The organism is Castellaniella sp. (genome assembly GCF_004321985.1).
GTDB lineage: Bacteria > Pseudomonadota > Gammaproteobacteria > Burkholderiales > Burkholderiaceae_B > Castellaniella.
The window spans coordinates 1-48,538 of sequence record NZ_SCQN01000034.1; the positions used below are offsets into that span (position 1 = coordinate 1).

At 62.6% G+C, this 48,538-nt stretch carries 43 protein-coding genes; 30 read left to right on the top strand and 13 right to left on the bottom strand.

Annotation, left to right across the window (positions count from 1 at the left end; genetic code table 11):
- Together EPN31_RS06925 and EPN31_RS06930 are read left to right on the top strand one after the other, a co-directional pair.
- The coding region (locus tag EPN31_RS06925) for a LysR family transcriptional regulator (protein ID WP_291771086.1) at nucleotides 1-831 on the top strand (831 nt) is incomplete at its 5' end.
- Nucleotides 832-873: 42 nt separating this feature from the next.
- Nucleotides 874-1,755, top strand: a complete 882-nt coding sequence (locus EPN31_RS06930; protein WP_291771088.1) for an MOSC N-terminal beta barrel domain-containing protein — start codon at nucleotides 874-876, stop codon at nucleotides 1,753-1,755.
- Nucleotides 1,756-1,823: 68 nt separating this feature from the next.
- Here EPN31_RS06930 and dinB read toward each other — a convergent pair whose 3' ends face one another.
- Nucleotides 1,824-2,978, bottom strand: coding sequence for a DNA polymerase IV (dinB, locus tag EPN31_RS06935; RefSeq protein ID WP_291771091.1), 1,155 nt, complete (start codon nucleotides 2,976-2,978; stop codon nucleotides 1,824-1,826).
- A gap of 96 nt (nucleotides 2,979-3,074) precedes the next feature.
- On the bottom strand, nucleotides 3,075-4,505 hold the full coding sequence (locus EPN31_RS06940) for a PLP-dependent aminotransferase family protein (RefSeq protein ID WP_291771094.1): 1,431 nt from the start codon (nucleotides 4,503-4,505) through the stop codon (nucleotides 3,075-3,077).
- A 192-nt stretch (nucleotides 4,506-4,697) separates the two neighbouring features.
- Here EPN31_RS06940 and EPN31_RS06945 point away from each other — a divergent pair, with 192 nt between their 5' ends.
- The 9 genes from EPN31_RS06945 (at nucleotide 4,698) to EPN31_RS06985 (ending at nucleotide 15,140) form a co-directional block, all read left to right on the top strand.
- Entirely contained in the window at nucleotides 4,698-5,984 is a 1,287-nt protein-coding gene (locus EPN31_RS06945) for an aspartate aminotransferase family protein (RefSeq protein ID WP_291771196.1), read from the top strand.
- A 47-nt stretch (nucleotides 5,985-6,031) separates the two neighbouring features.
- Entirely contained in the window at nucleotides 6,032-7,525 is a 1,494-nt protein-coding gene (locus tag EPN31_RS06950; protein WP_291771097.1) for a CoA-acylating methylmalonate-semialdehyde dehydrogenase, read from the top strand.
- 97 nt (nucleotides 7,526-7,622) lie between these two features.
- Nucleotides 7,623-8,825: an ABC transporter substrate-binding protein gene (locus EPN31_RS06955; protein ID WP_291771199.1), complete on the top strand. Its 1,203-nt coding sequence runs from the start codon at nucleotides 7,623-7,625 to the stop codon at nucleotides 8,823-8,825.
- 138 nt (nucleotides 8,826-8,963) lie between these two features.
- Nucleotides 8,964-9,824: a branched-chain amino acid ABC transporter permease gene (locus tag EPN31_RS06960; protein WP_291771202.1), complete on the top strand. Its 861-nt coding sequence runs from the start codon at nucleotides 8,964-8,966 to the stop codon at nucleotides 9,822-9,824.
- On the top strand, nucleotides 9,821-10,810 hold the full coding sequence (locus tag EPN31_RS06965; RefSeq protein ID WP_291771101.1) for a branched-chain amino acid ABC transporter permease: 990 nt from the start codon (nucleotides 9,821-9,823) through the stop codon (nucleotides 10,808-10,810). Before EPN31_RS06960 ends, EPN31_RS06965 begins: the two co-directional genes overlap by 4 nt.
- Nucleotides 10,807-11,571 carry an ABC transporter ATP-binding protein gene (locus EPN31_RS06970; protein ID WP_291771104.1) on the top strand — a complete coding sequence of 255 codons (765 nt, stop codon included), beginning with the start codon at nucleotides 10,807-10,809 and terminating at the stop codon, nucleotides 11,569-11,571. Before EPN31_RS06965 ends, EPN31_RS06970 begins: the two co-directional genes overlap by 4 nt.
- Before the next feature lies 1 nt (nucleotide 11,572).
- The gene (locus tag EPN31_RS06975) at nucleotides 11,573-12,271 is read left to right on the top strand and encodes an ABC transporter ATP-binding protein (protein WP_291771107.1); all 699 of its coding nucleotides are present in this window, start codon (nucleotides 11,573-11,575) and stop codon (nucleotides 12,269-12,271) included.
- 27 nt (nucleotides 12,272-12,298) lie between these two features.
- Nucleotides 12,299-13,567: a Zn-dependent hydrolase gene (locus tag EPN31_RS06980; protein WP_291771109.1), complete on the top strand. Its 1,269-nt coding sequence runs from the start codon at nucleotides 12,299-12,301 to the stop codon at nucleotides 13,565-13,567.
- Between the two features lie 61 nt (nucleotides 13,568-13,628).
- Entirely contained in the window at nucleotides 13,629-15,140 is a 1,512-nt protein-coding gene (locus EPN31_RS06985; RefSeq protein WP_291771112.1) for a M81 family metallopeptidase, read from the top strand.
- Nucleotides 15,141-15,234: 94 nt separating this feature from the next.
- Here the strand turns inward: EPN31_RS06985 and EPN31_RS06990 are convergent, their stop codons facing one another.
- Complete coding sequence (locus tag EPN31_RS06990; protein ID WP_291771115.1) at nucleotides 15,235-15,660, bottom strand: organic hydroperoxide resistance protein; 426 nt, start codon at nucleotides 15,658-15,660, stop codon at nucleotides 15,235-15,237.
- A gap of 73 nt (nucleotides 15,661-15,733) precedes the next feature.
- Nucleotides 15,734-16,231: a MarR family winged helix-turn-helix transcriptional regulator gene (locus EPN31_RS06995; RefSeq protein WP_291771117.1), complete on the bottom strand. Its 498-nt coding sequence runs from the start codon at nucleotides 16,229-16,231 to the stop codon at nucleotides 15,734-15,736.
- A 198-nt stretch (nucleotides 16,232-16,429) separates the two neighbouring features.
- Here EPN31_RS06995 and EPN31_RS07000 point away from each other — a divergent pair, with 198 nt between their 5' ends.
- The gene (locus EPN31_RS07000; RefSeq protein WP_291771120.1) at nucleotides 16,430-18,094 is read left to right on the top strand and encodes an FAD-binding protein; all 1,665 of its coding nucleotides are present in this window, start codon (nucleotides 16,430-16,432) and stop codon (nucleotides 18,092-18,094) included.
- A gap of 10 nt (nucleotides 18,095-18,104) precedes the next feature.
- Here EPN31_RS07000 and EPN31_RS07005 read toward each other — a convergent pair whose 3' ends face one another.
- The 3 genes from EPN31_RS07005 to EPN31_RS07015 form a co-directional block, all read right to left on the bottom strand.
- Nucleotides 18,105-19,025, bottom strand: a complete 921-nt coding sequence (locus EPN31_RS07005) for a dihydrodipicolinate synthase family protein (protein WP_291771123.1) — start codon at nucleotides 19,023-19,025, stop codon at nucleotides 18,105-18,107.
- Nucleotides 19,026-19,313: 288 nt separating this feature from the next.
- Entirely contained in the window at nucleotides 19,314-20,063 is a 750-nt protein-coding gene (locus tag EPN31_RS07010; protein WP_291771126.1) for a FadR/GntR family transcriptional regulator, read from the bottom strand.
- Nucleotides 20,064-20,068: 5 nt separating this feature from the next.
- Nucleotides 20,069-20,194: a hypothetical protein gene (locus EPN31_RS07015; protein WP_291771129.1), complete on the bottom strand. Its 126-nt coding sequence runs from the start codon at nucleotides 20,192-20,194 to the stop codon at nucleotides 20,069-20,071.
- Between the two features lie 90 nt (nucleotides 20,195-20,284).
- Between EPN31_RS07015 and EPN31_RS07020 the strand changes: the two genes are divergently transcribed.
- From EPN31_RS07020 to EPN31_RS07055, 8 genes are all read left to right on the top strand, one after another.
- Nucleotides 20,285-21,061 (top strand): enoyl-CoA hydratase-related protein, encoded by a 777-nt coding sequence (locus tag EPN31_RS07020; protein ID WP_291771132.1) that lies wholly within the window; start codon nucleotides 20,285-20,287, stop codon nucleotides 21,059-21,061.
- A 10-nt stretch (nucleotides 21,062-21,071) separates the two neighbouring features.
- Complete coding sequence (locus EPN31_RS07025; protein WP_291771135.1) at nucleotides 21,072-22,271, top strand: CaiB/BaiF CoA-transferase family protein; 1,200 nt, start codon at nucleotides 21,072-21,074, stop codon at nucleotides 22,269-22,271.
- 88 nt (nucleotides 22,272-22,359) lie between these two features.
- Nucleotides 22,360-23,475: an extracellular solute-binding protein gene (locus EPN31_RS07030; RefSeq protein ID WP_291771137.1), complete on the top strand. Its 1,116-nt coding sequence runs from the start codon at nucleotides 22,360-22,362 to the stop codon at nucleotides 23,473-23,475.
- A 7-nt stretch (nucleotides 23,476-23,482) separates the two neighbouring features.
- Nucleotides 23,483-25,204, top strand: coding sequence for an iron ABC transporter permease (locus tag EPN31_RS07035; RefSeq protein WP_291771140.1), 1,722 nt, complete (start codon nucleotides 23,483-23,485; stop codon nucleotides 25,202-25,204).
- An 8-nt stretch (nucleotides 25,205-25,212) separates the two neighbouring features.
- Nucleotides 25,213-26,349: an ABC transporter ATP-binding protein gene (locus EPN31_RS07040; protein ID WP_291771143.1), complete on the top strand. Its 1,137-nt coding sequence runs from the start codon at nucleotides 25,213-25,215 to the stop codon at nucleotides 26,347-26,349.
- Between the two features lie 84 nt (nucleotides 26,350-26,433).
- Complete coding sequence (locus EPN31_RS07045) at nucleotides 26,434-26,724, top strand: antibiotic biosynthesis monooxygenase (protein WP_291771145.1); 291 nt, start codon at nucleotides 26,434-26,436, stop codon at nucleotides 26,722-26,724.
- Nucleotides 26,725-26,808: 84 nt separating this feature from the next.
- Nucleotides 26,809-27,702 (top strand): EamA family transporter, encoded by an 894-nt coding sequence (locus tag EPN31_RS07050; RefSeq protein WP_291771148.1) that lies wholly within the window; start codon nucleotides 26,809-26,811, stop codon nucleotides 27,700-27,702.
- A 55-nt stretch (nucleotides 27,703-27,757) separates the two neighbouring features.
- The gene (locus EPN31_RS07055; RefSeq protein WP_291771150.1) at nucleotides 27,758-28,948 is read left to right on the top strand and encodes an acetylornithine transaminase; all 1,191 of its coding nucleotides are present in this window, start codon (nucleotides 27,758-27,760) and stop codon (nucleotides 28,946-28,948) included.
- A gap of 56 nt (nucleotides 28,949-29,004) precedes the next feature.
- Here the strand turns inward: EPN31_RS07055 and EPN31_RS07060 are convergent, their stop codons facing one another.
- Together EPN31_RS07060 and EPN31_RS07065 are read right to left on the bottom strand one after the other, a co-directional pair.
- Nucleotides 29,005-31,179 (bottom strand): malate synthase G, encoded by a 2,175-nt coding sequence (locus EPN31_RS07060; RefSeq protein WP_291771153.1) that lies wholly within the window; start codon nucleotides 31,177-31,179, stop codon nucleotides 29,005-29,007.
- Between the two features lie 167 nt (nucleotides 31,180-31,346).
- Complete coding sequence (locus EPN31_RS07065; protein ID WP_291771155.1) at nucleotides 31,347-32,081, bottom strand: GntR family transcriptional regulator; 735 nt, start codon at nucleotides 32,079-32,081, stop codon at nucleotides 31,347-31,349.
- A gap of 183 nt (nucleotides 32,082-32,264) precedes the next feature.
- Between EPN31_RS07065 and EPN31_RS07070 the strand changes: the two genes are divergently transcribed.
- The 10 genes from EPN31_RS07070 (at nucleotide 32,265) to EPN31_RS07115 (ending at nucleotide 44,678) form a co-directional block, all read left to right on the top strand.
- Nucleotides 32,265-35,273 (top strand): FAD-binding and (Fe-S)-binding domain-containing protein, encoded by a 3,009-nt coding sequence (locus EPN31_RS07070; RefSeq protein WP_291771158.1) that lies wholly within the window; start codon nucleotides 32,265-32,267, stop codon nucleotides 35,271-35,273.
- 25 nt (nucleotides 35,274-35,298) lie between these two features.
- A complete protein-coding gene (locus tag EPN31_RS07075) occupies nucleotides 35,299-35,712 on the top strand; it encodes a heme-binding protein (RefSeq protein ID WP_291771161.1) in 414 nt (137 codons plus the stop codon).
- Nucleotides 35,713-35,771: 59 nt separating this feature from the next.
- Nucleotides 35,772-36,980 (top strand): aminotransferase class V-fold PLP-dependent enzyme, encoded by a 1,209-nt coding sequence (locus EPN31_RS07080; RefSeq protein WP_291771164.1) that lies wholly within the window; start codon nucleotides 35,772-35,774, stop codon nucleotides 36,978-36,980.
- Between the two features lie 104 nt (nucleotides 36,981-37,084).
- Nucleotides 37,085-38,074 (top strand): tripartite tricarboxylate transporter substrate binding protein, encoded by a 990-nt coding sequence (locus EPN31_RS07085; protein ID WP_291771205.1) that lies wholly within the window; start codon nucleotides 37,085-37,087, stop codon nucleotides 38,072-38,074.
- Between the two features lie 33 nt (nucleotides 38,075-38,107).
- Nucleotides 38,108-38,617: a tripartite tricarboxylate transporter TctB family protein gene (locus EPN31_RS07090; RefSeq protein ID WP_291771167.1), complete on the top strand. Its 510-nt coding sequence runs from the start codon at nucleotides 38,108-38,110 to the stop codon at nucleotides 38,615-38,617.
- A 21-nt stretch (nucleotides 38,618-38,638) separates the two neighbouring features.
- Entirely contained in the window at nucleotides 38,639-40,162 is a 1,524-nt protein-coding gene (locus EPN31_RS07095) for a tripartite tricarboxylate transporter permease (protein WP_291771170.1), read from the top strand.
- A gap of 39 nt (nucleotides 40,163-40,201) precedes the next feature.
- The gene (locus EPN31_RS07100; RefSeq protein WP_291771173.1) at nucleotides 40,202-40,981 is read left to right on the top strand and encodes an enoyl-CoA hydratase-related protein; all 780 of its coding nucleotides are present in this window, start codon (nucleotides 40,202-40,204) and stop codon (nucleotides 40,979-40,981) included.
- A gap of 12 nt (nucleotides 40,982-40,993) precedes the next feature.
- The gene (locus EPN31_RS07105) at nucleotides 40,994-42,217 is read left to right on the top strand and encodes a CaiB/BaiF CoA-transferase family protein (protein ID WP_291771176.1); all 1,224 of its coding nucleotides are present in this window, start codon (nucleotides 40,994-40,996) and stop codon (nucleotides 42,215-42,217) included.
- A gap of 52 nt (nucleotides 42,218-42,269) precedes the next feature.
- Nucleotides 42,270-42,971 carry a YjbE family putative metal transport protein gene (locus tag EPN31_RS07110; RefSeq protein ID WP_291771179.1) on the top strand — a complete coding sequence of 234 codons (702 nt, stop codon included), beginning with the start codon at nucleotides 42,270-42,272 and terminating at the stop codon, nucleotides 42,969-42,971.
- 147 nt (nucleotides 42,972-43,118) lie between these two features.
- Nucleotides 43,119-44,678 (top strand): amidase family protein, encoded by a 1,560-nt coding sequence (locus EPN31_RS07115; protein ID WP_291771182.1) that lies wholly within the window; start codon nucleotides 43,119-43,121, stop codon nucleotides 44,676-44,678.
- Between the two features lie 37 nt (nucleotides 44,679-44,715).
- Here the strand turns inward: EPN31_RS07115 and EPN31_RS07120 are convergent, their stop codons facing one another.
- The 4 genes from EPN31_RS07120 to EPN31_RS07135 form a co-directional block, all read right to left on the bottom strand.
- Nucleotides 44,716-45,456: a GntR family transcriptional regulator gene (locus EPN31_RS07120; RefSeq protein WP_291771185.1), complete on the bottom strand. Its 741-nt coding sequence runs from the start codon at nucleotides 45,454-45,456 to the stop codon at nucleotides 44,716-44,718.
- 62 nt (nucleotides 45,457-45,518) lie between these two features.
- A complete protein-coding gene (locus EPN31_RS07125) occupies nucleotides 45,519-46,265 on the bottom strand; it encodes an aspartate/glutamate racemase family protein (protein WP_291771188.1) in 747 nt (248 codons plus the stop codon).
- A 46-nt stretch (nucleotides 46,266-46,311) separates the two neighbouring features.
- The gene (locus tag EPN31_RS07130; RefSeq protein ID WP_291771191.1) at nucleotides 46,312-47,031 is read right to left on the bottom strand and encodes an aspartate/glutamate racemase family protein; all 720 of its coding nucleotides are present in this window, start codon (nucleotides 47,029-47,031) and stop codon (nucleotides 46,312-46,314) included.
- Between the two features lie 10 nt (nucleotides 47,032-47,041).
- Nucleotides 47,042-48,358 carry an MFS transporter gene (locus EPN31_RS07135; RefSeq protein WP_291771193.1) on the bottom strand — a complete coding sequence of 439 codons (1,317 nt, stop codon included), beginning with the start codon at nucleotides 48,356-48,358 and terminating at the stop codon, nucleotides 47,042-47,044.
- Nucleotides 48,359-48,538: the final 180 nt, after the last annotated feature.

A 48,538-nucleotide genomic window follows, 5' to 3' on the forward strand; every position in this document is an offset into this window, starting at 1 on the left:
GAAGCAGCGGATCTATTGAGCATTTCACCGCCTGCCCTGAGCCGGCGGATCGAAAAGCTAGAATCGGCGCTCAATTCGAGGCTGCTGGATCGCACGACGCGGCGGGTCAAGTTGACGAACTCCGGCCGGGCCTTTCTGGAGCGGGCACGGCGGGCACTGGACGAGATCGAAAAAGGTGTCCTGGGTGTCGAAGAACTGGCCGCGCACTATAGCGGAATCGTGACCGTTGCCTGTGTCCCGTCAGTGGCCTATTACTTCCTGCCCAGCGTCGTGGTGCGGTTCACGGCACTTTGCCCCAGCACGCGCGTCCAGATTCTGGACGAGGGTGCCAACACGGTGCTGAGTGATGTGCTGAATCTCCGGGCAGATTTCGGCGTGAATTTCATTGGTACTCAGGAAACCGATCTCCATTTCGAACCGATACTGAGTGAACCCTTCGTGCTTGCTGTTCCTGCGAACCATCGGCTGGCCGGGCGGCGTCAAGTGCGCTGGCGGGATCTGAAGTCGGAACGGTTCATTACGGTGGGCAAAAATAGCGGCAACAGGGTGCTGCTTGATTCGGCCCTGGCCAACGCTTCATCCAGGCCTTCCAGCTTCTTCGAGGTGGCGCACGTTTCGTCGCTGCTGGGCCTGGTCGAAGCGGGGCTCGGGGTGGCTGCTGTTCCCAAGCTGGCCCTGGCGGAGGAGAGCCACTCCACCCCCAAGGGGATAGGGCTCATAGAGCCCGAGATCTTTCGAACGCTTGGATTGTTGTACCGCAAAAACGCTTCGCTCTCGCCGAGCGCGCAGATCCTGTACGATCTGATCAAAAGCGAGGCACTGCGGCGCTAAAGCCCGAGGCTTGCTGACTTCAACAGAACTTCCGAGCTCGAAATGCCGTCCATTCATAGCCTGTACTCCTATCCGGTGAAGTCCTGTGCGGGGGTCGCGCATTCGAAGATCGCCCTGACAGAAGCCGGACTGGAATACGACCGGCATTGGGTCATTGTGGACGCGCAGGGCGTTTTCATGACCCAGCGCCAGTATCCGCGCATGGTCCTGATTCATCCGGAGCCAGTCGCTGGTGGCCTGTGGCTGCGGGCTTCGGGCCAACCGGACTGTTACGTTCCGCTGCCTGCCGCCGATGCGCCGGCTGTGCCGGTGGCCATCTTCAGCGCCAATACACTGGGTGCCGATCAGGGGGATGAGGCAGCGCGCTGGCTGAGCGCGTTTCTGGGGCTTTCGTGCCGGCTGTTGCACCTGCATCCGCAGGCGCATCGTCCGGCCAGCCCGAAGCATGTGACACACTGGCTGGCGCAGCATCCTGATTGGCCGCTGGCCTTCTCGCCGCCTGGCCAGCACCAGTTTGCCTTTGCCGATGGCTTTCCCTTCCTGGTCGTCAACCTGAATTCGCTGCGTGAGCTGAACGGGCAGCTGGCGGCGCGGGACTTCGCGCCTGTGGATGTGAGCCGTTTCCGTCCCAACATCGTGCTGGATGGCCTGGAGGCCTACGACGAGGACCATCTGGCCGGGTTCCGGACAGGTGGCCTGGGGTTTGCCTTCGTGAAGCCGTGCGCATGGTGCCCGATTCCGAACGTCGATCCGAAGACGGGCGGTACCGCCCAGGAGCCGGGCCGCACACTGGCGCAGCACCGGCAATTCCCGCAGGGGGTGCTGTTCGGTGTGAATGCCATCGTGTCGTTGCCGCAGGAAACGGCCTGGCTGGCGGTCGGCGACTCGATCGAGCCCGAATACGATTTTGACGAGATCTCTTGAGCCGATCAGGCCGGTGGGAACGCTGGCCGCCCCGTCGACTCGGATGCGCATTGACCCGTACGGGGTTGTCAGCAGAGCTCGAGCTGCACGGGCCGATGGGGCTCGTGCGGTGCGGCGATGGGTTCCAGTTTGCTGACCCGTACGCCCAGCAGGCGCAGGCGCCTGTTCAGCGTGACCCGCTTGAGGCACTGGCCGGCCGCCCGGTGAATGGCTTCTGCGTCCGTGACGGGCGCATCGAGCGTCAGGTCCCGTGTGACGATGCGGAAATCGTCGAACCGCAGTTTGATCCCCACTGTGGCTCCGCGAACGCCCTTCCGGGCCAGGTCCTGCGACAGGTGCTCGCACAGCTCCAGAAAGATCTGCGACAGCAGTGCGCGGTCGTGGCGGGCGTGCAGGTCTCGTTCGAATGTGGTCTCGCGGCTGATGGTCTTGGGTTCGGACTCGGTGACGACGGGACGGTCGTCGCGGCCGTGCGCGACGTCCAGCAGCCATTGTGCCGTGCCCAATCCGAAGTGCTGCTGCAGCAGATCCGGCGCGGCAGCGGCCAGGTCCGCGATGGTGACGATGCCCAGTGTCTGCAGCTTGCGGGTTGCCTTGGGTCCGATGCCATTGACCTTGGAGGCAGGCAGCGGCCAGATCCGGCGTTCCAGGTCGCCCGGCCCGATGATGGTCAGGCCGTCGGGTTTGTCCAGATCCGACGCGATCTTGGACAGCAGCTTGTTGGGTGAGATGCCCACGGAGCAGACCAGCCCGGTGGCGTCCCGCACGGCCCGCTTGAGCGCGCGTCCCAGCGCCATTGAGTCGTCGTTCAGGTCCGTGAGATCCAGGTAGATTTCGTCGATGCCGCGGTCTTCGATGCAGGGTGTGATGACCGCCACGGCGGCCTTGAAAAGGCGCGAGTAGTGGCGATACGCTTGAAAGTCCACCGGCAGGACGATGGCGTCGGGCGCCAGGCGTGCGGCCTTCATCATGCCCATGGCCGAGTGCACGCCCAGCGCGCGTGCTTCGTAGGTGGCCGTGGTGATGACGCCGCGGCCCACGTAGTCGCGCAGCCGCGCGTACTGCCCGTTTTCGGGCGGCGACGCCCACCCGCCGATCACCACTGGCTGTCCGCGCAGGTCCGGATAGCGCAGCAATCCCACGGATGCGAAGAATGCATCCATGTCGAGGTGAGCGATGCGGCGCTCGCGGGGTGGAGCGGATGCGACCCGCGTGGGTGTCATAGGTGGCGTATCAGGCCGCTGTTGACCCGGAGGTTCTGGCCGGTGATCCAGGCGGCTTCGTCGGAAGTCTGCCATGCTGTGCTCCCGGGGTATGGGTCATGCCGTCTGCTGGATTGCGGCGTCGCGAAAAAATTTCCACAGGCGTGGATGTCCCGAATAGGCGACATTGAACCGGAACCAGCCTTCGTCGCGCCCGTCGGGATAGAAGTATGCGCCTGGCGCCAGCCAGATGCCCGACTGCAGGGCCTCGGCGGCGAGACCGATCGTACCGTTTTCGTGTGCGATCGGCACGCGCGGCCGAGCCCACAGGAACAGGCCGGCGTCGGGTTGGTGCGCGATCTCGAAGTCGGCAGCCTCCATGGCCTGGCAGACCTGGTCGTGCGCGACGCGCAGGCGTTCGCGCACGCCGCGCAAGTAGGCGCTGTGCCGGCCGTCGCACAGGACCTGGTACACGGCGCGCTCCATGATCTCGGCCGAGGTGAGTCCCAGGGACATCTTGGTGCGCGCGAATTGCCGGAGCTGGTCGGGTGTCGACACCAGGTAGCCCACCCGAAGGGACGGCATCACGCTTTTGGAAAACCCCGAGACGTACACGACTCGCCCCGGGTTCGCCAGCGCCGCCAGCGACGGTCTCGGCTCGAGCAGCAGCTCGCGCGAGACGTCGTCCTCGACCACGACGAAGTTGTGCTGCTCGGCCAGCTGCAGCAGCCGGAAGGCACCCGTCATGGTGAAGCTCGCGCCAGTGGGATTCTGCAGCACCGTGGTGACGAACAGGGTACGTAGCGGGTATTGGGCCGCGAGACTCCGCAAGGTCTTTTCGCAAAGGCCATCCGGGGTGCGGGGCACCCCGTGCACGACGACGCCGTTGATGGCCAGGATCTGCAGCAGGTTGGCGTAGCAGGGCATTTCCACGGCTGCGTGGTCCCCCGGGCGCAACAGCGTTCGGGCGGCGATGTCCAGCGCCTGCGTGGCGCCGTGCGTGAGCAGAATCTGGTCCGGGACGGCTTCCAGCCCGTCGCCTTGGAGCCGTTGGGCAACGTGCTCGCGCAGCGGCTGGTAGCCCAGGGGGTGTCCGTAGGCGGCGATCTGGCTGACCGGTACCCGGGCCAGTTGCCGCAGGGCACGCTGGAGCCCTGATTCGTTGTGCCAGTCCGGTGGCAGCCAGCCGCATCCTGCCTTGATGGAAATCGAATGGTCCGCGAAGATGTCCGACAGCAACCATGATGGACCCACTGGCGGAGGCTCCCAGTTTGGCAGCGTCCGGGCGCGGGCCGGCGGCCGCTGGCGCGCGACACGGAAGTCGCTCCCTGGGCGCGACTGCAGCAGCCCCCGCGCCACCAGCCGGTTGTAGGCCGCGACCACCGTAAAGGTGCTGAGCCCATGGTCGCGCGCGAATTGACGCACGGAGGGCAGCGTCATCCCGGAGCGCAGGGTGCGTTCATGGATGGCCCGCTCGATGGCCAGCGTCGTCTGGTCGACCAGGGTGGGATGACGCCCGGGGTGGCGTTCGGGGATAAAGAGTTGCATGGTGACGTTCCTGCTCGCCAGTACAGTATTCGCTGCTCGGCCAGTACAGTAATCCCGTGATCCTAACACTGTATATGGTTCGGGGCGTTCGTCTGAACCAGAATGGGGATTCCGATTTTCCACTCCGTTTCCGTTTGCGAGGTCACTGCGATGAGTTCCGACACCGCCACACTGGATCTTTCCCATCTGTGGATGCCCTTTACGGCCAATCGAACGTTCAAGGCCCATCCGCGCCTGCTGTCGGCGGCAAAGGGCATGTACTACACGGATACCGACGGCCACCAGATCCTGGACGGAACGGCGGGCCTGTGGTGCGTGAACGCCGGCCACGGCCGCCAGCCCATCGTCGACGCGCTGCACGCCCAGGCGCAGAAGCTGGACTACGCCTCCAGCTTCAACATCGGGCACGTCGATTCCTTCCGGGCCGCCAGCGAAGTCGCCGCCCTGATGCCCCAGAGCATGGACCGCGTCTTTTTCACCAATTCCGGCTCGGAGTCGGTGGACACCGCACTCAAGATTGCAGTGGCCTACCACCGGGCCAAGGGCGAGGGTCAGCGCACCCGCCTGATCGGCCGCGAGCGCGGCTATCACGGAGTGGGGTTCGGCGGCATTTCGGTGGGCGGCATTTCCCCCAACCGGAAGGCGTTTTCGGGTGTGCTCTTGCCCGGCGTCGATCATCTTCCGCACACCCACGACCTGGCGCACAATGCGTTCTCGCGCGGCCAGCCGGCCTGGGGCGGAGAGCACTTTGCCGATGCCCTGGAAGACATCATTGCACTGCATGATGCCTCGACGATTGCCGCCGTGATCGTCGAGCCGCTGGCGGGTTCCACGGGCGTGCTGCTGCCCCCGAAGGGCTATCTGGAGCGCCTGCGTGCCATCACCGAAAAGTACGGCATCCTGCTGATTTTCGACGAGATCATCACGGGCTTCGGGCGCCTGGGCGCCGCGACGGCCAGCGACTTCTTCGGCGTGAAACCGGACATCATCACTTTTGCCAAGGGCGTCTGCAACGCAGCCGTCCCGGCGGGCGGCGTGTCGGTGCGCCGCGGAATCTACGACACCATCGTGGATGCCACCGAAGGGGGTATCGAATTCTTCCACGGCTATACGTTCTCGGCGCACCCGATGGCCACGGCGGCCATCCTGGCGACCCTGGGCATCTACCGCGCCGAAAAGCTGTTCGAGCGCGCCCACGGCCTGGCCGGGAAGTTCGAAGATGCGGCCCATGCGCTCAAGGGCACGGCGCACGTGATCGACATCCGCAACCTGGGACTGGTCGCGGGCATCGAGCTTGAATCGCGCCCGGGTGCAAAAGGCGCGCGCGCCGCCGAGGTCTTCGCCAAGTGCTTCGACAGGGGCTTGCTCGTGCGCTACACCGGTGACATCATCGCGATTTCGCCACCGCTCATCATCGAAGAAAAGCAGATCGACCAGATCTTCTCCACGCTGAAGGACGTCATTTCCGTGGTGAAATGACGATTGACAAACATTGGGTGTGCCCTGTCAGACCCGAGGACGACAATATGAGTGACATTCCGCGCATCCCGCTGTTGATCGGCGGGAAACTGGTCCAGTCCAAAACCAAGGAATGGCGCGACATCATCAATCCGGCGACCCAAGAGGTCATCGCAAAGGTGCCATTCGCGACGCCGGAGGAATTGAACCACGCCGTGGCCGACGCGGCCCGGGCGTTCGAGACCTGGCGCAACGTCAGCCAGGCCAAGCGCCAGCAGGTCATGATCAATCTGGCGCGACTGCTGCGCGAGAATACGACCCGCATCGCCGAAGTGCTGTCGCATGAGCACGGCAAGACGCTGCCGGACGCCGAAGGCGAGGTCGGCCGAGGCATCGAGGCCGTGGAGCACGCGATCTCCGTGAACACGCTGCAGCTCGGGGAATACGCCGAGAATGCCGCGACGGGCATCGACGTGTATTCCATCGTCCAGCCGCTGGGTGTTTGCGCCGGGATCACGGCGTTCAATTTCCCGGTGATGCTCCCGTGCTGGATGTTCCCGGTGGCCATCACGGTGGGCAATACCTTTGTGCTCAAGCCCTCCGAACAGGATCCCAGCGCCTCGCTGATGGTGGCGCAGCTCGCGCTGGAGGCGGGCCTGCCCCCTGGGGTGCTCAACGTCGTGCATGGCGGGCCGGAGACCGCCAACGCGCTGTGCGACCATGCGGACATCAAGGCCATTTCCTTCATTGGGTCGACCCGGGTGGGCACGCACATCTACGAGCGGGCCTCGGCGGCGGGCAAGCGCTGCCAGGCGATGATGGGCGCCAAGAACCACAGCGTCATCATGCCGGATGCTGACCGCGAGGCGGCACTGAATTCCATGCTGGGCGCGGCCTTTGGTGCGGCCGGTGAGCGCTGCATGGCGATCTCGGTGCTGGTGCTGGTGGGTTCGGCCCAAAAGTGGCTGCCGGATTTCGTCGAGCGTGCACGCAAGCTGAAGGTCAACGTGGGCATGGATCGCAAGGCAGATCTGGGGCCGCTGGTTTCGCCACGGGCGAAGGAGCGGGTCCTGGGCCTGATCCAGAAAGGCGTGGACGAGGGCGCGGAGCTCGTGCTCGATGGCCGTGGCATCGAGGTCTCCGGCTACGAGAAGGGCAACTTCGTCGGCCCCACGATCTTCAGCAAGGTCAAGGGCGACATGACCATCTACAACGAAGAAATCTTCGGGCCGGTGCTGTCGGTGGTGCTGGTCGATACGCTGGAAGAGGCCGTGGACTTCATCAACGGCAACCCCAATGGCAACGGTACCTCGATCTTCACGCAGGATGGCGGTACGGCGCGCTATTTCCAGAACAACGTCGGCGTGGGTCAGGTCGGGATCAACATCCCCATCCCGGTCCCCGTTGCGTGGTTCAGCTTCACCGGTTCGCGCGCGTCCAAACTCGGCGACCTGGGACCCAATGGCAAACAGGCCGTGTATTTCTGGACCCAGACCAAGACCGTGACAGCCCGCTGGACCGCGCATCACACCGAAGTCAACACCACGATCGCCATGAAGTGACGTGCACACGGGTCGCTTGCCGGATGGGGCGGCCCGGTTTTGCAGGTGTTTTGCCACATCCTGATTCCATAACAACGAGTTGGAGACAAGCATCATGATGGACAGACGCAAATTCTTGGGGACGGTCGGCTCGGCTGCCCTGACGGCTCCGCTTTTCGGGCGCACGGCCTTTGCGGCCACCGACAAGGTCACCTTCGGCATCCCGCTGCCCATGTCCGGCCCGTTCGCGGCCAATGGCAAATTCGGCGCCATGGGTGCACAGCTCTACGTGGAAGACCTGAAGACGCTGCTGGGGCACCCGCTGGCCTACACGGTGCTGGATGCCCAGGGGCAGCCGGCGGCGGGGGTGCGCAAGGTGCAGGATCTCTTCCAGCAGCAGGGCGCGCATTACTTTGCCGGCGCTTCGCTGTCGTCCGTGGCGCTTGCCCTGGGCGGTGCGCTCGACAAGCTCGGAGGGGTGTTCGTGACGGCCGCCGGCGCGGACGAGATCACGGGCACCCACTGCAACAAGGCCATGTTCCGCTGGTCGGTGCCCACGTACGGTGCCGTGCAGGAGACCATAGGCCCTCTCCTGAAACGCTACCCCGACGCCAAGCGCTGGTACACCATCACGCCGCAGTATGTGTTTGGCGAATCGCTGCTCAAGGCCACCAAGGATCTGCTCAAGGCCAATGGCCGCGAGCTCGTCGGCAACAGCTATCACTCGCTGGACGAGCGTGAATTCAGCGGCTATGTGATCAACGCAATGTCCACCAAGCCCGATGTGCTGGTGCTGCTCAATTTCAGCTCGCAGAGCTCTGAAACCTTGCGACAGGCCGTGTCCTTCGGAGTCAAGAAGAAGGCCGTGATCGTCATGGTCTGGGCCTCCGGGCTGGAGCAATTCCAGAGCCTGGGCGCCGACCTCTGCGAAGGCGTGTATTTTGGCGCGCAGTACTGGCACCAGATAGATTCCCCGGGCAACAAGCGGCTGGTCGAGATCACCAAAAAGAAATTCACCATGAACCCGAACTACAGCCTGGCGCAGATCTACGTGGCCTGCCAGATGATGGGCGAGGGCATCAAGAAAGCCGGTTCCATCGACCCCAAGAAGGCGATTGCCGCCATGGAAGGCCTCACCTATGAAGGCCTCACTGGCACCGAGACCATCCGCGCGGGCGACCATCAGGTGCTCAAGAACTACTACCTGCTGAGGGGCAAGGCGAAGTCCGCCATGAAGGATCCCGACGACTATTGCGATATCCTGAGTTCGGGGCAGTCTTATCTGTCCCCGGAACAGGAAGGCTGCAAGATGCCGGCCTGATCGCAGGCGCTCACAGCTCGGTTCAGCCCCGCGCGACGCGTGCCTAGCGGCAGCGGCGCGCGGGGCTGAACCGCCGCATCGCCCGCGCACGGCGGTTGATGCGGCAGATGGTTATCGATGATCGAGGGCCTTTTCATCGTGAATGTCTACTTGTCACAGGTCATCAATGGCATCGGGATAGGAATGCTGTACTTCCTGCTTGCCGTCGGGCTTTCCATAGTCTTCGGGCTGTTGCGGTTCGTGAACTTCGCACATGGAGCCTTCTACTCGCTGGGCGCCTATGCCGCCTATCAACTGGTGGCTCACGGGGTGAGCTTCTGGGGCGCGCTGGTCGTGGCGCCCATCCTGGTCGGACTGTTTTCCTGGCTGATCGAGCGTGGGCTGCTGCGCAAGATGTATAAGCTGCCACATGGTTTCCACATCCTGTTCACGCTGGGCCTCGCCTGGGTCATCCAGGAGGCGGTCATCCTCTACTGGGGGCCGGTGGGATTCAACGTGGCGCCGCCTGATGCGCTCTCGGGCGTCGTCATGTGGGGTCCGTTCATTTACCCGGTCTATCGCCTCTTCCTGATCGGCTTCACCGCGGTTCTCGCGCTGGCACTGTGGCTGCTGCTCGAACGCACCCGCCTGGGCAGCGCCATCCGCGCGGGCAGCGAAAACTCTGAGATGGTGTCGCTGCTGCGCATCGATGTCTACAAGGTGTTTGGCTGGGCCTTCGCCCTCGGTGCCACGACGGCGGGGCTTGCGGGCGTGCTGGCGGCGCCGCTGCGCGGCGTGGAGCCGTTCATGGGCTGGGAGGCCCTCATCATCGCCTTTGTCGTGGTGGTGATCGGCGGTCTGGGCAGCTTCAGCGGCGCTCTGCTGGGTGGCCTGATTGTGGGCGTGCTGCAAAGCGTGATGAGCACCTTATGGCCGGAAGGCGCCGGCATGATGATCTACGTGGCGATGGTGCTGGTATTGCTTGCGCGGCCCGATGGCCTCATGGGGAGAGCGCAATGAATGCTTTCGTCGCCCGTACGCGCTATTTCCTGGTGCCGCTCGTTACCGTGCTGGTGTTGCCGCTGGTACTGAGTTCCGGTTCACTCGCCACCGAGGTGCTCGTCTTCGCGATGGCTGCGCTGGCCTGCAATCTGCTGTTGGGATATGCGGGCCTCATGTCCTTCGGCCAGGGGATCTTCTTCGGCTGCGGCAGCTATGCCCTGGGTCTGCTGCTCACCAAAACGGGCGTACCGCTGTTCGCCGTGCTGGTGCTGGTGCTGGCCGCCGGCGCCCTCATCGCAGCTGTCGTGGGCTGGATCGCGATCCGCCAGAAGGGCATCTACTTCGTGATGCTGACCCTCGCCCTTGCGCAGGCCTTCTACTTCCTGGCCTTTTCGGTGCCCAGCGTCACCGGCGGCGACAATGGGCTGCTGGGGGTGCCGATGCCGCCGCTCACACTCTTTGGCGCGACGCTGCTGCCCAACGCAAGCCTCTGGCAGTATTACACCTTCGTGGCCATCCTGTTCGTGCTGGTCTTCGCGGGCCTGCAGCGGGTGGTGGATTCCATCTTCGGCAGAACCCTGCTGGCGATGCGCGACAACCCGGATCGCACGACCGCGCTGGGCTACAACATCAATCACCTCAAGCTCGTGGCCTTCATGATCTCCGGTGCCATCACGGCGCTTGCGGGGGCGTTGTACGCGATGATGACGGGCGTTGCGCCACTCGAGAACATCGACCTCAACATGAGCGAAATCATCCTGGTCATCGCCATCATCGGCGGCACGGGCAGTCTGCCGGCGTCGGTACTGGGTGCGATCTTCTACGTCATCGTCTCGAACTGGCTCTCGCACATCTGGCCGCGCTGGCTGATGATATTCGGTTTCCTGCTCATGGCGATCAGTCTCTATCTGCAGGGCGGACTCTGGAGTGCCTGCCAGATGATCTTCGGGCGCCTGGTGCCGCAACGGCGCACGGGCGCCAAGGGCCGCGGGGTGGCGCCATGATGGCCCCCATCCTCGAAGCTCGCAACGTAGTCAAGCGCTACGGCCGCTTCACCGCAGTCGCTGGCGTCAGCCTGCAGGTGCAGCCACATACGGTGCACGCGATCATTGGTCCCAACGGTGCGGGCAAGACGACGCTCTTCCATACGCTGACCGGGGTCGTGCCGCTTACCTCCGGAGCCATCCTCCTCAACGGACGGGACATTGGAGCCCTGGCTGGCGATGCCCGTGTGCGGCTGGGCATGTCGCGCTCGTTTCAGGTGACCTCGCTGTTCCCGACGCTCACGGTACAAGAGAACCTGCGCGTTGCGGCCCAGGGTGTGCGCTCGCGCGAAGCCCTGCATTTCTGGTCGACGCGATTGTTGTTCGGGGCGCATCGCGACCTCATCGACGGCGTGCTCGAGCGCATCAGCCTGACCGCTTGCCGCGATCGGCTGAGCAGCGAGCTCTCGCACGGTCAGCAGCGCCGCCTTGAAGTGGGCATGGCGCTGGCGTCGCGGCCGCAGATCATCCTGCTGGATGAGCCCACTTCCGGCATGGGGGTGGATGACATTGGCGCCATGCAGGAGATCATCGGCAGCCTGCGCAAGGATCTGACGGTGCTCCTCATCGAGCACAACATGAGCATCGTGATGAGCATCTCCGACACGATCACCGTGATGCAGCTGGGTGCGGTTCTGGTCGAAGGCAAGCCCGACCAGATCAAGCACGATGAGCGGGTGCGCGAGGCCTATCTGGGCAAGGCTGGACTGAAGGGGATATGACATGCTCCTGAGTGTGGATCGTATCAATGCCTACTACGGGCTGAGCCATGTCCTGCAGGACGTGTCGTTCGAAGTCGACCAGGGCGAGGTCGTCTGCCTGTTGGGGCGCAATGGCGCGGGCAAGACGACGACGCTCAAGAGCATCGTGGGTGTGGTGCGGGTGTGCGGCGGGCGGGTGCGCTTCAAGGATGAAGACATTACGGCGCTGCCCACGCACCAGATCGCCGGCCGCAACGTGTGTCTGGTACCCGAGGATCGTGGCGTCTTCCGCGTGCTGACCGTCGAAGAGAACCTCAAGCTCGCGGCGCAGAAGGGTTCACGCTGGTCGCTGGACGACATCTACGCGATGTTTCCGCGCCTGAAAGAGCGGCGTCACAACGGGGGCGGTCACTTGTCGGGCGGTGAACAGCAGATGCTTTCCATCGGGCGGGCGCTCATGAATTCGCCTGAGCTCCTGATCCTGGACGAACCGACCGAGGGCCTCGCTCCCGTCATCGTCGACGAGATCGTGGCGCAGCTGCACACCATTCGCCAGAGTGGCATTGCCATTCTGCTCGTGGAGCAGAACCTGGAAGTCTGCATGGAGCTCGCGAGCCGCCACTACATCCTGGAGAGCGGCCAGATCGTCTACCACGCGGACAACGAGGCCTTCAAGGCGGACGAGACCGTCCGTGACAGGTATCTGAGCGTGGGTGTCTGAATTCTTTTGATTGACGTGAGGTGAGTGATGATGGGTGCGGTGACCGAAACGAAGGATATTTCTTTGCTGCGCATCAATGGGCAGCGTCTGTGGGACTCGCTCATGTCGCTGGCCGAAATCGGTGCGACCATCAAGGGTGGCGTCTCGCGGCTGGCCCTGACGGATCTGGACCGGCAGGCGCGAGACCGTTTCGTACAGTGGGCCAAAGACGCGGGCTGCACGGTGCGGATCGACGAGATCGGCAACATCTTCGCCCATCGCGCGGGCGCCGACGACGATCTGCCGCCGGTACTCGCCGGCAGCCACATCGATACCCAGCCCACTGGCGGCAAGTTCGATGGCAACTACGGGGTGCTCTCGGGGCTGGAAGTCATGCGCACTCTCAATGATCAGAACATCCGCACCCGGGCACCCATTGAGGTCGTCGTCTGGACCAACGAAGAGGGATCGCGTTTCGTGCCGGTCATGATGGGCTCGGGCGTCTTCGTCGGTGCCTTCCCTCTGGCAGATACCCTGCGTCAGAAGGACACCACGGGCTGCTCGGTGGGCGAGGCGCTCGAGGCCATCGGCTATGCCGGCCCCACGCCCGCGCGCCATTTCCCGGCGCAGGGCTATTTCGAGGCGCATATCGAACAGGGCCCTATCCTGGAGGCCACCGACACCACGATAGGCGTAGTCACCGGGGCGCTGGGCCAGCGCTGGTACGACATGGTGGTGACGGGCATGGAGGCACACGCCGGCCCCACTCCCATGGACATGCGCCACGATGCGCTGCTCGCGGCGGCGCGCCTGATCCAGGAGATCAACCAGGTGGCGCTCGACCACGCGCCGGACGCACGCTCCACGGTCGGCTGGATGGATGTCTACCCCAACTCGCGCAATGTCATTCCCGGCACGGTCAGGTTCAGCGTGGACTTGCGCGCTGCGACCGACGAAAAGCTCGACGCCATGGATGCGCAGCTCAAGACCGTGTGCGACGCGATGAACAAAGGTGGCCGCGTGCAGGTGCAGCTGACGCAGGTCGTGTATTTCGCGCCGCAGCCTTTCGACGCCGAGCGCATTGGCAGCGTGCGGGCGGCGGCGCGGATGCTGCAGCTCTCGCATCGCGACATCGTGAGCGGTGCGGGGCACGACGCCATCTATCTCGCGCAGGTGACTCCCTCCGCCATGATCTTCATCCCCTGCAAGGACGGCATCAGCCATAATGAAATCGAGTCGGCCCGACCCGAGCACGTGGAGGCCGGCTGCAATGTGCTGCTGCACGCCATGCTGCAACAGGCGGGGGTGCTGGCGTAGGAAGCTGGATGACGGGTCTCCGGATCCGACGGCCGGAGTCCTGCAATGGGGAGCTTGAGTGATGAAAGTATTGATTGCCCGGATGAATCACGAGACGAACACGTTTTCTCCGGTACCGACTCCTTTGTCGTCCTTCGGCAATCACGGACCCGATTTCGGTGCGGATGCCTATCGGGCAAACAAGGGTGCGCCGACGGCCATGGGGGCCTTCATCGATCTGGCCGAGGGTTGGGGGGCGGAACTGGTGACGCCGGTCTCCGCCATGGCGAACCCCAGCGGACGCGTGGATGCCGGGGCCTATGACGCGATTTGCCAGTCCATTCTGGAGGCGGCGTCAGGGTGCGATGCGTTGTTGCTGGACTTGCATGGAGCCATGGTCGTCACGGATATCGATGATGGCGAGGGCGAATTGCTCGAGCAGCTGCGCCAGCGGTGCCTGGGTGTCCCGATCGTAGTGTCGCTGGATCTGCATGGCAATGTGACGGAGAAAATGATCGTCAACGCCGACATCGTCACTGGATTCAAGACTTACCCCCACCTCGACATGTATGAATCAGGCCGTCTGGCAGGCAGCATCTTCCAGGCCCGACGTGAGGGGCGCGCCACACCTGTCACAGCCTGGCGACGGGTACCGCTCATGAGCCATACGCTCAAGAGCGCCACAGCGTCGCCGGCCATGAAGGGAGCAGTGGATCGGGCCAAAGCCCTCGAGCGGCGCGACGATATTTATGCGGTGACCGTCATGGCGGGCTTCGCCCTGTCGGACATCCCGGCCCCCTGTGTGAGCGTCATCGTGGTGGGGAAGGACCATGCGACGGCGCAGGAGGCGGCCGATGGCCTTGCGCGCAGCATCTGGCAGCAACGTGAGGGATTCATTTACCAGAGCGCACCGCTGCGCGACTCCATCGCACGTGCAAAGGCCATCTCGAACGGCGCCGACCCCGGACCGACATCTGGCGGGACACCTTCAGGCCCCGTCCTGTTGCTGGATCACGGTGACAACTGCATGTCGGGCGGTACTTGTGACACCATGGATGTGCTGCAGGAAGCATTCGCCCAGGGTTTGCGGGGGATCGCGGTCGGCCCCATCTGCGACCCCGAGGCCGTCGAAACCCTGTATGCGGCGGGCCGTGGCGCTACCGTGACGCTTTCGCTTGGCAACAAGCGCGCAATTCCTGGGCGTACGGCGACACCTATGTCGCTGACCGGCCGGGTTGCCGCCCTGAGCAATGGCGAATACACGATGTCCGGTCCCATCTATCACGGCATGACGTTCTGCATGGGCCGGACGGCACGATTGAGCGTGGACGGCGCGGAGATCGTGGTCACCGAGCAGACGCAGGAAGGCTGGGATCTGGGGATCTTCACTTGCGTGGGACTGGACGCCAGGCGCAGCGACTTCATTCTGTTGAAGTCACGCATGTATTACCAGCCGGTGTTCTTGCCGCTCGCGCGCGGCTATGTGGAATGCGACAGTGGTGGCGTGACGAGCTCCGACTATGGCCTGTTCACTTACACCAAGATAAAGCGCCCGGTCTATCCGTTTGACAGGGACGCAGAACTGGGCTTCTGATGGTGTCTCGTGTGCGGGATGAGGCCGGCGCGTGGTCGCCCCATCCCGCACCACCTGGCGCCGCCGTACGCAGCATGGCGGCGGGGCTCCGGACCTACAGTACCGTCAGCTTGACGTCCACGTTGTTGCGCGTGGCGTTGGAGTATGGGCAGACGATGTGCGCCTTATTCACCAGGTCCTGCAGTTTGGCGTGGTCCACGCCGGGGGCGGAGATTTTCAGTTCCACAGCGATGCAGAAGCCCGTCGGGATGGGACCGAAGCCAACCGATCCGTCGATCTTGGTGCTGTCAGGCAGCTTCACGTTTTCCTTGCTGGCGACCAACTTCAGGGCGCCCAGAAAGCATGCGGAGTAGCCGCAGGCGAACAGTTGCTCGGGGTTGGTGCCCGGGCCGCCGTCGCCGCCCATTTCCTTGGGGACCGACAGATTGACCGACACGCGGCCGTCGGACGATTTGGCGCTGCCATCACGGCCGCCTGTGGCGGTGGCGTGGGCGGTATAGAGAACTTTTTCCAAAGTCATTGCGGACTCCTCGTGGTGCGAATAGGGGGATGTTGCCGGCACCACAGACGGCAGCGATCCGTTGACGGTGCGATCAGTCCCGCGCCGCCGTCGTTTCCGGTCGGGTTTGTGCGCCTCGCAGGTGCGCGCGCAGTGCTTCGAGCTCGGTCTTCAGTGTCTGTGCTTGTGTCGGGGCACAGCCCGTCGCGCACATGACGCCTCCTGGAATGTGCCGGGCCCGCGATTTCAGGGCATGGCCGGCCGGCGTCAGGGTGACCAGGACCTGGCGCTGGTCCTGCGCCGTGCGGTCGCGATGCAAGAGCCCCAGTGCCTGGAGGCGCTTCAGCAGGGGGGTCAGCGTGGCCGAATCCAGGTACAGGCGGTCGCCCAGCGCGGTGACGGTCAAGCCGTCACGTTCCCACAGCACCAGCATGACCAGGTACTGCGGGTAGGTCAGCCCCAGATCGTCGAGATAGCGCCGGTAGACCTTCCCCATGGCCAGATGCGCGGAATACAGCGCAAAGCAGAGCTGCGCGTCCAGCGTGAGGCTGGTGTCGCGAGGGGTCGAAGGTTCAGTGCTCGTCGTCGGCATAGATTTATTTTATATAGCATGCGATTTAATAGCAAGCTATATAAGTAGCTTGATGGTCCTGGAATAGGTGCACTGTCTTGCCTGGGCAGTCGGTGACACATTGGCCGGTTCCTTTTTCCCTCGTTGACATTAGGTGGCGGGTATGACAAAGTCGTAAAAAAGTTGTATTTTCCTGAATCACCCCATAAAGGTTACCCGATGGATGGAGTCAATGCCGCAGCGTTGCGGAGCGATGAGGCTTTTGATGTCGTGACGAGCGACGTGCTGGTTTTGGGCGGCGGCGTGGCCGGTTATCAGGCTGCCACTGTGGCCGCGCGCGCAGGTGCCTCGGTCCATCTCGTCGCGCGGGCGCGGGGGGCTTCACCCTTCATCCTCGGATTCAACGCAAGCCTTGCACAAGGCGCGCCGGGTGATTCCGCCGAGCAGTTCTACCAGGACACATTCGAAGGCGGCTACCGGCTGGGCGATCCCAGCCTGATACGGACGCTTGCCGAACAGGCATCCATCGCCTTCGACGAACTGCAGCACCTGGGTGTGTCGTTCGAGAGCCGGGATGGGCGGCCGGCGCTCCGCCATCTGTCCGGGTCACGTTTTCCGCGTTCCGTTTACGTGGCGAAGGGAACGGGAAACGCGATCTTGCGCGTTCTGGTTGGCGAAGCTAAGAAATCAGCCGTCACCGAGCACTCGGGGCTCAGGGTGCTGGCATTGTTGAAGCTGGATGGACGAGTCTGGGGTGCCCTGGCCGCGGATCCGCGCACCGGCAGGTCAACTGTGTTCCTGGCGGCGAACACGGTGCTGGCCATGGGTGGTATCGGTGGCATTTACGGGGATTCGACCTATCCGGTGGACGTGGAAGGCGGTTCTTACACGCTGGCGCTGGACGCCGGCGCGGTGCTGCGCGACATGGAGTTCGTGCAGTTCGAACCCACAGTGGTGGCGACTCCGCCAGGGGTGCGCGGTATGGAAATGCCCACGGCCATGCTGGGGGATGGCGCTGTGCTCAAGAACACGCTGGGTGAGCGCTTCATGTGCCGCTACCACCCGGACGGCTGCGAAAAGCAGATCGAGAAGGCGCGCATGGCGCTCTTCATCCAGAAAGAAATTGACGAAGGCCGGGGTACCCCGGAAGGTGCCGTCTACTTCGATGCAACGGTGCTCAGCCCCGATGTCTTGAATGGCTACGTGACGCATCGGCAACGTCTGCTCAAGGCCGGCGTCGATCCCCAGACCCAGCCCGTGCAGGTCCACCCAGCCGCTCACAGTCTGATGGGCGGGGTCCGCATCGATGCCCGGTGCCAGAGTGATGTCGCTGGCCTGCTGGTATGCGGGGAAGCCGCTGGCGGTTTGCACGGTGCCAGCCGTATCGCGGGCAATGGCGCAGCCGATGCCATCACTTTCGGCCGACTGGCTGGGCTATCAGCCTGCGCGGATGGGATGCATCCTGATGATGCCCGGCGAAATCAGGTGATGGATCTCGTGCGCCGCCTGCTGGACGGATCGGGCAACGCTGGCGAAGACGAAGGCATGGTGCAGGGGTATATCGACAGAGTCTCTACCGTCATGTCGACGGCCTTCGGGATCCGGCGCACAAGGAAGGCAATGGAGGAGGGTGTGCGCGTGCTGGAAGCGGTCTACGAGGAAGTACTCGTGCAATGGACAGGCTCGCCGTTTCATCCGCTGGCGCGCGCCCGCGGCGTCACGTTGGTGGCACTGGCAGTGGCGCGTTCCGCGCTGGCAAGGAACGAAAGCCGCGGAGCCCATTTCCGGACCGATTATCCCGAACGTGATGATGCGCACTACGGGCGGTCAAGTTTCGTACGCCTGGGCGAAAATGGACGAATTGTGCTGGATGCTGCCGGGTGACGCCCCCGCGTCACAGGGCGTTGTCGTGCTTGAGCAGGTCAATGGCGGCGGCTTGTACCCGGGCGCGATACGGTTTCGCCAGTCGTGACATCATCGGCAGCATTGGCCCCATGTCGGCGATGCCGGAGGCGGTCACCGCCTCATGCAGCACCGGGATGGGTCCCATCGCATCGCGGCAGTCTTCAAGGGGCAAATAAGCAGCACGTAGCTTTTCCGCGTCCTGGTAGCGGCCTTCTTGCAGCGCTTTCAGCAGAGCCATCGAGCCTCGAGGACCCACGCAGACGGAACCCGACGTGAAGCCTGGAAGCCCGAATTTGCGCATGTGCACGATGGCCGGCCGTTCGCCGATGCCGCTGATCACCAGTTGTCTGTCAATCGTGCTCAGCAGTCGTGTCAGGAACTCGTCCTGCTCGGGATTGTCGAGAACCACTGCGTACTTCACCGCCGCGATCCGCCCCTCGGCGACCAATGCCGCAATGTCGTCCGGCTGCAGCGTGTGCGTGTCCTTCACATAAGCAATCACGCGAAGGCCCGTTTCATCAGTGAAGCGCCGTATGCCCGTGGCGGTGCCTTCGCCAGTGGACGGAAACTTCAACGGCATCACCATGACGGTCGGGAATTTGCGGGACTTCAGAATGCGCGCCTCGGCCATGAGCTTGCCATAGTCAGGACCGACCGACGGGATCACCCAGGTGTCGGTACCCGCCAGCTCCTCGATCATGTCCAGGAGTTCGCCGTATTCCGCCACGTCGATGTTGTAAAGGTTGGCGTTGCCGCCGTAGAGCAAGGTGCGTACGCCGCCCGCTTCCATATGGTGTATCAACCGCTTGTTCGCTTCTCGGTTCAGCGAAAGGTCTTCATGCCGCGCGAGTGGCGGTACGGCAAGAACGGAGCGGGTGATGTCTGAGAGCGTGACGGGAGTGGTTTTCATGGCGTGGCCGATGACGCTCTGTTGGGCGTCGGTGAACGATTAAGGAATCTGAGCCCCGTTGCAAGAAGCGAAGCACCCTTTAAGAAGCGAAGCACCCTTTGCAAACGACGGTAGCGTGCTGTGAAGCGGTGGGGTGATTGTACTCCGAGCGGCCTAAGTTGTAAATTTGTCGTTCGAACGGCGCGATAAAGTTGTTATTTTCGCGTCTTTCTCGTCCGTTTCTGCCTCTGTGTCTGCTGGTGGCCGTCGGCTCTTCCATCAACCGGCCTGCGTCGTGTGGTGTCTGCCTCAGGCACCTGGGTCGGGTTCCACGCTGTCGGTCAGGAGCCGGGTGCGCGCGTTGTCGATGTGTTTGCGCATTTGCTCGCGCGCGGCGGATGGATCCTGTGCCTCGATGGCCTTATAAATAGCCAGGTGTTCCTTTTGAACCAGTTCGAGCCGCGCCAGATCCATCTGCAGTGAGAGGTTGCGCGCAACCGTCATGCCTGCGAAGATCAATGCGGATAGTGACTCCATGGTGGAGACGAACAGCTCGTTTTTGGTGGCGGCTGCGATGGCGGCGTGAAATTCGGCGTCCGAGCCGGTGGCCACCGTGCGCGAGGCCACGGCGTCGTCCATATCGCGCAGCGCGTCGCCCATCCGCTTCAGGTCCGCGCTCGTGCGGCGCCTTGCGGCAAGCCATGCCGCCTCGCCTTCAAGCGCGATCCGGTATTCGAAGCAGCGCACCAGGTCGGCCACGCCGCCAATGGGTGCGAAATCGAAGAATTCCTTTTTGGGCCGACGCTGGATGTAAGAGCCCGAGCCGTGGCGCGAGATGATGATTTCGTCGGAGCGCAGACGAAGCAGGGCCTGGCGCACGACCGGGCGTGATACGCCGAACTGTTTGGCGAGACGTTCTTCTGATGGAAGTTTGTAGCCCTCCTTCAGATCCTCGTGGGTGATCCAGGTCAGCAGGTCCTCGTAGAGCTTGTCGGCCAGCCTTCCGTGCATGACTGGAGTAGCAGAGGCGGCTGTCCCCTTTGCAGTGGGAGATTCCATGTTTTCTAGCATTCCATTTGATTGGCGTTGATATCCGCGGGCGGGCCACCCCTGTGGAACGCTGCCGTGTGGATGACATCGGTCGCATCAAGGCTGCGCTGGCGAAAATGGTTGCCTTTCTCTTCGATCACGAACTACACTCGTAAAAAAGTAGTAATAGAAAAAAGAACAGCATTTCTCGTGTTGTAACAATACATCGAAGTTTTCGCAAGGGTGTCCTGATGGCCGATCTACTGTGCGAACGTAAGGATAGTGCACTGATCCTGACGCTGAACCGCCCCGAGGTGATGAACGCACTTTCGAGCGAATTGGCGGCTGCATTGCAGGCTGCGGTCGAGAAGGTGCGCGACGACAACAGCGTTCGGACCATCATTCTTACGGGTGCCGGTGATCGCGCGTTTTGCGCCGGGATGGACCTGAAGCAGCGCAGCGCGCTCACGCCCGATCAGAAGTGGGCGCAAAGCCGCGCGGGCTGGCATCTGTACCAGAGCCTGATCAATTCGCCAAAAGCTGTCATCGCTGCCATCGGAGGCTGGTGCCTCGGGGGCGGCTTCGAGCTGGCACTGGCTTGCGATCTGCGCTATGCCGCTACTGACGCTCGCTTTGGATGGCCCGAGATGACGCTGGGTGCCTATCCGGGTGGAGGTGCGGCCATATTCCTCCCGCGCCTTATCGGCCGGGCGCGCGCCAAGGAGCTGTTTTTCACCGCGCGTCGCGTGGGTGCCGAAGAAGCGCTCGGTCTAGGAATTGTCCAGCATGTCGTCGCCCGGGATGAACTCATGAGTTACGTGCTCGGGGTCGCGCATGACATCGAAGCGACCAGCCCGCTTGGGCTGGCCGCGGTGAAGCGCTCGGTCAATGATGGGTCCGATCTGTCGATGGATGAGGCAGCCGCGCTTGACCAGCGACTGAGGCGCCCTCTGGAAAGTACCCATGATTACGAAGAAGGAATCCGGGCACACTTCGAGAAGCGAAAACCGGTGTTCAAAGGTGAGTAAGGAATACAGAGTGGACAGATTGTCTTCGAATCCCGCAGTTTCCAAGCCTCTCTCGGGTATTCGCGTCGTCGACTTTACCCGTGTCCTTGCCGGGCCGTACTGTGCGCAATTGCTCGGCGATCTGGGCGCGGATGTCGTCAAGGTGGAACTTCCGGAGGTCGGCGATCCGTTGCGTCATCAAGGACCGCCGTTCGTGCATGGCAACGGGATCAGCTTCTACGCGGCCAATCGCAACAAGCGTTCCATTGCGCTGGATCTCAAGTCCGACGAGGGCCGGCGCATCGCGAAAGACCTGTGCGGCAAGGCCGACGTCGTGCTCGAGAACTTCCGGCCGGGTGTCATGGACCATCTCGGTCTGGGGTACGAGACGCTGTCCCGCGACAACCCGCGTCTGATTTATGCCTCCATTTCGGGTTTCGGGGCAGATGGTCCTGATAGCGGCAGGCGGGCTTACGATCTGACCGTCCAGGCGATCGGCGGCTACATGAGCATCACCGGCCAGCGCGATGGCGAGCCCGTCAAGCTTGGGACTTCGGGTTTCGATGTGCTGGCCGGCACGAACTGTTATGCGGGGATTCTCGCAGCGCTTTTACAGCGCACCACGACGGGTCGGGGCCAGAGGATCGAGACCAGCCTGTTGGAGTCGCAAGTCGCCTTTCTGGTGGGTTCCGCACTCGAGTATTTGCTCACAGGGGTGGAGCCCGGCAAGTGGGGGTCGGAGCACCCACAGCAGGTCCCATACAAGGCCTTCAAGGCGGCTGATGGGTGGGTCGTCATCGCTGCTGGTTTCGAAAACCTTTACCCCGAATTTTGCAAAGTTCTGAATCGTGCGGATCTGGCCACGGATGCACGCTTCAGAACCATGGCTGATCGGGTCGAGAATCGCGAATTGTTATACGGCATTCTCGATGCGGAGGTGGCCAAGTTTCCGTCAAGCCGGATCCTCGCGGCGCTTGAGGCGGCTGGCGTGCCCTGCGCGCCCATCAACACCATGAAACAGGTGTTCTCCGATGCGCAGGTGCTGCATCGGGACATGAAGCAGGTACTGCGGCATCCGCAGTATGGCGAGGTCTCGTCGCTGGGCGCAGCCGTGAAGTTCTCCGCGTTCGACGTGACATCCGACTGGCGGGCGCCACCCATGGTGGGGGAGCACACCGCCGACGTTCTTCGCGACTGGCTAGGCGTGGAGGCGCCGCCCGTAGGGAAATAAGACATAGACGCTGGCGTCCGTCGGGACTCCCGGTGCAAAACCTTGACGCGGCAAAACCTGGCCGCGTCGACATAAGGAGGATGACAAAATGAAACGCACGAATGAAACGGGGTATCGGGCCGGTGTCGGTTTCGGCGGGTCGAGCCGACGGCAGTTCCTGACGGCGCTGGGTATGGGCGCCGCGGGGCTCGGGATTCCATTGATCATGACCCCGCGCATGGCGTTTGCACAAGCCGTTGACAATACGCCGCCCGACATGGAGGCCGCTCGCAAAGAAGGGCCCTTGCTGCTCTGGCACGGCGACCAGGAAGCCGACGTCGTCAAGTTCACCAAGCTCTTCACGGAGAAGACAGGTATCCAGGTGAACCAGCAGCGCTTGCTACCGGGAGCGGCGTGGCCCAAGCTGAACGCGGAACTGCGTGCCGGGAAGGTCGACGTCGATGTCTACGATACCTCCGACCCTGGCACCATGGACAAGATGCGTCAGCAAGGGCATCTGCTGCGCTATGAACCCCCCGGGCTGGATGCCTTCGATCAGCGCGCGCTCAGCAATCCGCGCGGCTACTGGGCGACCTATTTCATCAATGTCGGGCCGATGATGTATGACCCGCGCTATGTGAAGAAGGACGAGGCGCCCAAAACATTCGTCGACCTCTTGAATCCACGCTGGAAAAACGGGATCGGCTTTCAGAACGCGGCGGCCGGCACGTCTTATGCAACGTGGTTCGTGTTGCGCAATATCCTCGCCAAGGACTATTGGACCAAGCTCGCCGCGCAGAAACCGAGAGGATATGCGTCTTCGACACAGATCATGAGCGACATGCATCGCGGTGACATCAAGGTAGGCGGGCGCGTGAGCATCTTCCAGTACCTGAAGTCCAAGCGGAGCAATCTGCCTGTCGAGTTGGTTTTTCCGTCGGAGGGGACTCCGTCCGTGAATGAGGTGACCGCGATCTTCAAGATGACGAAGCGTCCCAATGCGGCCAAAGCCTATGTCAACTATCTGCTTTCTGCAGAAGGACAGAAGGCTTGGAACGAGATCCAGGGGTCATATTCGGCGCGCAGCGATGTCGATATCGCCGGTCTGCCGCCCATTTCGTCGATCAAGGTACTGTTTCCAACGCCGGACGAGTTCGAGGCGTTTGGTTCGCAGAAGCTCCACGCGGAGTATCTGAAGGTCTGGAACGACATGGTGGGGCTGTAGGCCGGTCATGGCTGTTGTCAACCTGCCTGCGCGAGCCGGTCCTCTCGTCCGCAGCCGGGCCCGGGGTGGTTTTTCGATCAGGGTCTGGCTGCCCCTGGCATTCATACTGGCGTGTCTGGGTTACCCGCTGTTCCTGCTGTTTACCAGCGCGTTCAATGTGGGTGACCCGCAGGCCCTTCCTGCGACGGAATACGGCCTGGCGAATTTCGCCGAGTTGGGGCGGCATCTGGACTGGATCGGCAACACCCTTCTGGTCGCATCCATTGGCACGGTCATCGCGATTGCCATTGCAGTCGTGCTGGCCTGGATACTGTACCGGACAACGGTGCCCGGGCAGCGCGTGTTCGAGGTGCTGATTTCCCTGCCGTATCCCTTGGGGCCGCTGGTCGGCGCGCTGGCGTGGAGTGCACTCGCTTCGCCGGGTGATGGAATCCTGAACCAGGTCTACCGGGGGCTCACCGGTGCCACGGACCCGTTGTTCAACATCTACACGGTGCCGGGCATCATCTTCGTCATGGCCATTTTCGAGGCGCCTGTCGCGGTCCTCATGATAGGCGCGGCCATGCAGCGAATGGATTCGTCGCTGGAGGAATCATCCGCCATTTTTGGCGCCGGCCGGTTCCATACGGCGGTGCGCATCACGCTCCCGCTGCTTCTGCCTGCGATCCTGAGTGCGGCCTTGTTCGTCTTCACCTCCATGATGGGTGCGTTCGCGATTCCCACCATGCTTGGAACCAACGCCCGGTTCTACGTGGCAACGACGGCCATCTATGTGATGTTCCAGAGCTACCCGCCAAACTATCCGCTGGCGGCGGCGATCGGTGTCGTGCTCATTGCCATTGCCGCACTGGGCGTGTGGCTCTACACGCGGGCCGTGAAGTCGCGCAGCTTTGCCGTGGTGAGCGGCAAGACCTATCGTCCGCGACGCCTGGACATGCGCGGCTGGACGCCGTTGCTGATGGGGATTGAGTGCCTCTACGTGCTGGTGGCGCTGGTGCTGCCTATTGGCGTACTGCTGATCGCGTCGCTGCAGAGCAGCGGCGACCTCTCGCTCAGCCCGTCGCACTGGACGCTCAGCAACTTCCACTACGTGCTGATCGATTTTCCCACGACGCGGGAGGCGATCGGCAACAGCTTGCTGCTGGGCCTGGGTACCGGTACGCTGGGCGTTGCGCTGGCCACTGTGATTGCCTGGACGGTGTACCGGTCGCACAGTGCGGGGCGTCAGTTGCTCGAACAGGTGACGATGCTGCCGCAGGCGTTCCCACGCCTCATTTTCGCGTTCGGGTTCCTGTGGATGGTGCTTTCGCTGCCCATCCCGTTGTATGGGACGTTGTGGGCCGTGCTGCTTGCTTATCTGATCGTGTTTCTGCCGCTGGCGTATCGGGGCATGAGCGGGGTCATCGTGCAAATTGACCGCTCGCTGGAAGAGGCGGCGCGTGTGGAAGGCGCGAGCTGGTCCAGGATGATGCGCACCATCACCATGCCGTTGCTCAAGGCCGGGATCGTCGCAAACTGGGCGCTGCTTTTCATGATTTCAGTGCGTGAGGTGAGTGCTTCCCTGTTCCTGTCGGGGCCCGGGACGCAGGTGCTTGGCCCGGCCATCTTCAGTTTCTGGGATTCGGGCGGTCTGCCGAAGGTGAGCGCGCTGGCGGTCGTCCAGGCCGGCATCATCATGATCTGTCTGATTGCTGTGCGCCGCCTCAGTGGCGGCCGGTCTCAAGCCTGAGTCGGGCCATGCGCGAATACCAAGAGAGGACATCGATGGCTGCGGTAGCACCCTATATCGAAGTGAAGAATCTGACGGCCGCATATGGCGGCAAGGTAGTGGTGCACGGGATCTCCTTTGCCGTGGCGCCGGGCGAGCACCTGTCGCTGCTCGGGCCTTCGGGTTGCGGGAAATCCACGACCTTGCGTTGCATCGCCGGCCTTGAGACACCAGCGTCCGGCGAGATCGTGATCGATTCGCGCGTGGTGTTCTCCTCCGAGAAGGGCATCAACATCCCCACCGAGAAGCGCAATCTCTCGATGGTTTTCCAGTCGTATGCCATCTGGCCGCACATGACGGTGTTCGAGAACGTGGCGTATGGTCTGCGGACGCGCCGGCCACACAACGTCGACATCCGGGCAGAGGTTGCGAGGGCGCTCGAAATGGTCGGCATGAAGGATTTCGCCGCGCGACCGGCCACTGATCTGAGTGGCGGACAGCAGCAGCGCGTGGCGCTTGCGCGCAGCTACGCGTGCCGTCCGAAGGTCATCCTGCTCGACGAGCCGCTCTCGAATCTGGATGCTCGCCTGCGCACTCGCATGCGCGAGGAAATGAAGGAGCTGCAGCAGCAATTCGAGGCGAGCACGTTGTACGTCACGCATGATCAGGAAGAAGCGATGGCGATGTCGAATCGGGTGATCGTGATGCGCGAAGGTCGCATCGAACAAGAGGGGCCGCCACTGGAGATTTACGATCGCCCACGCAGCCGTTTCGTGGCCGATTTCATAGGGGCGGCCAACATCATCACGGGCCATTTGACGGGAGCTGCCGATGCCGACCCTGTGTTCGACGCGGGCAATGGTGTTGCGCTTCGCTGTGCGCCACGGGACAAGGCGCCCGAACCCGGCCCGGATGGCAGGCAGGCGGTCGCCGTGCGCTCGGTCTATGCCGAGTTGCAGACACAGCCTTCGGCGTCGTCCGAGAATCAGTGGCCGGCAACGGTCGAGCGGCGCATCCTTCTTGGCGACATCGTGACGTACTTCGTGCGTTGGCCGGGTGGTCTCATTCGGGTCCATGGGTTCCCGGGAGCCTTGCTGGATGAAGGTGCGGCCGTGTATCTGTCCATTCCGGCAAAGCGGGCCATCCTGGTGGACGCCGACGCGTGACGGGTAGGCCCTTCGCCGGGGCACATCTGGCTTCATAAGCGGCATAATGCCACTTTGCCACTTTTTCCCAGCACAGGAGCCCCCATGATCCGCGAACTCTGCCACATCGTCGTGAAGCCCGGCACGCAGGCCGGCTTTGAAGCCGCCGTCCACCAGGCGCTGGCGATCTTCAAGCGGTCCAAGGGCTGCCACCAGGTCGAACTGCATCACGTCATCGAGAAGCCCGAAGAATACATGCTCATCATTCATTGGGAGAAGCTCGAAGATCACCTCGAGGGCTTTCGCAAGTCGCCGGACTATCAGGAATGGCGCGGGCTGGTGGGGGGGTTCTTTGCCCAGGCGCCCGACGTCGTGCACGCCAGCGCTGTCATCTGATTCCCCGGCTTCTGCCGATCCTGCCCATCTGGGGCGTCATGAGGCGGTCTGCGCTGCGTGGTGCGGGCGTTGCCCGGAGTCTTCATGCCCTTCAAGGACATCGTCGCCGCCCTGATCGTGATTGTGGTCTGGGGCGCCAATTTCGTCGTCATCAAGGTGGGCGTGGATACGGTCCCGCCGATGCTGCTGGGCGCGTTGCGGTTCTTCTTCGTCGCCTTTCCCGCCGTGTTTTTCGTCCCGCACCCGCGAGTGCACTGGAAGTACGTGGTGGGCTATGGTGCGACCATCTGCCTCGGTCAGTTCGTCTTCCTGTTCCTTGCGATTTATCTGGGCATGCCCGCCGGCCTGGCGTCGCTGGTGTTGCAGGCGCAGGCCTTCTTCACGGTCATGATCGCCGCAGTGGTCCTGCACGAACGCGTCCGGCCGCATCATGTGTTGGGAATGGGGCTGGCAGTCGCGGGACTGGTGTTGCTGGACACGGGGGGTGGCCAGACGGCAGTCCCGCTCCTCGGTTTCGTCTTGACGCTTGTGGCAGCCCTGAGCTGGGCTACAGGAAACGTGACGCTGAAGTGCGCCGGCCCCGTCAGCATGCTGTCGCTGGTGGTGTGGGGCGCGCTCCTGCCGCCCGTCCCGTTCCTGCTGCTGTCGTTGGGGTTCGAGGGTACCGGACGGGTCGCCGATAGCCTGATGCATGCCGGGTGGCGGCTCGTCTGGGTGGTGGTGTATCTGTCGGGGATTGCGACACTGGTGGGTTATGTGCTGTGGGGGCGGCTGCTTGCCAGACATCCGGTGGCCAAGGTGGCACCGCTGAGCTTGCTGATTCCGGTCGTTGGCCTGCTATGCGCCGACTGGTTTCTGGGTGAACACCTGGGGTTCTGGCAGTGGGCGGGCGGCTTTGTGGTGTTGATCGGACTGGTGATCAATCTGTTTGGCGGCCGGTGGCTCGCGAGGCTGCGGGGTGTCCTGCAACCGTCCTAAAATAAGCGCTTTGGCGGCGCGCGTGCGCCGCGCTTCCTGGAGTGGAAACTGACCCATGGCTATTGATCGTGCAGGGCTCAACGCCCTGATGGAAATCACTTCGCGGCCCGAACTGATCTTCGTGCGCGGCCAGGGCTCCTGGCTGGAAGACCAGACCGGCAAGCGTTATCTGGATTTCATGCAGGGCTGGGCGGTGAACTGTCTTGGGCACAATGCCCCGGTGATGATAGAGGCGCTGATGCGCCAGGCGAATACGCTGTTCAATCCGTCGCCCGCTTTCTACAACCAGCCGTCGATCGACCTGGCCAGGCGCATCGTCGATGCGTCCTGCTTCGATCGGGTGTTTTTCGCCAATAGCGGGGCTGAAGCCAACGAAGGCGCGATCAAGCTCGCCCGCAAATGGGGGCAGCTGCACCGCAAGGGCGCCTACAAGATCATCACCTTCGATCACAGCTTCCATGGCCGCACGCTAGCCACCATGTCGGCATCTGGCAAGCCGGGTTGGGACAAGAAGTTTGCACCCCAGGTGGACGGTTTCCCGAAGGCGAACCTGAACGACCTGAATTCGGTGCGGGCGCTGATCGACGACCAGACCGTGGCTGTCATGCTCGAGCCTGTGCAAGGCGAGGGTGGCGTCATCCCGGCGACGCGCGAGTTCATGCAGGGCCTGCGCACGCTCACGCGTGAGCGTGGGCTGCTGCTCATCGTGGACGAAGTCCAGACGGGCATGGGCCGCACGGGGCGTCTCTTCGCCTATCAGCATTCAGGTATCGAGCCCGATATCATGACCCTGGGCAAGGGCATCGGTGGTGGTGTTCCGCTCTCGGCGCTATGCGCGCGCGAGGCCGTGAGCTGCTTCGAGCACGGCGACCAGGGCGGGACCTACAACGGAAACCCGCTGATGACTGCTGTCGGTGTGGCGATCTTTGATACGCTGACCGCGCCGGGGTTTTTGGATAGCGTGAATGCGCGCGCGCAGCAGCTGTCCGATGGCCTGAACCGGCTGTCCTCGAAGTGGGGCATGAAGGGAGAACGCGGCGCGGGCCTGCTGCGTGCGCTGATCATGGATAGGGACGACGGGCCGGCCCTGGTGAAGGCGGCGCGCGAGCGTACACCCGAGGGGCTGCTGCTGAACGCCCCACGCGGCAATCTGCTGCGCTTCATGCCGGCGCTGAACGTCAGCGCCGACGAAATCGACACAATGCTGCTGTGGCTGGATGAACTGGTCACCCAGGTGCGCCGCTGATCTGCCTGACGCCATGATGTCCCGGCCTGCCTTCAGGGCGGGCCGGGGCGGCGTGATCAGGCTTTCTTCGCCTGTTCGGCCTTTTTCACCTGGCGCCAGTGGTGCAGCAGCGGCTCCGTGTAGCCATTGGTCTGTTCCAGGCCCCGGAAAATCAGGTCGCTGGCCGCCTTGAACGCGCAGGACGTGTCGAAATGGCCATCCATGGGCTCGTACAGCGGATCACCGGCGTTCTGCTTGTCCACCACGGCGGCCATGCGGCGCAGGGTCTTTTCGACCTGATCGCGTTTGGTGATGCCATGCATCAGCCAGTTGGCAATGTGCTGGCTGGAAATGCGCAGCGTGGCGCGATCTTCCATCAGCCCGACGTCATGGATGTTGGGGACTTTGGAACACCCCACGCCTTGGTCGATCCAGCGCACCACATAACCCAGGATACCCTGGCAGTTGTTGTCCAGCTCCTGCTGGATCTCGTCCGGCGTCCAGTTGGTATTCGCGGCGACCGGCACGGTCAGAATGCGGTCGGTGTAGTCCTCGTGGTGGCCCTCCAGCGACTTCTGGACCTGCACCACGTCCACCATGTGGTAGTGCAGGGCATGCAGCGTCGCGGCTGTGGGCGAGGGCACCCACGCGGTGTTGCCGCCAGCCTTCACATGACCAATTTTCTGTTCCAGCATGGCGGCCATCAAGTCGGGCATGGCCCACATGCCTTTGCCGATCTGGGCATGGCCGCGTAGACCGCATCCCAGGCCGGCCTGGACGTTATTGAGTTCGTACGCCTTGATCCACGGCTCGTTCTTCATGTCGCCTTTGCGGACCAGGGCTCCAGCGCGCATGGATGTGTGGATCTCGTCGCCGGTGCGATCCAGGAAGCCGGTATTGATGAAGATCACGCGCGCGGTGGCGGCCGCGATGCAGGCCTTCAGATTCACACTGGTCCGGCGTTCCTCGTCCATGATGCCCATCTTGATCGTGTCGGGGGCAAGGCCCAGGACCTTCTCGACACGGCCAAAGAGTTCGCTGGCGAAGGCGACCTCGTCCGGCCCGTGCATCTTGGGTTTGACGATGTAGATCGAGCCTGTGCGCGAGTTCAGGCGCGCCTTCAGGTCGTGCATCGCGATGAGCGACGTGAAAGTGGCGTCCAGAATGCCTTCGGGAACCTCGTGGCCGTCGCGATCCAGGATGGCCGGATTCGTCATCAGGTGACCGACGTTGCGGATGAACAGCAGCGAGCGCCCGTGCAATGCGCCTCGGCTGCCGTCGCGGGCTGTGTATTCGCGGTCCGGGTTCAGGCGGCGGGTGATCTTCTTGCCGTTCTTGACCAGATCCTCGGTCAGGTCGCCCTTCATGAGGCCCAGCCAGTTGCGGTACGCCAGGACTTTGTCCTCGGCGTCTACGGCGGCGATCGAGTCTTCCAGGTCGATGATGGTGGTGACTGCTGATTCCAGCAGAATGTCCTTCATGTGCGCGGGGTCGGTCTTGCCGATGGCGTGCTGTGCGTCGAACTGAATTTCGAAGTGCAGGCCGTGATGGCGCAGCACGACCGCCTCGGGCGATTCAGCGTGACCCCGATGGCCCAAAAAGGCTTCCACGTTGCGCAAGCTGGTCTTGCTGCCGTTCTTCAGACCGATTTCCAGCACGCCGCCCACCACCCGGTAGCTCACCGCGTCGGCGTGCGAGCCGCTGGCCAGCGGAATGTTGTCGTCCAGGAACTGGCGACCAAAGGCGATGACCTTGGCCCCGCGCTTCGGGTTGTAGCCGGCCGTCTTCGCGGCGCCGCCCTCGTCCGAAATTGCGTCGGTCCCATAGAGCGCGTCGTACAGGCTGCCCCAGCGGGCGTTGGCGGCATTTAGCGCATAGCGCGCATTCGTGATCGGCACCACGAGCTGCGGGCCCGCCTGCTCGGTGATCTCCGTGTCCACGTTGGCCGTGGTGACCGCGACGTGTGCCGGTGCGTCCTTCAGGTAGCCGATCTTTTTCAGGTGGGCACGGTAGGCCGCCGGGTCTTTCACAGCGCCCGGATGCTGCTTGTACCACTGATCCATGTCTGCCTGGATGCGGTCGCGCTCGGCCAGCAAGGCCCGGTTTTTGGGAGCCAGATCGTGGACGATGGCTGAAAGACCTTCCCAGAAGGCAGCCGGCTTGACGCCGGTGCCGGGCAGGGCTTCGTGTTCGATGAATTGGTGCAGCGAGGCTGCCACCTGGAGTCCGTGAACGGAGATTCGGTCAGACATATGGCCTTCCTGTTGGAGCTTATGCGTTAAAGGGCATTATAGGTAGTCTTATATAAGAGTTGAAAGACTGGAGGGTATATTCAGCATGTATTTAAAGTATGTACTCAAGCCGTGATTCGACCGTTTCCGTATCACAACTTCAGTGACAGGCCACCCGTGGCGGGTCTTTAGGCGATTCCTTTTCCGCCCGTCGGATCGTTCGATCTGTCGCTGGCCAGGACGCGGAGGACGGCGTCGCGTTTTTCCAGCAGATGCTGGCGCAGGATGGCGGCCAGCCGTTGGCCGTTGCGGGCTTCCAGCGCCTCGATCATCTCGCTGTGTTCGGCCATTGCCTTGTCCCACTTCGCCGTTTCGAAGTTGGACCGAAAGCGCAGTGCTTGCAGGCGGCGGTTGGTCGTCAGATAGACCTGGCGCAACGCGGCGTTTCGGGCGGCCTGGTTGATGTGGTCGTGAATCAGGCTGTTCTGCTTGTAGTAACCCGGCAGGTCCTTCTGGGTGTGGCAGGCCTGCATGACATAATGCATGGCCTTGATCCGCGTCACTTCTTCTGCCGTGATGCGTTCGCACGCCAGCTGCCCTGAAAAGCTTTCCAGACAGCTCATGAGTTCGAACATTTCGCGGAGTTCGGCCTCGGACATGCGGTAGATCGAGGCGCCTCGGTTGGGGGTGATCTCGACCAGGCCCTCGGCGGCCAGCACCTTGATGGCTTCACGCAGCGGAGTGCGGGAAATGCCGAATGTGTCGCACAGTTCGCGCTCGTTGAGCTTGGTCCCCGGCGCGACCGAGCCCTCTACCACGAAGTTGCGCAGGCGCTCCACGATCACGTCGTGGAGCTGGAGGCGCGTCACCTTAGAGAGCGGTGTCGACTCGGACGGACTGAGTAGAGGAGACGAATTTTGCATACAAAAAATAATGTAACGAGTCGACTAAATCTTATCACATCCGTTTTTTAGGGCTCTTCTAGGGAAATTACGGATGCTGGACGTCACCGCGGTAGTTTCTTTTGATAAGTTCTTTTGATAAAGTATTTTGAATTCAAAATTAAGGCGCGGCCGACCTCTGGCTTGCTGCGGCGACACCTGATCATGGACATAGCGGTTCCAGCGAAGGTCATTCATCCGGGTGCCAAGCGCAACGAGCTTGCAGAGCGCCTGGCGCGCGACGTTCAGGGCGAGGTCCTGTTTGGTCGGGCAGATCGGGGGCGGTATTCCACCGACGCGTCCATCTACCAGGTGGATCCCATCGGGGTCCTGGTGCCCAGGACGTTCGAGGACGTTCGTGCCGCAGTCGATATCTGCAACGAACTGCAGGCGCCTTTCGTCGCGCGTGGGGCCGGGACTTCCCAATGCGGTCAGACCGTGGGCCAGGCGCTGGTGCTGGACCACAGCAAGTATCTGAATCGTGTCGTGGGTTTCGACGCTGAGGGCATGACCGTGACCGTAGAGCCGGGGATCGTCCTCGATCAGCTCAATGCCTGGCTGCGCCCGCATGGTCTCTGGTTTCCGGTGGACGTCAGCACCTCGGCCCAGTGCACCCTGGGCGGCATGGCGGGTAACAATTCCTGCGGATCCCGTTCCATCGTCTACGGGAACATGGTGCACAACGTCCTGGGGGTGGATGTCCTTCTGGCCGATGGCGCCGAGGGACATTTCGGGCCGTTGAAGCAGATGACAGCCAATGGTTCCCGCTTCGACCAGATCGTGCAGCAACTGCGCAGGATCGCGGTGCGCGAGCATGACGAAATCGCCCGCACGGTGCCTAAGGTCCTGCGCCGGGTGGGCGGCTACAACCTGGACATCTTCAACCCGCAAAGCGTACGGCCCTATACCGCCGATGGTCGCGTCAATCTGGCGCACCTGCTGGTCGGTAGCGAGGGCACGCTGGCCATTACGCGCCGGCTCACGCTCAAGCTCTCCCGCCTGCCGGAACACAAAGTTCTCGGCGTCGTGAACTTCCCCAGCCTGTATCGTGCGCTGGATGCAGCCCAGCACATCGTGAAATTGGGTCCCGAAGCGGTGGAGCTGGTGGATCGGACCATGATCGATCTGGCGCATGACAATCCAGCATTCGGTCCGGTCATCGACCGCGCCCTGACGGGCGATCCCAAGGCGCTGCTGCTGGTGGAATTCACCGGATATTCCCGGGGGGCCCCGCTAGGCAACCTGGATCGCCTGGCGGAGCTCATGGGTGATCTGGGCCTGCCCGGCAGCGTGGTGCGGATTCCTCAGATGGCGGACCAGAAGGCCCTGTGGGGGGTGCGCAAGGCGGCCCTGAATATCATGATGAGCATGCGGGGCGATGGCAAGCCCGTGTCGTTCATCGAGGATTGCGCAGTGCCGCTGGAGCACCTGGCCGAGTACGCCAGCCGGCTGACTGATGTCTTCAAGAAGTATGGAACGAGCGGTACCTGGTACGCCCATGCATCGGTGGGAACCCTGCACGTCCGGCCGATTCTGGATATGCGCACGGGGGGTGCAGCGCTCATGCGTTCGATCGCCCAAGAGGCCAGTGAGCTGGTCCGGGAGTACAAGGGGGCCTACTCCGGCGAGCATGGCGACGGCCTGTCACGCACCGAATGGATTTCCTGGCAGTTCGGGCCGTCCCTGACGAAGGCTTTTGAGGAAATCAAAGAGCTGTTCGACCCAAAGGGGCTGATGAACCCGGGCAAGATCGTGCGCGGCCCGAAGATGGACGACACCACGCTGTTCCGGTTCAAGCCTTCGTACCAGGTGTTGCCTTTCGAGCCGGCGCTGGACTGGTCGGCCTGGAATGTCACGCAGGATCCCGCGAGCCAGACGGTGGGTGCGCCTGGTTCGGGTAGTGACCCGACCAAGGGTTTCAGCAAGGCCGTCGAGATGTGCAACAACAACGGTCATTGCCGCAAGTTCGATGCCGGTACCATGTGCCCGAGCTATCGCGTCACGCGCGACGAACGCCATCTGACGCGCGGCAGGGCCAATACCCTCCGCCTGGCGCTGTCGGGGCAGTTAGGGCCGGGGGCATTCACGTCCGAGGAAGTGCGCGAGAGCCTGGATCTGTGCGTCGGGTGCAAGGGCTGCAAGCGCGAGTGCCCGACTGGCGTCGACATGGCCAAGATGAAAGTCGAGTTCCTGTACCAGTGGCACAAGGGACACCGCATGAGCCTGAAGGACAGGCTCATCGCCTCCATGCCGAGGTGGGCTCCGTGGGCGGCGCGCTTCCCCATGGTCTTCAATTTGCGTGATCAGGTTCCAGGGGCGGCTTGGCTGTCCGAAAAGCTTCTCGGTTTCTCCGCACGGCGATCGCTGCCCAGATGGCGGCGCGACACCTTTCTCTCGGGGGCGCCGCGCGACCATCTGGAAGATGCCGACGTGGTCCTGTTTGCCGACACGTTCAACAATTATCTGGATTCCGAAAACGCCCGTTCAGCCCTGAAGGTGCTGCAGGCGGCCGGCTACCGCGTGCATGTCGCCCGCGCTGCTGCCTCGGATCCGGAACAGGATCGGGCGCTCTGCTGCGGCCGCACCTACTTGTCCGTCGGTCTGGTCGACCAGGCGCGCGAGGAAGCACGCCGAGTCATCCGGGCCTTGCAGCCTTTTGTCGCCAGAGGCGTCCCCATCGTGGGCCTGGAACCGTCCTGCCTGCTCTCCTTGCGGGACGAATTCCTGGTCATGGGGCTGGGCGAAGACGCCAAGGCGCTGGCGCATCAGTCGTTCCTGTTCGAGGAATTTCTGGCGCGCGAGCATGGTGCGAGGCGGTTGAACCTGCCGCTCAAGGCGCTGTCGTCGAAGCGCGCTCTGCTGCATGGTCATTGCCACCAGAAGGCTTTCGATGCGGTGCGGCCCGTGCAGACCGTGCTGGGGCTGATCCCGGATCTGGAAGTCAGCCTCATCGAATCCAGTTGCTGCGGCATGGCCGGGAGCTTTGGCTACGATGCCGGCCACTTCGACGTGTCGATGAAGATGGCTGAGCTGTCGCTGCTTCCGGCGGTGCGGCAGGCTGGCCCGGACGATCTGATCGTGGCGGACGGCACGAGCTGCCGGCATCAGATCGCGGATGGTTCCGGCCGTCACGCGGAGCATGTGGCGAGGGTGCTGGAGCGTGCTCTGGCGTAAATGCAATTGATTGACAGGAGTGAATATGAAAACGAAGCCAGTACTGGCGATGGACGATGTGCAAACAATCATTGAGGCGGCCAGCCGATATGCGGTTGAACATGACTGGAAGGTCACGATTTCGGTGGTCGATGATGGCGGCCATCTGCTGGGCCTGAAGCGGCTGGATGGTGCAGCTCCCGCGACGGCGGTGATCTCTCCGGGCAAAGCCCGGGCGTCCGCGCTAGGCCGTCGGGAGTCGAGCGGATACGAGGAGATGATCAATGGGGGGCGGTACGCCTACCTCTCCGTTCCTGGGGGCGTGATGCTGGAAGGCGGTGTGCCCATCGTGGTGGACGGGGCGGTGGTGGGCGCGATCGGTGTCTCGGGCGTGAAATCCAGCCAGGATGTGGAGATCGGCAAGGCTGGTATCGCTGCATTCATGGCGACACAACGCTGAACGGACCTTCTTGCAAAGATCTGCCCGTTTTCAATTCAATCACTCAAGGACCCTACACGATGCTGCAACTGAGCACCCACCCGTCCGGGCGCCACTTCCTTCAGATTCCTGGCCCCACGAACGTCCCCGACCGGATTCTTCGCGCCATCGACCATCCGACCATCGATCACCGCGGGCCTGAGTTCGGCGCGCTGGGGCGGTCCGTCCTGGCAGGCATGAGAAAGATCTTCCGCACGGAAGGCCACGTCGTGATCTATCCGGCCTCCGGCACCGGGGCCTGGGAGGCCGCGCTGGTGAATACACTGTCTTCCGGTGACTTGGTGCTCATGGCCGAGACCGGCCACTTTGCCACGTTGTGGAAGAAGATGGCCGAGCGCCTGGGCATCCGGGTCGAATTCCTGCCGGGGGACTGGCGCCGCGCCGTGGACCCGAAGGACATCGAGGCACACCTGCGGAAGGATGCGCGGCATGAAATCAAGGCCGTGTGCGTCGTGCACAACGAGACGGCTACCGGGGTGACCAGCGACATCAAGGCGGTACGCGATGCCATCGACCGCGCGGGTCATCCCGCGCTGCTGATGGTAGACACGATATCGTCGCTGGGCTCGATCGACTACCGCCATGATGAATGGGGCGTGGACGTCACCGTCGCCGGCTCTCAAAAGGGGCTGATGCTGCCGCCAGGCCTGTCTTTCAACGCGGTCAGCAGCAAGGCGCTCGCCGCCAGCGAAAAGAACACACTGCCGCGCTCGTTCTGGGATTGGCAGGCCATGATCACCAGTAATGAAACGGGGTACTTTCCGTACACGCCATCCACCAACCTGCTCTATGGGCTGCATGAAGCGCTGGAAATGCTCTTCGCCGAGGGGCTGGAAACCGTCTTCGCCCGGCACAAGCGTCATGCCGAAGCCACACGGCGGGCCGTGCGCGCCTGGGGACTGGAGATTCTGTGCTCGGATCCCGAGCGTTACAGCCCTTCGCTGACCGCAGTGATGATGCCCGAAGGCCACGGAGCCGACGCCTTTCGCAAGGTGGTGCTGGAGCATTTCAACATGTCCCTGGGCCAGGGGCTGAGCAAGGTCAAGGACAAGGTTTTCCGCATCGGGCACTTGGGTGACATCAATGACCTGACGGTGTGCGGGACACTGGCAGGTGTGGAAATGGGGCTCGAACTTGCGCATGTGCCCCACCAGAAAGGGGGTGTTCAGGCGGCCATGGCATACCTGGCTGAGCAATCCGAGGTGCGATCCAGGCCACTACAGGAATGAGAAGTGGTGCCGCGTGGAGGCGCGGCGCCGACGTCCCCGCAGTTCACAGGTGGTTCAATCTACAGGAGACAACGATGAAATTCCATCAAAACGGATTCAGGAAGATGGCGCTGGCGGCGGTTCCGCTGGCCATGGCGGTTGGTTTGGCGACGCCCGCTGCGGCTGCAGGCTGGGAGCCCACGCGCAACGTCGAGGTGATCGTCCCGGCAGGAGCGGGCGGGGCTTCGGACCAGATGGCGCGCATGATTCAGCACATCGTGCTGGAGCACAAGCTGATGAAACCCTCGATGCTGGTTGTCAACGAGGGCGGCGCGAGCGGTGCGGAAGGGATCATGGATACGAAGGCATCCAAAGGCGATCCCTACAAGCTGATGGTGGCCTTCTCAGCCATTTATACCTTGCCGATAGCCGTCAAGCTTCCCTTCAACTGGCGCGATCTCAACCCGGTTGCGATGATTGCTCAGGACGAGTTCCTCCTCTGGGTCAATTCGGCCACGCCCTACAAGACGGCGAAGGAATATCTGGACGCTGTGAAGGCGGCACCTTCCGGCAAGTTCAAGATGGGCGGCACGGGCGCCAAGCGTGAAGACCAGATCGTCACCGAGGCGTTGGACAAGGCCGCTGGTGTCCGCTTCACGTATGTGCCATACAAGAGCGGCGGGGAAGCCGCGACCCAACTGGTGGGCAAGCACATCGATTCCAACGTCAACAACCCCAGCGAAAACATCGCCCAGTGGCGCGGTGGGGCGCTCAGGCCGCTTTGCGTGTTCTCGGAGCATCGCATGGTCTACAACGACGTCGTCACCAACGGCATTTCCTGGCATGACATCCCGACCTGCAAGGAAGCGGGCTACGACGTTCAGTACCAGATGCTGCGCGCATTCTTCCTGCCTCCGGACACGACCAAGGAACAGGCCGATTTCTACGCCAACATGCTGAAGAAGGTGGTCGAGACGCCCGAATGGAAGGCTTATGTGACCAAGCAGGCGCTCCACTCGGACTATCGGACCGGCAAGGCGTTCACGGACTTCCTGACCCAGGACGAGGCCTATCACAAGAAGGTCATGGAAGAAGCTGGTCTCGCGGCCAAATAGCGATCCATCACCCGGAACCTACAGGAGACACGAATGGATCCGACACCTGTTGAACGAAGCGGGAAGGGGCTGACCTACAGCGGTGTCGGAGCCATCACCGCTGTTGTGATCTTCTTCCTCGGTGTAGTCATGATGGCCGATAACTCGCGCATCGGTGCCGGCTGGGGCACCGGCGGGCCCCAGCCCGGCTATTTCCCGTTTCATATCGGCGCAATCCTTTGTATCGCGGCGGCTGTCGTCTGCTTTCAGGCGCTCTTTGGCAAAGGCCGGAATCTCAAGGTCTTCGTCACATGGGATCAGCTCAGGCGCGTGCTGATCGTGCTGATACCGACGGTGGCTTATGTCTTTCTGATTCAGTACGTCGGCATCTATGTGGCATCGGCCATCTTCATTGGTGGGTTCATGCGTGCCCTGGGCAAAACCAGTTGGCTGCAGACCATCGCGGTCAGCATTGGCGTGAACGTGGTGCTGTTCTGGATGTTCGAGATTCAATTCATGGTGCCCCTGCCAAAAGGGCCACTTGAAGCCTTCTTCGGCTACTGAGACGAGCAGGAGTCACATTTCATGGAAAACATAGAAGCCCTGTTCCACGGCTTTTCCATCCTGATGACTTGGTACAACGTCGGGATGATGATCATCGGCCTGGTGCTGGGTGTGATCATCGGTGTTCTGCCCGGGCTGGGGGGGCCAAACGGTGTGGCGATTTTGCTGCCGCTGACGTTCGGCATGTCTCCCACCTCGGCGATCATCATGCTGTCCTGCATCTACTGGGGATCACTGTTCGCGGGTGCCATTACCTCCATTCTGTTCAATATCCCGGGCGAGCCTTCGTCGGTGGCGACCACCTTCGACGGCTATCCGCTGGCGCAGCAGGGCAGGGCCGGCGAGGCTTTGACGACGTCCTTCACGGGTTCGTTCATCGGTGCGTTGGTCGGCGTGTTGCTGATTACCTTCCTGGCGCCGTTGGTGTCCAGGTTCGCCTTGAGATTCGGGCCTGCCGAGTTCTTTGCCGTCTTTTTCCTGACGTTCTGCAGCTTTGTGGGGACGGACAGGAAGGCGCCGTTCAAGACCATCATCTCCATGATGCTGGGGTTCGGCCTGTCGGAGATCGGGATGGACACGGTGAGCGGCCAGCTTCGCATGACTTTTGGCATGCCGGGCCTGCTGCGGGGCATCGATTTCCTGGTGGTGGTGATCGGCCTGTTCGGCATTGGCGAGATCCTGGTCAGCATGGAAGAGGGGCTGGCCTTCGAGGGGAAGACCGGGAAGATCAATCTCAAGGTCGTCCTGCAAACCTGGAAGAAATTGCCACGCTACTGGGCGACCATCATCCGCAGCACGCTGATCGGCTGCTGGATGGGAGTGACGCCGGGGGGTGCCACGGCGGCGTCCTTCATGGGATACGGAATTGCGCAACGCTTCTCGCCACGCCGGGACAGGTTCGGTACGGGCGAACTCGAGGGCGTCATTGCGCCTGAGACGGCGGCGCATGGCGCGGGTACGTCGGCCCTGCTGCCCATGCTGGCGCTCGGGATCCCGGGCTCGGCGACGGCAGCCGTGCTGTTGGGCGGGTTGATGATCTGGGGGCTGGATCCTGGCCCCATGCTGTTCACCGAGCACAAGGACTTCGTCTGGGGGCTGATTGCCAGCATGTATCTGGGCAATATCGTCGGATTGATCCTGGTGATGTCCACCGTGCCGTTCTTTGCCGCGGTCCTTCGGATTCGGTTCGCCATCATCGCCCCCATCATCATCGTGCTGTGCGCGATTGGCGCTTACACCGTACACAATGCGCTGCTGGATGTGTGGTACATGGCGCTCTTCGGTGTGGTCGGCTATGTCCTGAAGAAGCTGGATTACCCATTGGCGCCGCTGGTGCTGGCATTGGTGCTGGGTGACCGGATGGAAGACGCCTTCCGGCAGGCCATGCTGGGGCCCAACACCGGGTTGCACGTTTTCTGGTCCAACGGGCTGGTGGCGACCATCACCGGACTCGCCGTCCTGCTGTTGATCTGGCCGCTGGTGCTGTTCGTATGGCGCCTGCTGCGCCGGGGCGTGTCCCATCAAGCCGTAGAGAGCAGGTCGTGATCATGACCCTGGAACCCATGGACATTGGAGGCCGGTCGAATGCCTGAATTCGTGATGCTGGAACGTGACGCAGGGGTGGCCACTGTCACGCTGAACCGGCCGGAGAAGCTCAATGCGCTGACCAAGCCTCTGTGGCGCGAGCTGGGAGAGGCCATGCGCCAGCTATCGGACGATGATTCGGTCCGTTGCGTGGTGGTTCGGGGTGCCGGTGAAAAGTCCTTTTCGCCGGGCAACGACATTTCTGAGTTCCGGACGGAACGGGCCAACAAGGCCCAGGCCATTCGCTATGGGCAGGTGATGCGCGACACGCTCCAGGCGCTGGAGCAATGCCGGCATCCTGTGGTGGCTCAGATCCATGGTATCTGCGTCGGGGGCGGGCTGGAGATCGCGTCTTTGTGCGATCTTCGGATCTGCGGTGAGTCCAGCCGCTTCGGGGTGCCGATCAAGAATTTGGGGCTGGTCATGTCCTACCACGAGCTCGCGCCCCTGGTCGCTCTGGTGGGGCCCGGTATTGCGCGGGAGATCCTGCTGGAAGGCCGGGTCTTCGGTGCGCAGGAGGCCCTGGCCAAGGGCCTGGTCACGCGGGTGGTACCCGACGATCAGGTGGCCGAGGAAGTCCGTGCGACGGTGCAGCGCATCGTGGAGGGTGCTCCGCTGGCGGCACGCTGGCACAAGGCATTCATTCGGCGCATCCAGGAGCCTGAGCCGATTTCCGATGCGGAGCACGAGACCTGTTTCGATTGCTTCGATACCGAAGATTTCCGCGAGGGCTATGACGCCTTCCTGGCCAAGCGCAAGCCGGCCTTCCGTGCACTTTGAGGGAATGAGCCAATGAGCACGACTAGCAGGCATCCGGGACCGCTTGCGGGCATGCGGGTCCTGGAGCTTTCCCAGATCATGGCGGGCCCCACGTGCGGCATGATGCTGGCCGACATGGGGGCCGATGTCATCAAGATTGAGAAACTGCCGGGCGGCGACGATTCGCGCGGCTACCGCGAGCCCGCCGTCAATGGCGTCTCGGCGCCCTTCATGATCCTGAACCGGAACAAGCGCGGGATGGCCATCAACCTGAAGGATCCCGAGGGCAAGGAAATCCTGCTGCGCATGGTCCGGGATGCCGATGTGCTGACCGAAAATTACCGGCTGGGCACCATGGAAAAGCTGGGACTGGAATATGACGTGCTACACGCGATCAACCCAGGGCTCATCTATTGCGCCGTCTCGGGGTATGGCCGGACGGGCCCCTATCGCGCCAAGGCCGGTTTCGACCTGATCGCTCAGGGCTTTTCGGGGCTCATGTCCGTGACTGGTGAGCCTGGGCGCCCGCCAGTCAAGACGGGCAATTCGGTGGCCGACATCAACGCGGGCCTTTTGTCGGTCTCCGGGATCCTGGCGGCTTACGCCCACAAGCTGAAGACCGGCCAGGGACAGGTCGTGGACACCTCCCTGATGGAGGCGGCCATGCAGCAGACGTACTGGCAGGCGGCGAGCTATTTTGCGACGGGCGAGTCCCCTGGACCCACCGGGTCGGCCCATTTGCTGACGGCGCCCTATCAGGCATTTCCCACGCGTGATGGCTGGGTCAACATCGGTGGTGCCAACCAGGGGAACTGGCAGCGGATCGCCGAGGTTCTGGGACATCCAGAATGGCGCAGCGACCCCCGGTTCGAGACCAATTCCAGGCGCATGGAGAACATCCAGGACCTGTGCGCAGTCATGAGCGACGTGCTGAAGATGCAAGATACGGCCTTCTGGGTGGAAGCGTTTGACGCCGCAGGGGTGCCCGCAGGTCCGGTGAACACGATCGGCCAGGCACTGAGCCATCCGCAGGCCCTCGCGCGCGGCATGGTGATCGAGCTGGAGCACCCGCAGGCGGGGCACACGCAGGCGCTGGGGTGTCCGATCCATTTTTCCCTGACTCCCACGCGGGTCGACCGTCCGGCGCCGGTGCTGGGTCAGCACACACGTGAACTGCTCCTGGAGTATGGCTATGACGAGGGGCAGATTGCACACTTCGTTGCCGCTGGTGTGGTTGTCGATGCATCGGAGGTTTGAATGGCTCCGGTTCTGGACATGATGCGGAACGTTCCTCAGAGGCCGATCTGAAATGGCTTTGGATACACCGGCTTTCTGGCTGGGTTTGCTGGAGGTCATTTGGGTCAATATTCTGCTCTCGGGCGACAACGCCGTCGTGATCGCGCTCGCGGCCCGTTCGTTGCCGGAGTCCCGGCAGGTCCCGGCGATTGCCCTGGGGGCGGGGGCTGCTGTGGTGCTGCGTGTCGTGCTCACGCTGGTGGCGGCCGAGCTGTTGCTGTTGCCCTGGTTGAAGGTGGTGGGCGGGTTCCTGCTGCTTTATATCGGGATTTCGCTGGTGCTGCCCGACAAGAACGGTGGTGAATCGATCCGGCAGCAGAACAGCATGCTGGCCGCGATCCGGACCATCATCGTTGCCGATCTGGTGATGAGCCTCGACAACGTCGTGGCCGTTGCTGCGGCGGCCAACGGCAGTCTCGTGCTGCTGATTCTGGGGCTTGGAATCAGCATTCCCTTGGTGGTATTCGGCAGCGCGTTGCTCTTGAAGGTGACGGAGCGTTTTCCGTTCATTGTCTGGGTGGGCGGCGCTCTGATCGGCTATATCGCAGGCGAGATGCTGGTGTCCGACCCTGGCCTTCATGACTGGGTTGCGGCTGTGCTGAGGGCATTGAGCGTGTCGCAAGAGGCGTTGATCGCAGCCGCCGGCGGGCTGGGTGCCGTCATCGTCCTGGCGACGGGGAAGCTGATGGGGCGCGGCGCCGAATCAGACTGCTGATTCCCCGGCTCCTCCATGAACTCCCAGCGTGTGAAATTGCCCATCCGTTCGAACAGAAGTCGCGGGCGCATCGGGCGGACGGCTGAGTTCCATCAACCCGAGCTCCGGTGAGGATCCGGGGGTCGGAGTTTTTCCAGGGAGGAGTGTATGAGACGGAATGCAATCTTGCTCATGGCTGTCTTGACGGGAGTAGCCGCAGCTCCGGCGCAGGCGAAACCGGATGCGGCCAAGCTAATGGAAGCGACGATTCAGGGTACGCGGGCACAGTTTGCAGCAGGCGCGCTGACGTGTCATGACCTGGTCGAGTTCTATCTTGACCGGATTCATGCGTACGACCAGAAGGGCGCAGCCATCAACACGATGTTGTATGTCAATCCCGCGGTGTTGAAAGAGGCCGACCGCATGGATGCTGCGCACAAGGCGGGCAGCAGCCTGCCGCCGTTGTGGTGTGTGCCTGTCGTCCTGAAAGACAATTACGACACAAAGGATATGCCGACCACAGGTGGTTCGAAGTCATTGCAGAAGGCCCAGCCCGCCAAGGATGCCACTGTCGTGGCACGGTTGCGCAAGGCAGGTGCACTGGTGCTCGGCAAGACGAATCTGTCCGAATTTGCGCTGACGGGTGTCACGCGGAGCTCGCTGGGTGGCCAGACGAAGAATCCCTATGATCTGACGCGCACACCGGGCGGGTCTTCTGGCGGGACAGGCGCTGCACTCGCGGCCAATTTTGCGCTGGCGGGCACGGGCAGCGACACGGTCAACTCCGTTCGGTCGCCGGCTTCTGCCAATAGCGTGGTGGGTTTCCGCGCGACGAATGGGCTGGTTAGCCGTGCCGGGATTATTCCGGTATCGGCGACGCAGGATTCCGCAGGCCCTCTTGCCCGTACGGTTAGCGACGTGGCGATCATGTTGCAAGTGATGGCTGGATACGATCCGGAGGACCCCAAGACTGGCCTGGCAGTCGGCCATGTCGCACCGTCCTATGTCAGCGCACTGAAGCCGGATGGGCTGAAGAATCTGCGTGTTGGTGTCCTGAAGACGCTGTTCGGAAACGAGGAGAAAAATCGGCCCGTCAACAAGGTCATGGCGCACGCCATCGACATCATGAAGCAGCAAGGGGCCGTTGTTGTCGAAGTCGAAAACCCGAAGTTCTTTACCGACATGCTGGGCAAGACAGATGATGTGCAGAAGTTCGAGTACCAGCAACTGCTCAATGGTTATCTTGCGGGCCAAGGCGATCATGTTCCCGTGCATACCTTGCAGGAGGTTCTGGCGTCCGGAGGCTATGACAAGCAGACACTGCAGAGCTTTCTGCTCGATGCTGAAAATCATGGCATGAACGAACCGGAGTACTGGAAGCGCATCACCAACATCCGGGACCTGCGGATTGAACTGGCGAACTTCATGGCCAAGAACCAGCTGGACGTCTTGGTATTCCCGGAACAGCGGGAGCTGGTTGCGGAGATCAGTACGCTCAATCAGCCCGCCCGGAACGGGCACCTTGCGGCGTTGACCGGATTCCCTGAAATTACCCTTCCGGCAGGTTTTTCAGCCCCCACACAGGCTGCCCCGCTCGGGGTCCCGGTAGGATTGTCGATCCTGGGCCGGCCATGGTCCGAGTTCACGCTGCTGCATGCGGCCTACAGCTTCGAGCAGGCTGCGAACGCGAGAAAACCGCCTCGGTCCACACCACCGTTATCGGAGTGAAATCCGGCCCGTTTGCGATTCTGCGAAACGGGCCGTGTCAGTCCTGTGTGAACAGTGCCTCGAGATCCACCTCGGTATCGACCGGATCCAATGCCAGGCTTTCCTGGATATGGTCGAGATGGCGCACGATCAGTTCGACGGCGGATTTCTCGTCTTTTTCGGTGATGGCGTGGACGATGCATGCGTGTTCGTCCGCCCGGCAACTAAGCGTGGTGGATGCGCTATAGAGGCTGATGATCAGGCAGGTCTGGGTCGAGAGCTCGCGGGTCGTGCGCAGCAGCGCCGAGTTCTCGACGAGTTCGGCCAGCAGGACGTGGAATTCGCCGGACAGCCGGATGATGCTGGGCTGATCGTGCCGCCGGCGGGCTTCCTCTTCGCGTGCCAGATGCTGCTGCAACTGCGTCTTCGTTCGGTCGGTCAGCGTGGTGATCAATTTGCGAACTGTGAATGGCTCGATCAGGCGGCGTGCCTCGAAAACGTCTCTGGCGTCCTGAACGGTCGGCTTGGCTACGTAGGCGCCCTGGTGCGGCACCAGTTCGACCACCAGGTCGTGCGCCAGACGCGCCAGCACCTCGCGGATGCGGGCCCGGTTGACGGAAAAGATGGTCGCCAGACGCCCTTCGGCCAGCTTGGTCCCCGGCGGAATGCGGTGTTCGAGAATGGCCGTGTACAGCTTGTCCGCGATCTCGGAAGGACCGAGGTCGCGTGGTTTGTGCGGTGTGCGCGCTGGCACGTCGTCGGTGGTGTTGTCTGACGCTTTCAGTTGCATGTCCAGCATTTTAGCAGCGCGAGATGGTTCTCATGGCGTTCGGCGAACGTGTTCTGCGTGATCCGGCGGCCTCAGCTGCGGCGGGCCAGCAGGTCGGCCAGCGCAGTGGGCAGGCCGGTGTTCGGTTTGATGGGCGGCCGGGCGAAGCTGCCTTCGACGGCGCCCGTTGGGGCGAGCTTGGCCAGGGTCTCGGCGTGGCAGACGGCGCTCGAGACGCCGTCCACCACAGGGACCGGCAGCCGGTCCTTGACCCGGCGGGCCAGCCCGGCCAGCGGGGCACCAGCCAGAATGATGACGTCGGCATGATCGTGCGTCACAGCTTCCTGGCACAGTGCGACCAGTTTTTCGGCGTGGTCATCCTGGACGGTCCCTATGTCGCGCAGTGGATCCTGAAGGTTTCGGATGCTGGCCAGACGCGACGACAGGCCATTGCGTTCCACATTCTCCCGATACCAGGACGTGATCCGTGACGAGATGGCGATGATGGAGAAGCGCTGGCCGAGCATGCTGGCCGTCATCAGTGCGGCCTCGGTCAGGCCCACGACCGGGATGTCCATGGCCTCTCGCAACCCTGTGATGCCGGGGTCCCCAAAAGCCGCCACGATCATCGCGTCGTGGTTTGACGCGTGTTCGGCCGCCAGCAGTGCGGTGGCGTAGCCGGCAATCAGGGATTCGAAACGCGTCTCGATGTAGGCGACACCGAGTTGTGCCGTCAGCGTCGTGATTTGCGTATCCGGCGCGGCGACACGGCGGGCTTCAGCGTCGATCAGGTCGCTGACGCTGGTGGATGTGTTTGGGTTGATGATCAGTAGCCGCATGGTGGGATCCTGTGGATGTGTGGTTTGGGCGTTTGGCCTGGGGCGGTCAGTCGAACAGTTTCCCCCAGCCCTTGACGGTTCCAGGTGGGAATCCCATCATCTGCAGCGCCTTCCAGACAACCACCGAGACAGAATCGTAGATGGGGATGCCGGTTTCGCGCTCCAGCGCGTCGGCCAGATGCGCGGCGCGCAGGTTCGTGCACATCACGGTCATGGCGTCCGGGCGGGATTGGGCGACGGTTCGCAGCAGTTGCGCCAGCGTGTCCGGTTCCACGAGCCCGAATTCGTGATTGACTGTCAACCCCAGGTGCGCCTCTTGTGAGCAGTCGATCCCCATCGCCCGATAGTTGCCGATGATGCGCCGTTGCACCTCTTCGATATAGGGTGATACGAGTCCCAGTTTGCGGACGCCGGCGCGCTGCAGCAGTTCGTTCAGGGCCAGGACCGAGGTGGTCGCGGGGATGCCCGTTTCCCGTTCGATGGCGCGGCACAGCGCGATGTCTTGTTCGACGCCCAGCCAGCTTGCGGCCGTCCCGCTCCAGCAGATGACGCCGACTTTGGCGTCAGCCAGCAGGCGTGCCGCTTGCAGGATGGTGTTGATATCGAATTGGCCCACCGACTGCTGGCGCATGGAGATCTCCGTCACCGTAAAGCGCGAGAAGTGGGCCGATACACCGGGGACTCCGGCCACGATCGCGCTGGTCAGCGGCTCCAGTGCCGTGTTCGAAGACGGGGTCAGCACCCCGATGAATTTTCTGGCTGTCATGCCTGGCCTCTCAGATGGGGATCTTCTTGTCGTAGTCGATCAGCATCGTCGAGGTGATGAGGAGCCCGATGCCGGCGCCGGTGAACATCATCAGCGCGTAGAAGTATGAACCAGTGTTCTGAACGATCAGGCCAACGATGATGGGCACCCCGATCCCGGCGAAGTTGCCGCCGAGGTTCATGAAACCGCCCAGGAAACCGACCCGCTTCCGGGTGCCGATGATGGATGGGATTGCCCAGAAGACTCCGCACCAGCGCAGGAAGAACAGCGTGGCCGACAACAGGGCGACGACGGCGATGGGGTTTTTCACTTCAGACACGCTGAAGATGGCGATTGTCGCGAGGATGGATGCGATCCCGAACAGGGTCCGCAGGACCCGTCCCTGGCGGGCGCCGGCGCTGATCCATTTGTCGGCGATCCAGCCGCCTACGAGTTCGCCGATGAAGCCGGCAAAGAACATGATGAAGACCGCCCCACCCATTTCCTTGATGTTGAAGCCATGTACTGCGGCCAGGTAATTGGGCATCCAGGTCAGCAGCCCATAAAAGAGGGTGTTGAAGAACATCCAGCCGAAAAACATCCCCCACACAGACCGGTAGCCCAGGAACTGGATCAGGGTTCCCCTGGATGTGTCCGGTTCCAGGGCTGCGTCGGCGGCGTGGGCGGATTCAATGTATTCGGCTTCCGCATCATTGACAGCCGGGTGCTGCCGCGGGTGATCGCGGATGACGCGCCAGGCCAGCCAGCCCGCGAACATCGTCCCGACGCCGGCCACGATGAAGGCGATTCGCCAGGACCCGAACCAGGCAATCAGCCCGGAAATCACCAGGGCGCCCAGGGCGGAGCCCAGTGGCGCGCCGCCATCGAGCAGCGTGGCACCGCGCCCGCGTTCGGTCTGCGTCATCCAGATGCCGTTGAGCTTGCCGCCGGCCGGGTAGATGGGCGCTTCGGCGGCACCCAGCCCCAGACGTGTGGCAGCCAGGCCGACCCAGCCGGTGCAGACGCTGGCGATGGCCTGGAACAGACCCCATCCGATCGTCGCGCCGACGATCGTTTTCCGGGGGCCGAATCGGTCGGCCAGCATGCCGCCGGGGATCTGCATGAAAGCGTAGGTCCAGAAGAACGAGCTCAGGAGTATCCCCTGGGTGGCGGGTCCGATGTCGAAGTCCTTGCCGATCAGGGGCATCGCCACCGAGATGGAGGCACGGTCGATGTAGTTGATGGAAATCAGCAGAAGCATCAGCAGAAAGATGCGCCATCGAACGCGCGTCGGCTCGGCGGCGTCAGAGAGTGCGAGTGCGGGCATCGCAGTTGCGGCTTTGTTCATGGTTGTCTCCGTCATATGAGCCCGGGTGGGCGCTTATCTTTGACGAGCCTATGCTACCTTCCTGGTGAGGGTGTCAGAATTAGTGTTTACACTAGTGTCAACAATATTGTTGAGAAAATATGATTTCATTCATGAGTTGCCTGGAGCCGGCCTCGGCGTGATCGAGAGCCAAGAATGGAG

What these genes read in the sequence shown, in the direction of transcription:
- EPN31_RS07065 (WP_291771155.1), bottom strand. Translation starts at nt 32,081, where the DNA reads ATGCAAAATTCGTCTCCTCTACTCAGTCCGTCCGAGTCGACACCGCTC.
- EPN31_RS06940 (WP_291771094.1), bottom strand. Translation starts at nt 4,505, where the DNA reads ATGCAACTCTTTATCCCCGAACGCCACCCCGGGCGTCATCCCACCCTG.
- EPN31_RS07125 (WP_291771188.1), bottom strand. Translation starts at nt 46,265, where the DNA reads ATGCGGCTACTGATCATCAACCCAAACACATCCACCAGCGTCAGCGAC.
- EPN31_RS07060 (WP_291771153.1), bottom strand. Translation starts at nt 31,179, where the DNA reads ATGTCTGACCGAATCTCCGTTCACGGACTCCAGGTGGCAGCCTCGCTG.
- EPN31_RS07010 (WP_291771126.1), bottom strand. Translation starts at nt 20,063, where the DNA reads ATGGAATCTCCCACTGCAAAGGGGACAGCCGCCTCTGCTACTCCAGTC.
- EPN31_RS07030 (WP_291771137.1), top strand. Translation starts at nt 22,360, where the DNA reads ATGAAACGCACGAATGAAACGGGGTATCGGGCCGGTGTCGGTTTCGGC.
- dinB (WP_291771091.1), bottom strand. Translation starts at nt 2,978, where the DNA reads ATGACACCCACGCGGGTCGCATCCGCTCCACCCCGCGAGCGCCGCATC.
- EPN31_RS06985 (WP_291771112.1), top strand. Translation starts at nt 13,629, where the DNA reads ATGAAAGTATTGATTGCCCGGATGAATCACGAGACGAACACGTTTTCT.
- EPN31_RS07090 (WP_291771167.1), top strand. Translation starts at nt 38,108, where the DNA reads ATGGATCCGACACCTGTTGAACGAAGCGGGAAGGGGCTGACCTACAGC.
- EPN31_RS07000 (WP_291771120.1), top strand. Translation starts at nt 16,430, where the DNA reads ATGGATGGAGTCAATGCCGCAGCGTTGCGGAGCGATGAGGCTTTTGAT.
- EPN31_RS07035 (WP_291771140.1), top strand. Translation starts at nt 23,483, where the DNA reads ATGGCTGTTGTCAACCTGCCTGCGCGAGCCGGTCCTCTCGTCCGCAGC.
- EPN31_RS07080 (WP_291771164.1), top strand. Translation starts at nt 35,772, where the DNA reads ATGCTGCAACTGAGCACCCACCCGTCCGGGCGCCACTTCCTTCAGATT.
- EPN31_RS07105 (WP_291771176.1), top strand. Translation starts at nt 40,994, where the DNA reads ATGAGCACGACTAGCAGGCATCCGGGACCGCTTGCGGGCATGCGGGTC.
- EPN31_RS07005 (WP_291771123.1), bottom strand. Translation starts at nt 19,025, where the DNA reads ATGAAAACCACTCCCGTCACGCTCTCAGACATCACCCGCTCCGTTCTT.
- EPN31_RS07075 (WP_291771161.1), top strand. Translation starts at nt 35,299, where the DNA reads ATGAAAACGAAGCCAGTACTGGCGATGGACGATGTGCAAACAATCATT.
- EPN31_RS06945 (WP_291771196.1), top strand. Translation starts at nt 4,698, where the DNA reads ATGCCCTTTACGGCCAATCGAACGTTCAAGGCCCATCCGCGCCTGCTG.
- EPN31_RS07085 (WP_291771205.1), top strand. Translation starts at nt 37,085, where the DNA reads ATGGCGCTGGCGGCGGTTCCGCTGGCCATGGCGGTTGGTTTGGCGACG.
- EPN31_RS07095 (WP_291771170.1), top strand. Translation starts at nt 38,639, where the DNA reads ATGGAAAACATAGAAGCCCTGTTCCACGGCTTTTCCATCCTGATGACT.
- EPN31_RS07050 (WP_291771148.1), top strand. Translation starts at nt 26,809, where the DNA reads ATGCCCTTCAAGGACATCGTCGCCGCCCTGATCGTGATTGTGGTCTGG.
- EPN31_RS07055 (WP_291771150.1), top strand. Translation starts at nt 27,758, where the DNA reads ATGGCTATTGATCGTGCAGGGCTCAACGCCCTGATGGAAATCACTTCG.
- EPN31_RS06970 (WP_291771104.1), top strand. Translation starts at nt 10,807, where the DNA reads ATGATGGCCCCCATCCTCGAAGCTCGCAACGTAGTCAAGCGCTACGGC.
- EPN31_RS07135 (WP_291771193.1), bottom strand. Translation starts at nt 48,358, where the DNA reads ATGAACAAAGCCGCAACTGCGATGCCCGCACTCGCACTCTCTGACGCC.
- EPN31_RS07120 (WP_291771185.1), bottom strand. Translation starts at nt 45,456, where the DNA reads ATGCTGGACATGCAACTGAAAGCGTCAGACAACACCACCGACGACGTG.
- EPN31_RS06930 (WP_291771088.1), top strand. Translation starts at nt 874, where the DNA reads ATGCCGTCCATTCATAGCCTGTACTCCTATCCGGTGAAGTCCTGTGCG.
- EPN31_RS07110 (WP_291771179.1), top strand. Translation starts at nt 42,270, where the DNA reads ATGGCTTTGGATACACCGGCTTTCTGGCTGGGTTTGCTGGAGGTCATT.
- EPN31_RS07045 (WP_291771145.1), top strand. Translation starts at nt 26,434, where the DNA reads ATGATCCGCGAACTCTGCCACATCGTCGTGAAGCCCGGCACGCAGGCC.
- EPN31_RS06950 (WP_291771097.1), top strand. Translation starts at nt 6,032, where the DNA reads ATGAGTGACATTCCGCGCATCCCGCTGTTGATCGGCGGGAAACTGGTC.
- EPN31_RS06955 (WP_291771199.1), top strand. Translation starts at nt 7,623, where the DNA reads ATGGACAGACGCAAATTCTTGGGGACGGTCGGCTCGGCTGCCCTGACG.
- EPN31_RS06995 (WP_291771117.1), bottom strand. Translation starts at nt 16,231, where the DNA reads ATGCCGACGACGAGCACTGAACCTTCGACCCCTCGCGACACCAGCCTC.
- EPN31_RS07070 (WP_291771158.1), top strand. Translation starts at nt 32,265, where the DNA reads ATGGACATAGCGGTTCCAGCGAAGGTCATTCATCCGGGTGCCAAGCGC.
- EPN31_RS06965 (WP_291771101.1), top strand. Translation starts at nt 9,821, where the DNA reads ATGAATGCTTTCGTCGCCCGTACGCGCTATTTCCTGGTGCCGCTCGTT.
- EPN31_RS06980 (WP_291771109.1), top strand. Translation starts at nt 12,299, where the DNA reads ATGATGGGTGCGGTGACCGAAACGAAGGATATTTCTTTGCTGCGCATC.
- EPN31_RS07020 (WP_291771132.1), top strand. Translation starts at nt 20,285, where the DNA reads ATGGCCGATCTACTGTGCGAACGTAAGGATAGTGCACTGATCCTGACG.
- EPN31_RS07100 (WP_291771173.1), top strand. Translation starts at nt 40,202, where the DNA reads ATGCCTGAATTCGTGATGCTGGAACGTGACGCAGGGGTGGCCACTGTC.
- EPN31_RS06975 (WP_291771107.1), top strand. Translation starts at nt 11,573, where the DNA reads ATGCTCCTGAGTGTGGATCGTATCAATGCCTACTACGGGCTGAGCCAT.
- EPN31_RS07040 (WP_291771143.1), top strand. Translation starts at nt 25,213, where the DNA reads ATGCGCGAATACCAAGAGAGGACATCGATGGCTGCGGTAGCACCCTAT.
- EPN31_RS07130 (WP_291771191.1), bottom strand. Translation starts at nt 47,031, where the DNA reads ATGACAGCCAGAAAATTCATCGGGGTGCTGACCCCGTCTTCGAACACG.
- EPN31_RS06990 (WP_291771115.1), bottom strand. Translation starts at nt 15,660, where the DNA reads ATGACTTTGGAAAAAGTTCTCTATACCGCCCACGCCACCGCCACAGGC.
- EPN31_RS07115 (WP_291771182.1), top strand. Translation starts at nt 43,119, where the DNA reads ATGAGACGGAATGCAATCTTGCTCATGGCTGTCTTGACGGGAGTAGCC.